The sequence below is a fragment of the Bacteroides togonis genome (genome assembly GCF_900130135.1).
Classification (GTDB): Bacteria; Bacteroidota; Bacteroidia; order Bacteroidales; family Bacteroidaceae; genus Bacteroides; species Bacteroides pullorum.
Genome location: NZ_LT670820.1, coordinates 57,672 through 113,357 on the forward strand (window position 1 = coordinate 57,672; position 55,686 = coordinate 113,357).

General features: G+C 48.5%; 65 protein-coding genes (2 of these 65 running past the window's edge). 48 read left to right on the plus strand and 17 right to left on the minus strand.

The genetic code is table 11. The features are described from left to right. The 4 genes in view from topB to BQ8005_RS00295 are tightly spaced (at most 60 nt apart) and all read right to left on the minus strand, a layout consistent with a single transcriptional unit that may run on beyond the window. A protein-coding gene (topB, locus tag BQ8005_RS00280) for a type IA DNA topoisomerase (RefSeq protein ID WP_004291456.1) crosses the window boundary here: on the minus strand, positions 1–1,230 show its 5' portion. 858 nt of this gene lie to the left of the window's left edge; the window shows 1,230 of its 2,088 coding nt (coding positions 1–1,230); it begins with the start codon at positions 1,228–1,230; its stop codon lies off the left edge, out of view. Between the two features lie 60 nt (positions 1,231–1,290). Next, positions 1,291–2,862, minus strand: coding sequence for a DUF3945 domain-containing protein (locus BQ8005_RS00285; protein WP_004291455.1), 1,572 nt, complete (start codon positions 2,860–2,862; stop codon positions 1,291–1,293). A 20-nt stretch (positions 2,863–2,882) separates the two neighbouring features. Continuing rightward, the gene (locus tag BQ8005_RS00290; protein WP_004291454.1) at positions 2,883–3,233 is read right to left on the minus strand and encodes a helix-turn-helix domain-containing protein; all 351 of its coding nucleotides are present in this window, start codon (positions 3,231–3,233) and stop codon (positions 2,883–2,885) included. 3 nt (positions 3,234–3,236) lie between these two features. Then, positions 3,237–3,599 (minus strand): helix-turn-helix domain-containing protein, encoded by a 363-nt coding sequence (locus BQ8005_RS00295; protein WP_004304264.1) that lies wholly within the window; start codon positions 3,597–3,599, stop codon positions 3,237–3,239. Here BQ8005_RS00295 and BQ8005_RS00300 point away from each other — a divergent pair. The 8 genes from BQ8005_RS00300 (at position 3,598) to BQ8005_RS00335 (ending at position 13,651) form a co-directional block, all read left to right on the plus strand. After that, a complete protein-coding gene (locus tag BQ8005_RS00300) occupies positions 3,598–5,031 on the plus strand; it encodes a C10 family peptidase (RefSeq protein WP_075316685.1) in 1,434 nt (477 codons plus the stop codon). The two genes, BQ8005_RS00295 and BQ8005_RS00300, sit on opposite strands and share 2 nt — an antisense overlap. A gap of 35 nt (positions 5,032–5,066) precedes the next feature. After that, positions 5,067–6,479, plus strand: coding sequence for a BACON domain-containing protein (locus BQ8005_RS00305; protein WP_075316686.1), 1,413 nt, complete (start codon positions 5,067–5,069; stop codon positions 6,477–6,479). Between the two features lie 110 nt (positions 6,480–6,589). Next, positions 6,590–7,936, plus strand: a complete 1,347-nt coding sequence (locus tag BQ8005_RS00310) for a threonine/serine exporter family protein (protein ID WP_075318808.1) — start codon at positions 6,590–6,592, stop codon at positions 7,934–7,936. A 68-nt stretch (positions 7,937–8,004) separates the two neighbouring features. Then, positions 8,005–8,976 carry a tyrosine-type recombinase/integrase gene (locus BQ8005_RS00315; protein WP_083610464.1) on the plus strand — a complete coding sequence of 324 codons (972 nt, stop codon included), beginning with the start codon at positions 8,005–8,007 and terminating at the stop codon, positions 8,974–8,976. Between the two features lie 218 nt (positions 8,977–9,194). Next, positions 9,195–10,379: an ATP-binding protein gene (locus BQ8005_RS00320; protein WP_075316688.1), complete on the plus strand. Its 1,185-nt coding sequence runs from the start codon at positions 9,195–9,197 to the stop codon at positions 10,377–10,379. 484 nt (positions 10,380–10,863) lie between these two features. Next, positions 10,864–11,940, plus strand: a complete 1,077-nt coding sequence (locus tag BQ8005_RS00325) for a transcriptional regulator (protein ID WP_075316689.1) — start codon at positions 10,864–10,866, stop codon at positions 11,938–11,940. Positions 11,941–12,017: 77 nt separating this feature from the next. Next, positions 12,018–12,386 (plus strand): hypothetical protein, encoded by a 369-nt coding sequence (locus BQ8005_RS17860; RefSeq protein WP_075316690.1) that lies wholly within the window; start codon positions 12,018–12,020, stop codon positions 12,384–12,386. Between the two features lie 101 nt (positions 12,387–12,487). Further along, entirely contained in the window at positions 12,488–13,651 is a 1,164-nt protein-coding gene (locus BQ8005_RS00335) for an MraY family glycosyltransferase (RefSeq protein ID WP_083610465.1), read from the plus strand. Here BQ8005_RS00335 and BQ8005_RS00340 read toward each other — a convergent pair. The 3 genes from BQ8005_RS00340 to BQ8005_RS00345 form a co-directional block, all read right to left on the minus strand. Beyond that, a complete protein-coding gene (locus BQ8005_RS00340; protein WP_075316691.1) occupies positions 13,566–13,985 on the minus strand; it encodes an N-acetylmuramoyl-L-alanine amidase in 420 nt (139 codons plus the stop codon). The two genes, BQ8005_RS00335 and BQ8005_RS00340, sit on opposite strands and share 86 nt — an antisense overlap. Next, positions 13,982–14,083 (minus strand): smalltalk protein, encoded by a 102-nt coding sequence (locus tag BQ8005_RS17285; protein ID WP_159436178.1) that lies wholly within the window; start codon positions 14,081–14,083, stop codon positions 13,982–13,984. Before BQ8005_RS17285 ends, BQ8005_RS00340 begins: the two co-directional genes overlap by 4 nt. Positions 14,084–14,178: 95 nt before the next feature. Then, the gene (locus BQ8005_RS00345; RefSeq protein ID WP_021848214.1) at positions 14,179–14,655 is read right to left on the minus strand and encodes an HU family DNA-binding protein; all 477 of its coding nucleotides are present in this window, start codon (positions 14,653–14,655) and stop codon (positions 14,179–14,181) included. Positions 14,656–14,961: 306 nt separating this feature from the next. Here BQ8005_RS00345 and BQ8005_RS00350 point away from each other — a divergent pair, with 306 nt between their 5' ends. Then, positions 14,962–15,180 carry a DUF4248 domain-containing protein gene (locus BQ8005_RS00350; RefSeq protein WP_021848213.1) on the plus strand — a complete coding sequence of 73 codons (219 nt, stop codon included), beginning with the start codon at positions 14,962–14,964 and terminating at the stop codon, positions 15,178–15,180. Between the two features lie 175 nt (positions 15,181–15,355). Here the strand turns inward: BQ8005_RS00350 and BQ8005_RS00355 are convergent, their stop codons facing one another. After that, positions 15,356–17,440 carry a VapE domain-containing protein gene (locus tag BQ8005_RS00355; RefSeq protein WP_075316692.1) on the minus strand — a complete coding sequence of 695 codons (2,085 nt, stop codon included), beginning with the start codon at positions 17,438–17,440 and terminating at the stop codon, positions 15,356–15,358. Between the two features lie 224 nt (positions 17,441–17,664). On the opposite strand from BQ8005_RS00355, the gene BQ8005_RS17290 reads away from it, so the two are divergent. From BQ8005_RS17290 to BQ8005_RS00460, 22 genes are all read left to right on the plus strand, one after another. Further along, complete coding sequence (locus BQ8005_RS17290) at positions 17,665–17,820, plus strand: hypothetical protein (protein ID WP_021848211.1); 156 nt, start codon at positions 17,665–17,667, stop codon at positions 17,818–17,820. Between the two features lie 404 nt (positions 17,821–18,224). Beyond that, positions 18,225–18,500 (plus strand): hypothetical protein, encoded by a 276-nt coding sequence (locus BQ8005_RS00360; protein ID WP_075316693.1) that lies wholly within the window; start codon positions 18,225–18,227, stop codon positions 18,498–18,500. Beyond that, entirely contained in the window at positions 18,493–18,897 is a 405-nt protein-coding gene (locus BQ8005_RS00365; protein WP_075316694.1) for a type II toxin-antitoxin system VapC family toxin, read from the plus strand. The genes BQ8005_RS00360 and BQ8005_RS00365 overlap by 8 nt, the downstream gene beginning before the upstream one ends. 172 nt (positions 18,898–19,069) lie before the next feature. Continuing rightward, positions 19,070–19,303, plus strand: a complete 234-nt coding sequence (locus BQ8005_RS00370; RefSeq protein ID WP_159436179.1) for a hypothetical protein — start codon at positions 19,070–19,072, stop codon at positions 19,301–19,303. A gap of 117 nt (positions 19,304–19,420) precedes the next feature. Next, the gene (locus BQ8005_RS00375; RefSeq protein WP_075316696.1) at positions 19,421–19,804 is read left to right on the plus strand and encodes a hypothetical protein; all 384 of its coding nucleotides are present in this window, start codon (positions 19,421–19,423) and stop codon (positions 19,802–19,804) included. A 176-nt stretch (positions 19,805–19,980) separates the two neighbouring features. Continuing rightward, the gene (locus BQ8005_RS00380) at positions 19,981–20,226 is read left to right on the plus strand and encodes a DUF3791 domain-containing protein (RefSeq protein WP_075316697.1); all 246 of its coding nucleotides are present in this window, start codon (positions 19,981–19,983) and stop codon (positions 20,224–20,226) included. Next, entirely contained in the window at positions 20,223–20,705 is a 483-nt protein-coding gene (locus tag BQ8005_RS00385) for a DUF3990 domain-containing protein (protein WP_075316698.1), read from the plus strand. Before BQ8005_RS00380 ends, BQ8005_RS00385 begins: the two co-directional genes overlap by 4 nt. Before the next feature lie 12 nt (positions 20,706–20,717). Continuing rightward, the gene (locus tag BQ8005_RS00390) at positions 20,718–20,939 is read left to right on the plus strand and encodes a DUF3791 domain-containing protein (RefSeq protein WP_083610467.1); all 222 of its coding nucleotides are present in this window, start codon (positions 20,718–20,720) and stop codon (positions 20,937–20,939) included. A 212-nt stretch (positions 20,940–21,151) separates the two neighbouring features. Continuing rightward, positions 21,152–21,535, plus strand: coding sequence for a hypothetical protein (locus BQ8005_RS00395; protein WP_075316699.1), 384 nt, complete (start codon positions 21,152–21,154; stop codon positions 21,533–21,535). A 160-nt stretch (positions 21,536–21,695) separates the two neighbouring features. Further along, positions 21,696–21,920: a hypothetical protein gene (locus tag BQ8005_RS00400; protein ID WP_021848210.1), complete on the plus strand. Its 225-nt coding sequence runs from the start codon at positions 21,696–21,698 to the stop codon at positions 21,918–21,920. Beyond that, complete coding sequence (locus BQ8005_RS00405) at positions 21,910–22,521, plus strand: ATPase (protein WP_021848209.1); 612 nt, start codon at positions 21,910–21,912, stop codon at positions 22,519–22,521. Before BQ8005_RS00400 ends, BQ8005_RS00405 begins: the two co-directional genes overlap by 11 nt. A gap of 156 nt (positions 22,522–22,677) precedes the next feature. Further along, complete coding sequence (locus BQ8005_RS00410) at positions 22,678–24,258, plus strand: MATE family efflux transporter (protein WP_234983977.1); 1,581 nt, start codon at positions 22,678–22,680, stop codon at positions 24,256–24,258. Beyond that, entirely contained in the window at positions 24,239–25,195 is a 957-nt protein-coding gene (locus BQ8005_RS00415; RefSeq protein WP_075316700.1) for a glycosyltransferase family 2 protein, read from the plus strand. The genes BQ8005_RS00410 and BQ8005_RS00415 overlap by 20 nt, the downstream gene beginning before the upstream one ends. Then, entirely contained in the window at positions 25,192–26,586 is a 1,395-nt protein-coding gene (wzy, locus tag BQ8005_RS00420) for an O-antigen polysaccharide polymerase Wzy (protein WP_159436180.1), read from the plus strand. The genes BQ8005_RS00415 and wzy overlap by 4 nt, the downstream gene beginning before the upstream one ends. Next, the gene (locus tag BQ8005_RS00425) at positions 26,579–27,598 is read left to right on the plus strand and encodes a glycosyltransferase family 2 protein (protein WP_021848203.1); all 1,020 of its coding nucleotides are present in this window, start codon (positions 26,579–26,581) and stop codon (positions 27,596–27,598) included. The genes wzy and BQ8005_RS00425 overlap by 8 nt, the downstream gene beginning before the upstream one ends. Before the next feature lie 21 nt (positions 27,599–27,619). Then, positions 27,620–28,741: a glycosyltransferase gene (locus tag BQ8005_RS00430; RefSeq protein ID WP_234983978.1), complete on the plus strand. Its 1,122-nt coding sequence runs from the start codon at positions 27,620–27,622 to the stop codon at positions 28,739–28,741. Next, positions 28,734–29,741, plus strand: a complete 1,008-nt coding sequence (locus tag BQ8005_RS00435) for a glycosyltransferase (RefSeq protein WP_075316703.1) — start codon at positions 28,734–28,736, stop codon at positions 29,739–29,741. The genes BQ8005_RS00430 and BQ8005_RS00435 overlap by 8 nt, the downstream gene beginning before the upstream one ends. Before the next feature lie 145 nt (positions 29,742–29,886). Then, a complete protein-coding gene (locus tag BQ8005_RS00440) occupies positions 29,887–30,642 on the plus strand; it encodes a glycosyltransferase family 2 protein (protein WP_075316704.1) in 756 nt (251 codons plus the stop codon). Positions 30,643–30,644: 2 nt separating this feature from the next. Further along, positions 30,645–31,880 (plus strand): protoporphyrinogen/coproporphyrinogen oxidase, encoded by a 1,236-nt coding sequence (locus BQ8005_RS00445; protein ID WP_075316705.1) that lies wholly within the window; start codon positions 30,645–30,647, stop codon positions 31,878–31,880. Then, entirely contained in the window at positions 31,870–32,100 is a 231-nt protein-coding gene (locus tag BQ8005_RS00450) for a hypothetical protein (protein ID WP_394334106.1), read from the plus strand. Before BQ8005_RS00445 ends, BQ8005_RS00450 begins: the two co-directional genes overlap by 11 nt. 170 nt (positions 32,101–32,270) lie before the next feature. Then, a complete protein-coding gene (locus tag BQ8005_RS00455) occupies positions 32,271–32,474 on the plus strand; it encodes a hypothetical protein (RefSeq protein WP_159436181.1) in 204 nt (67 codons plus the stop codon). Beyond that, positions 32,464–32,781, plus strand: coding sequence for a type II toxin-antitoxin system RelE/ParE family toxin (locus tag BQ8005_RS00460; protein ID WP_159436182.1), 318 nt, complete (start codon positions 32,464–32,466; stop codon positions 32,779–32,781). Before BQ8005_RS00455 ends, BQ8005_RS00460 begins: the two co-directional genes overlap by 11 nt. Before the next feature lie 127 nt (positions 32,782–32,908). On the opposite strand, the gene BQ8005_RS00465 is transcribed toward BQ8005_RS00460, so the two are convergent. Beyond that, positions 32,909–34,030: a BACON domain-containing protein gene (locus BQ8005_RS00465; protein WP_159436183.1), complete on the minus strand. Its 1,122-nt coding sequence runs from the start codon at positions 34,028–34,030 to the stop codon at positions 32,909–32,911. A gap of 202 nt (positions 34,031–34,232) precedes the next feature. Between BQ8005_RS00465 and BQ8005_RS00470 the strand changes: the two genes are divergently transcribed. The 11 genes from BQ8005_RS00470 to BQ8005_RS00520 all read left to right on the plus strand — a co-directional run bounded on the left by BQ8005_RS00470 (position 34,233) and on the right by BQ8005_RS00520 (position 40,201). Beyond that, positions 34,233–34,553: a nucleotidyltransferase domain-containing protein gene (locus BQ8005_RS00470; RefSeq protein WP_075316709.1), complete on the plus strand. Its 321-nt coding sequence runs from the start codon at positions 34,233–34,235 to the stop codon at positions 34,551–34,553. Further along, positions 34,547–34,942, plus strand: a complete 396-nt coding sequence (locus BQ8005_RS00475; protein ID WP_075316710.1) for a HEPN domain-containing protein — start codon at positions 34,547–34,549, stop codon at positions 34,940–34,942. Before BQ8005_RS00470 ends, BQ8005_RS00475 begins: the two co-directional genes overlap by 7 nt. A gap of 140 nt (positions 34,943–35,082) precedes the next feature. After that, a complete protein-coding gene (gene rfbA / locus BQ8005_RS00480; RefSeq protein WP_075316711.1) occupies positions 35,083–35,985 on the plus strand; it encodes a glucose-1-phosphate thymidylyltransferase RfbA in 903 nt (300 codons plus the stop codon). A gap of 57 nt (positions 35,986–36,042) precedes the next feature. Beyond that, complete coding sequence (rfbC, locus tag BQ8005_RS00485; protein ID WP_075316712.1) at positions 36,043–36,597, plus strand: dTDP-4-dehydrorhamnose 3,5-epimerase; 555 nt, start codon at positions 36,043–36,045, stop codon at positions 36,595–36,597. A gap of 135 nt (positions 36,598–36,732) precedes the next feature. Then, positions 36,733–37,875, plus strand: coding sequence for a dTDP-glucose 4,6-dehydratase (locus BQ8005_RS00490; RefSeq protein ID WP_075316713.1), 1,143 nt, complete (start codon positions 36,733–36,735; stop codon positions 37,873–37,875). A gap of 63 nt (positions 37,876–37,938) precedes the next feature. Continuing rightward, on the plus strand, positions 37,939–38,148 hold the full coding sequence (locus tag BQ8005_RS00495) for a hypothetical protein (RefSeq protein WP_075316714.1): 210 nt from the start codon (positions 37,939–37,941) through the stop codon (positions 38,146–38,148). Between the two features lie 184 nt (positions 38,149–38,332). Beyond that, a complete protein-coding gene (locus tag BQ8005_RS00500; protein ID WP_159436184.1) occupies positions 38,333–38,608 on the plus strand; it encodes a hypothetical protein in 276 nt (91 codons plus the stop codon). After that, positions 38,595–38,939 (plus strand): hypothetical protein, encoded by a 345-nt coding sequence (locus BQ8005_RS00505; protein ID WP_075316716.1) that lies wholly within the window; start codon positions 38,595–38,597, stop codon positions 38,937–38,939. Before BQ8005_RS00500 ends, BQ8005_RS00505 begins: the two co-directional genes overlap by 14 nt. Before the next feature lie 146 nt (positions 38,940–39,085). Next, a complete protein-coding gene (locus BQ8005_RS00510) occupies positions 39,086–39,289 on the plus strand; it encodes a hypothetical protein (protein ID WP_159436181.1) in 204 nt (67 codons plus the stop codon). A 242-nt stretch (positions 39,290–39,531) separates the two neighbouring features. Then, positions 39,532–39,825, plus strand: a complete 294-nt coding sequence (locus BQ8005_RS00515; RefSeq protein WP_075318812.1) for a nucleotidyltransferase family protein — start codon at positions 39,532–39,534, stop codon at positions 39,823–39,825. Continuing rightward, positions 39,818–40,201: a HepT-like ribonuclease domain-containing protein gene (locus tag BQ8005_RS00520; protein WP_075316717.1), complete on the plus strand. Its 384-nt coding sequence runs from the start codon at positions 39,818–39,820 to the stop codon at positions 40,199–40,201. Before BQ8005_RS00515 ends, BQ8005_RS00520 begins: the two co-directional genes overlap by 8 nt. Positions 40,202–40,306: 105 nt before the next feature. Here BQ8005_RS00520 and BQ8005_RS00525 read toward each other — a convergent pair whose 3' ends face one another. Next, a complete protein-coding gene (locus BQ8005_RS00525) occupies positions 40,307–41,428 on the minus strand; it encodes a BACON domain-containing protein (protein WP_159436185.1) in 1,122 nt (373 codons plus the stop codon). 353 nt (positions 41,429–41,781) lie between these two features. Here BQ8005_RS00525 and BQ8005_RS00530 point away from each other — a divergent pair, with 353 nt between their 5' ends. The 6 genes from BQ8005_RS00530 to BQ8005_RS00555 all read left to right on the plus strand — a co-directional run bounded on the left by BQ8005_RS00530 (position 41,782) and on the right by BQ8005_RS00555 (position 47,706). Continuing rightward, positions 41,782–43,134 carry an AAA family ATPase gene (locus tag BQ8005_RS00530; RefSeq protein ID WP_075316719.1) on the plus strand — a complete coding sequence of 451 codons (1,353 nt, stop codon included), beginning with the start codon at positions 41,782–41,784 and terminating at the stop codon, positions 43,132–43,134. Beyond that, positions 43,109–43,879, plus strand: coding sequence for a hypothetical protein (locus BQ8005_RS00535; protein ID WP_159436186.1), 771 nt, complete (start codon positions 43,109–43,111; stop codon positions 43,877–43,879). The genes BQ8005_RS00530 and BQ8005_RS00535 overlap by 26 nt, the downstream gene beginning before the upstream one ends. 319 nt (positions 43,880–44,198) lie before the next feature. Continuing rightward, positions 44,199–44,513, plus strand: a complete 315-nt coding sequence (locus tag BQ8005_RS00540) for a nucleotidyltransferase domain-containing protein (RefSeq protein ID WP_021847326.1) — start codon at positions 44,199–44,201, stop codon at positions 44,511–44,513. 400 nt (positions 44,514–44,913) lie between these two features. Then, positions 44,914–45,816, plus strand: a complete 903-nt coding sequence (gene rfbA, locus BQ8005_RS00545) for a glucose-1-phosphate thymidylyltransferase RfbA (protein ID WP_075316721.1) — start codon at positions 44,914–44,916, stop codon at positions 45,814–45,816. A 57-nt stretch (positions 45,817–45,873) separates the two neighbouring features. Then, complete coding sequence (gene rfbC / locus BQ8005_RS00550; RefSeq protein WP_075316722.1) at positions 45,874–46,428, plus strand: dTDP-4-dehydrorhamnose 3,5-epimerase; 555 nt, start codon at positions 45,874–45,876, stop codon at positions 46,426–46,428. Positions 46,429–46,563: 135 nt separating this feature from the next. Beyond that, positions 46,564–47,706, plus strand: coding sequence for a dTDP-glucose 4,6-dehydratase (locus BQ8005_RS00555; RefSeq protein WP_075316723.1), 1,143 nt, complete (start codon positions 46,564–46,566; stop codon positions 47,704–47,706). A 3-nt stretch (positions 47,707–47,709) separates the two neighbouring features. Here BQ8005_RS00555 and nrdG read toward each other — a convergent pair whose 3' ends face one another. The 7 genes from nrdG to BQ8005_RS00590 form a co-directional block, all read right to left on the minus strand. Next, a complete protein-coding gene (nrdG, locus tag BQ8005_RS00560) occupies positions 47,710–48,216 on the minus strand; it encodes an anaerobic ribonucleoside-triphosphate reductase activating protein (RefSeq protein ID WP_021847321.1) in 507 nt (168 codons plus the stop codon). Positions 48,217–48,227: 11 nt separating this feature from the next. After that, entirely contained in the window at positions 48,228–50,435 is a 2,208-nt protein-coding gene (locus BQ8005_RS00565) for an anaerobic ribonucleoside triphosphate reductase (RefSeq protein WP_075316724.1), read from the minus strand. A gap of 256 nt (positions 50,436–50,691) precedes the next feature. After that, on the minus strand, positions 50,692–51,789 hold the full coding sequence (locus BQ8005_RS00570; protein WP_075316725.1) for a TlpA disulfide reductase family protein: 1,098 nt from the start codon (positions 51,787–51,789) through the stop codon (positions 50,692–50,694). A gap of 146 nt (positions 51,790–51,935) precedes the next feature. After that, on the minus strand, positions 51,936–52,490 hold the full coding sequence (locus BQ8005_RS00575) for a 30S ribosomal protein S16 (RefSeq protein ID WP_021847318.1): 555 nt from the start codon (positions 52,488–52,490) through the stop codon (positions 51,936–51,938). A 141-nt stretch (positions 52,491–52,631) separates the two neighbouring features. After that, positions 52,632–53,924, minus strand: a complete 1,293-nt coding sequence (locus BQ8005_RS00580; RefSeq protein WP_075316726.1) for a Na+/H+ antiporter NhaC family protein — start codon at positions 53,922–53,924, stop codon at positions 52,632–52,634. Between the two features lie 78 nt (positions 53,925–54,002). Then, the gene (locus BQ8005_RS00585; protein WP_075316727.1) at positions 54,003–55,493 is read right to left on the minus strand and encodes a UxaA family hydrolase; all 1,491 of its coding nucleotides are present in this window, start codon (positions 55,491–55,493) and stop codon (positions 54,003–54,005) included. Positions 55,494–55,519: 26 nt separating this feature from the next. Next, a protein-coding gene (locus BQ8005_RS00590; RefSeq protein WP_075316728.1) for a LacI family DNA-binding transcriptional regulator crosses the window boundary here: on the minus strand, positions 55,520–55,686 show its end. 889 nt of this gene lie beyond the right edge of the window; the window shows 167 of its 1,056 coding nt (coding positions 890–1,056); its start codon lies off the right edge, out of view; its stop codon occupies positions 55,520–55,522.

The window sequence follows — 55,686 nt, forward strand, 5'->3', positions numbered from 1 at the left end:
GACAGTGGTCACATCCTTGACGCATTTCTCAGAGAATGCCTCGACCATGCGCCCGGCAATCATCTGATAGATGGTATTGTCCTCTTTGGAGAGGAAGAGCGGTTTCTCACCCGTGACGAGCAGGGCATGGTGGTCTGTCACCTTGCCGTCGTCCACGCTGCGGCGTGTCGGGGCGGCTTTTGCCCGCACCTTGTCTTTCCATTCGGGCTGTGTGCCGATGAAAGCGAGCAGTTTGGGAATTTCGGCAAACACGTCTTCGGGGATGTAGCGGCTTCCCGTTCTCGGATAGGTTATCAACTTCTTTTCGTAGAGTTTCTGCGCGATTTCAAGCGTCTGTTCCGCCGTGAAGCCGTGCTTGGCGTTGGCTTCTTTCTGGAGCGTGGTCAGGTCGTAGAGCAAGGGAGTTTCCTCCGTCTTCTCCTTGCGCTCGGCTTTCGTGACAGTGGCGCAACCTGCCGCCTTTACCTTATTATATAGTTCCATCGCCGGTTCTTTCTCTTTCCATTTCTCGGAGGATGAGAATTTCACGACTTCGCCGTCGCAACCGTCCGTTGCGATATGGAGCTGCCAGAATGCTTCGGACGTAAAGCGGCGGTTCTCCCAGTAGCGTTCACATACCATAGCCAACGTTGGTGTCTGCACCCGCCCCACGGAATACGTGCCGTGTCCGGCGGCGATGGATAACGCCTGTGTGCCGTTGATGCCCACGAGCCAGTCGGATTCGCTCCGCGCTTTGGCGGCGAGGTAGAGGTTGTCGTATTTGCTGCCGTCTTCGAGTTTCCGCAGTCCCTCGCGGATAGCTTTGTCGGTGAGAGAGCTGATCCACAGGCGCACGAAAGGAGTGGTGCAACCCGTATAGTGGTAGAGGTAGCGGAAGATAAGCTCTCCCTCGCGTCCGGCATCGGTCGCCACGATGATATGTTCGCTTGTGTCGAACAGTCTTTTGATGACTTTTATCTGCGACACCACGCCGCTGTCGGGCTTGTAACCTTTCTCCGTCCTGACCTGACGGGGGACGAGCGTGAATGTGTCGGGAATAATCGGGAGGTTGTCACGGACAAATCCGCGCACGCCGTAGCCGTCGGGCATGGCAAGCTGAACGAGGTGTCCGAATGCCCATGTCACGGCATAACCGCCTCCCTCGAAATATCCTTCCTCTCTCTTTGTCGCGCCCACGATGCGGGCGATTTCACGTGCCACGGAGGGCTTTTCTGCAATGATTGTCTTCATGTCTTCTTCTTTTTTGTTGATACTTTGGATTTTATTTTGGATTCAGTGGCGGACACGGGATTACATTTTCATGCCCTTGCCCGTTTTCTTCTGCGGCTTCTCCTGCTGCTGTTGCTGGCGGGCGTCCTTCGGGTTGGTCTGACCTTTCTGCAACGGCTCTCTCAGATTCTTTGTAGCCTCGTTGGTCTTGCCATCGTTGTTCACCGCCACCTGCGTGCGGCTCTCGTTGGACGGAGCAACCTGCTGTGCATTGTCAGGGTTCGTGTCGTAGCGGTACGGGCGTCCCTTCTCCGGGTTGAACTTGATATACATCGTGGCATGGAAGCCCTGCTTGTCGGTCACGTTCTCCAGCTTCACGGCTTTACCCGCCACATAGTCGGCTTTCTGCTGGTCGGTGAAGCTCACGCCGCTCCATTTGCTGATGGGGCGGATGCTGCCGTCCTCGTTCGTCCACGTGTTGCGGCGTTGCTCCTTCTTGGTCTGTGCGGCATTTTCCCCGCCCTGCGCCTGACTTTTCGATGTGTCGCCTTTGGTTTCCTGTGTCTGTGCGGTACGGGGCGACTTGCCGGTTCCCGGCACGAACTCCACGCCGCGCTGCTCCACGTTCACTTGCAGGGTGGTGACGAACTTTCTGCCGTCGTTGCGCTCGATGAGCTTGTCGCGTACGGGCAGTCCGGCGCGGAGCATGTCCCGCTCCTGCGTGGTGATTTCCGTCTTGCCGATGCGCTCCGGGATGCGCACCCTGCTTGCCGGAATGTCCGTGATTTCATTCGTCTTGCGGTCGATGCTGATGTAGGAGGGGATGATCTCGCCCGTTTCCCTGTCCACAATGTCCACGACCCTACCGAGATTGCCCGTTTCGCGGAGGTTCTTCCGGTCATTGTCGGAGAATTTGTGTTCCTTGTACTCATCCAGCTTCTGCTCCTTGCGGATGAAGTGCGGCACGAGGCTGATGTTTCCCTCACCGTCCTTCTTGAAGGAGAGGCGGGCGTCCAGCTCGAATGATTCGCCGCCGAAGGTCGGTTTGACCTTTACCAAGTCGGACTTGCCATAGTTGAGCATCTTCGTAAGGTCGCCGGACTTTTCAAGGTTGTCCCGCTTTACGCCCCATCTGTCCTCCAGCTCCTGCCAGTTGATTTTACTCTCGTCGATGGGCTGGTAGCCACGTTTGCCCTGCATCTGTTCGGATTTGTCCTGTTGCTGTTCTTTCCGTTGTTCCATGTTCTCCTGTTTTTGAGGTTCTTGTTTCTCTGTCTGTTGTGCTGCCATCTCTTCCTGCACCTTCTTCTCATAGTCGGAGGTGTCCACCTTGTGAGGGGCGAGCAGCTCCTTGTTCGCTTCGGGGTCTTTCAGCAGTTGCTTCATCACCTCTAAGAGATTTTCAGCTTGGTCTGCCGCAATGCGGTAGAAACCGAAGCGGCTGGGTTCCTTGCACTGCCGGAAGAAGTTCTTGAAGAAGTTGTCCAGCACGTCGCCATGTCGGTCGAATTGCAGGAAACTCTGCGCGTTCTCCGCTTTTGCGGGGGTGCGCTTGGGTGTGCCGTCCGCGTTCAGCCCGGCTACCACGCTGATCTCGCCTGTCTTCTCGTCACGGACTACCAGCACGTCCTTTTCGTCTTTTTTCTTTGCCATCTGAAAAATGTTTTAATGGGTTATTTATGAAAGAAATTATGGATACGAGCCTTGTAGAAGGCTATATCTTCCTTTTTGAAGTCCTTGATATGGTTGGAAAGGAATGTCAGCACGTCCTCCTCGCTGTAATAGGTCTTCTTGCCCAGCGTCTTGTAGGGCAATGCGCCTACGCTGCGGTAGCGTTGGAGGGTGCGTTTGCTTATCTGGAGCAACATGCACAAATCCTGATTGTCGAAAAGGCGGATGCTTTCCGTGATAGTGGGCTGTTTCCCCTCAGCCTTCATCGCCAGCAGCAGTTCGTCCTGACGGTCGAGCCGTTCCATCAGCTTCTGCATCCAGCCCTCGAAGTTGTTTCGTGTGAGCAGTTCCATGACCTATGTCCTCCTTCCTTTTGGTTTGCCGCCCGTGCGCAGCGTGTGGTTGTGGAACAGGGTGTCTATTGTCCCTTCCTCGTTCCTTACTGTGTTGTCCTCCAATAGCCGCAGTATCTCGGAAAGGCGGTAGCGGCAGCTTCCGCGTACCACCACATACTCGATACGGTGGTCGGTGCGCATACGCTGCATGGTGCGCTTGCTCACGTTGAGCATCTTCGCCGCCTGTGCCGTGTCAAGCAGCTTGTCTTCGGTTTCCCGCTTCCGTTTCTTCTCGTCCCTTGCCTCGCGGATGTACCCTGCGATGTTCGCAATCTGCGCCATCATCTCCTTGTAGGCGGAACTTTCCATTGTTATCACTTTCATGTTCCACGGAGCAAAGGCCGAGTCTGTTGTTACCCGTGCCTGGAGCCAGGTTGAAGTCGGCACTCCGGTAGTCGAATTGGAGACTGCCAAGTGGAATCAGACCGATCCTTACAATATGTTGTGTCCCAAAGTAAATATGCAGTTTGCTTATACCGGATGTACGATAACGGCTCTTGCCATCGTGATGCGCTATCATCAGTGGCCCGAAAAAGGGGTAGGGACCTTGCCCGGATACCAGACTGATACGTATAGAGTAACCGTACCCGATCTGCCGTTGGGCCACACTTACGATTGGAAGAACATGTTGTTGGAATATCCATATTTCGGCTATTCACAGGCTGAAGCCACTGCCGTAGCCACGCTGATGCGCGATTGTGGTGTCATGCTGCAAGCCGATTTTGGCCCTGTCGGCAGTTCCGGGACCGCTGCTTCTACATTTTATATTCCCTCCGGTCTGACAACCTACATGGGCTATGACAAAGAGGCGCGTTCTGTTTCGCGCTACAATTTTAATACATCCGAGTGGAACGACTTGATGCAACGCGAGCTGGACAGCAACCGGCCGGTCATCTATTCGGGATTCAATGCCAACGCCGGACATGCTTTCGTACTGGATGGCTACACCGATCAGAACTACTTCCGTATCAACTGGGGGTGGGGCAGCTATTGCGACGGATATTTTCTTTTGACGGCTCTTGATCCCGATGGACAAGGAGCCGGTGGTTCAGAGGGCGGCTACAACGAGTTTCAGAGTGCTGTGATCGGTATCCAGAAAGATGCCGGTGGAAAGGGGATTGAAGAATTGCGCTATACGGAATGTTTCATGCAAGGACGAAATAACAATGGAATGTCTGTCGATGGACCCGTCGTTTCTGGAGAACTTTTTATGTTATATATGGGAGGGCTGCTCAATACTGGCTCAGTCACATTTGATGGAGAACTCATGTTTGCAGTTACCGATAAGGAGGGAACGGTTGTGGAAGAATTCTATAGGTCGGAATTGGTAGATTTGCCGGCAAACCATTACGTTTACGGTACTATCAATGTCATCATCAAAAGCCCCATTCTCCCTGGTTACCGCATCCGGGGCTACTATCGCAGTGCGAACACTCCCGAATGGACGCTCATCAAGGGAAACGATGAGGATGGTTGCGTATGGGATCTGCTGATTGCCGATGAATACTCCATCGAGGAGACCACCCAGCTCACCTATAACAAGAAGAGCCGTCTGTTGAGGCTTCTGGTGAAAGACGGTGTCTCTGTTTCCTTGCGTTCCTCCGGTGGCAGCGACTGTAGCGACAAGTGCCAGATCCAGGGAAATGAAATAACCGTCGACACCTCCCTGCTTCGCGACGGCACCTATTCCCTGACACTGCAGAAGGGAGACGACCGGAAGACGCTGAATTTCTCTGTTGCCAATGCAGCCGAATAAATCAAAGAAAACGAACATACATAAATCTAAGGAATATGAAACTGAACATACATCTGATTATAGCGATCCTCTGGTCGGCAGTCTTTCTGCTGTCGGCTTGTTCGGACGATCCTGAGAACGGGCAGCCCGAAGTTCCCGTCCTCACCTTCGACAAGGACCAGCAACTTGTGTTCGAAACGGCCGGTGGCCAGGCCGATGTACATTTCACTTCCACGGCGGCATGGACAGCCGAGGTCGATCAGGACTGGTGCAGTGTCACTCCCGCCCAGGGCGATGCCACGTCTTCGGTGGTCACGCTGACCGTCACTGCCAACGAAACGCCGGACGAACGGAATGCTACGCTGATTCTGAAGTCGGGAACGACAACAGCCCGCATGACCTTTGTGCAGAAACAGAAAGACGCTCTGACCGTCACTTCCAACCGTGTGGAAGTGGGTGCGGAAGGTGGAGAAGTGACGGTCGAAGTCAAGGCGAATATCGCTTTCGACTGTGAGGTAGACGAGGCAGCTGCCGAATGGCTGAGCGCTGTCCAGACGCGTTCGATGACGTCCACCCAGCTCCGCTTCACGGCTGCCGCCAACGAGTCGTTCGACAAGCGCGAAGGGAAGATTGTGATCCGCAGTGGCGAGCTGTCCGAAACCGTTACCGTCTATCAGGCCGGCGAGCAACCCGGAGTAATGCTTACGCAAGACGAATATACGGTGGGCAGCGAAGGAGGCATCGTGGCCGTAGAGCTTCGCAGCAATGTGCCTTTCCAGATGCGTATGCTCGATGATGTCGCTTGGCTGAGCGAGGCGGTTACCCGTTCGTTCTCTACCTATACGCGGCGGTTCGAGGTTGCTCCGAACGAAGACTATGATTATCGTTCGGCACGGGTCGCCTTCTTCAACGAAGAGCTGGGACTGGCCGATACGGTGACCATCACGCAGGTACAGAAAAATGCCATCCTGGTGGCGCAGGAAGAATATACGGTCGACGCCCTGGGAGGCACGCTCGATTTCTCGGTCAATACGAATGTCGATTTCCAGGTTTCGCTTTCTGCCGAATGGATCCGTCAGGCTGCTTCCACCCGTGGACTTGCGGAAGTGCCTTTGCGCTTTGTCATCGATACCAATCCCGGCCTGGAGCCGCGCGAAGCCGTCATTTCGTTTACGGCGGGTGAGCTGTCCCAGTCCGTCAAGGTCATCCAGCCCGGACGTCAGGACAAGGGTTGGCTGCGCATTGTCCACACCAACCGGACGTTCAGCATCCCGTCCATCACCGGTCCCTATTTCAACTATGGACACATCTCGTGGGGTGACGGACAGGAAGAGGTCTATCAGGAAGAAGCCGTTCATACCTATCAGACCGAAGGTTCCCACACCGTGTCTGTCGAGCTGTTGGGAGCGGAAGAAGTTTCTTTGCCCAATCTGGTCGGAGTGACCGATCTGGATTTGACGCAGTTCTGATGATGTATTGCAAACCGGGCGCATATCAGAAGGATAAGCTTGCTTATTTTTTTGATATGCGCCCGGTTTGCACTATCTTTGTACCCTCAAAAATCAACTGTTACTGGAAGATGGCTAAAGCGTTAACTGATCAAGAAGTGGCCTTGTTGAGACGAAAGCTCGACTTGTTGCTCCGTACCGGAAAATTATTAGTAGAGAGTGCTGCCGATACCAACCGTATCGTGCGTAACATGAACCGTGTGGCTGCCTATCTGGGCCTCCCCGAAGAGAAGCTCCACATCGATGTGAGCTACACCATGCTGATGGTCAACGTCAGCGACGGCTCCCATTCGTTCTCCAAGTTTCAGAAGTGCGAGAAGCATGGCATCAACATGACCGCCATCTCCGAGATCAGCAAGCTTTCCTGGCGTGCCATCGAGAACGACTATTCGCTCGACCGCTACGAGGAAGAGCTGGAACGCATCCGCACCAAGAAGCGCAACTACCTGCCTTATGTCGTGGCCATCGGCGCCGGCTTTGCCTGCGGCGGTTTCTGCAAGCTGTTCGGTGGCGACTGGATTGCCTTCCTGTTTGCCTCCATCTGTGCCTTTGCCGGTTTCCGCGTGCGTGCCCGTTGCATCGAGTTCGGCATCAATCTGTACATGAGTATCGCCATTGCGGCCTTTATCTCCACCTGCCTGGCCTACGTCACTACGTTCACCGGCCTTTCGCAGACTCCCTATCATCCCTTGCTGGCCTGTGCCCTGTTCATCGTGCCCGGCGTTCCGCTCATCAATTTTGTGGACGACATGATCGACAATTATATCCAGGTCGGCATCGTCCGTGCCGTCAACACCGCCCTGATGGTAGTGGCCATGGCTTTCGGCATCGTGTTGGCCATGCGGCTCCTGGTGATGGAAGACGTGGTCATCGACCGCAAGTTCAGCGAGCTGAGCATCGTGCCCCACGATTCCTATTGGGTCTATGCCGTTGCCGCCGCCATTTCGGCCATGGGCTTCTCCATGATCTTCAACATCCAGCGCCGCCTGCTTTGGGTGGTGGCTATCGGTGGCATGCTGGCCGTCTGCACGCGCAATTTCGTCAACTTCGAGCTGGGCTTCGGTCCGGTAGTCGGCTCCTTTATGGGTGCTCTGGTGGTTAGCCTGGTGGCCGTGAAGGCCGTCCACTGGTTCCATGTTCCCAATCACGTGCTCACCATTCCTTCCGTCATCCCCATGATCCCCGGTGTGCTGATGTACCGTTCGTTGGTGGCGCTCATCAATATGAATGGCATCGTGGGCGAGGTCACCACTGTCGTTTCCAACGGCATCAACGCTTCGCTCATCATCCTCTGCATTTCTCTGGGTGTAGCCGTCCCCAATATTTTCGCCCGCCGCTACATCGCCAAGGACCGCCAGCGCTTCCTCAAGGCCGAGCTCCAGAAGCGTCGTGAGCGCGGTAAGTTCATTGAGTGGTAAGAAACTGATGGTTTACGTGGAATAAATTAATAATTTAAGCTTCCGTTTCTAACTTGAATTATTGATTTATGACAATTGTAAAACTAAAAATCCATCCGTCCTCTCCCCGGATCGGGAAGGGGACGCCTCTTTCCGAAAGCTTCAGGGACTATACGTTGGGCCTGATTGGCCGTCTGCGTCTTTCGGGCCGTTGCCGCACGGCCGAGTCCTACCTCACGTCGTTCAACAGCTTCATGCGTTTCCGCGACGATGTCGACGTGTCTTTGGACAAGATAGACGCCGACCTCATGACGGCCTACGAAGGCTACCTGCGCCGCGAGGGCATCTGTCCCAACACCTCTTCCTACTACATGCGCAACCTGCGCGCCATCTACAACCGTGCCGTCGAAGACGGCCTGACAGTCCAGTGCTATCCCTTCCGCCGTGTCTATACCGGTATCGACCGCACGGTCAAGCGTGCCGTTCCCCTGCAGGTCATCGGCCGCATCCGCAACCTGGACCTCAGTCTCGATCCCCGTCTCGACTATGCCCGCGACCTCTTCATGTTCAGCTTCTACACCCGTGGCATGTCTTTTGTCGACATGGCCTACCTGAAGAAGAAAAACCTGCGCGGCGGTTTCCTTTCCTACTACCGCCACAAGACCCGCCAGTTCCTGTCCGTCCGGTGGGAGCGCCCCATGCAGGACATTGTCGACAAGTACGACACGGCCGACACTCCCTACCTGCTGCCCATCATCCGCGACGTCTCGCGCGACGACCGCAACCAGTATCTCAGCGCCTCCCATCAGGTCAACATCCGCCTCAAGGAGCTGGGTGCCCGTCTGGGGCTCGACATGCCGCTCACCACCTATGTGGCACGTCACGCCTGGGCCAGCATTGCCTGGGACAAGCGTGTCTCCATGTCTGTCATCAGCCGTGCCCTGGGCCATCATTCCGAGCATACCACCCGCATCTACCTGGCTTCACTGGATACGTCGGCGGTCGATTGTGCCAATCGCGACATCCTTAAAGCACTGGATGTAACTGGATGTAAGCGGTAGGAACCTCTGATTTCCGTCTTTCCGGCCGAGTCTTTGGGTGGTGCGGATTGCACGGTGTTGGGCAGACTCATTCCCGCCGTGCCATTCCGTGCACCGAAGTACAAAAGGCTGTTTGTAAGGAGTCAAATCAAAATTGTGTTATTCTTTTATTTCCTGCAAAGAATGTTTATATTTGTACTGCGTAAAAATACTCATTCCACTGCGTAAAATGTAATCCTATGTATAAAAGGTCAGAATATCAGGTTATTAAGCGTCGCCTTGAAGAGCGCAGACGATTTATTCAGGTTGTAATGGGAGCTCGTCAAATCGGTAAATCCACAGTTGTCAAGCAAGTGCTTAAAGATATTGATATCCCTTATCAGTTCTTCTCAGCCGACAATGTGCCTGCCACGAATTCCGCTTGGATTTCAAATTGTTGGGCAGCAGTTCGCAGCTTAAAAGAAAGTAAGAAGTTGGAAAGCATCATTCTCGTTATTGATGAAATTCAGAAAATCAGCAACTGGAGTGAAGTCGTAAAGAAAGAGTGGGATGACGATACATTTTATGATCGTGATATTAAGGTGCTTTTGCTTGGAAGCAGCCGGGTATTGCTGGAAAAAGGTTTGTCGGAATCTTTAGCCGGAAGGTTTGAGGAAATTCGTATGGGGCATTGGAGCTATCAGGAAATGAGAGAATGCTTTGGATACTCTCTGGATCAGTATATTTTTTATGGTGGTTATCCTGGAGCGGCTGTTCTGGTAGACGATTACGATCGTTTCCAGCAGTATATCCAGTCGTCTATTATAGAGGCTACTATCAATAAAGACATTTTGATGGACACGCCGATTAGCAAACCTGCTTTGCTTCGTCAGACGTTTGAATTGGGAGCTGCTTATTCTGGCAACCTTTTGTCTTTGAACAAAATGTTAGGAACTTTACAAGATGCTGGTAATACAGCTACTTTGGCTGGCTATGTCAATTTGTTGGATGAGAGTGGACTACTTTGTGGTCTTCAGAAATTTAGTGTCGACATGGCGAGGCGGAAAGCCAGTATTCCTAAATTTCAAGTTTATAACAATGCTTTGAAAATGGTGTTTAGTCCGTTTTCGTTCGAGCAGGCCATACTCGACCGTAAAACATGGGGGCATATTTTTGAATCCGGTATCGGAGCCTATCTTGTTAATCAGGCTTTTATTCACCGTTTCGAGGTGTTTTATTGGCGCGAACGCAATGATGAAGTGGATTTTGTTCTTAGAAAGAAAGGGTCTGTGATAGCAATCGAAATTAAAAGTAATGCGGAGAAAAGAACTGAAGGATTGGAAAAGTTCAGGGTGCTTTTTCATCCGAAAGCATCATTCATTATCGGTGAAGGGGGAATAACTCCGGAGGACTTTTTTACGATGGATTTAAACAGGCTGTTCTGATGCTTATCTGTAAATATCTCGGTTATATATTTCTCGTAAAGAGCGGAATTTTGACAAAATAAGTGAGGTGGATTTGTAGAGTAGGGGGGTCTTTCTCTTCCTAAGAGAAGGATTCATTGTGCAAAGATGGGGATAATTCCCCAAATAACCAAACAAATAAGGAAATATAAATATTTATTTTTTCAGAATTTACTACACACATTTTCCTGATTTGTTGAGCGAAACAGATTGAAAAAGGGGCAACAGATACTTGGAGCGCCAAGGTCTGAACATGCCTTCCTTCTCTTAGGAAGAGAAGTGCCTGAAAAAAGGGTGTTGTGCGAGGAAAAAGCGGCGTTGAAAAGCCCTGTCGGTGAATGAAAATCTTTGAATGATAACGAAGAGAACCATTGCCCGGAAATTTTCAGTAATGCACGGTGATAAACTTGTAAATTATTGTTTTTCAGCAAGATATAAATCTTGTTGATATGGCCGAGGAACACCTATGAGCGAAGTGAAGCCCCTGATTGCTACTCCCGAAATGTTGGACGGCATGCGCAACGGACGCCAGGTCCGCTGGTATGTGCTTTCGCTTCCTTCCTGCCATCGCGGGCCGGCCTGCGGACTTCAGGAAGAACTCGACCGCCGTGTGCAGGAGGGCGAACCCGTGTTCGAATTTTTTGCCCCTTCCTACGTGGAAGTGCGCGAGTCTCGTGGTGAGCTGGTCAGCACCGAGCGTCCGCTGCTCTACAACTACGTGTTCATCCATGCTTCCGAAGTCGAGATTTTTCGTCTCAAGCGGCAGCTGCCCCAATACAACTTCCTGCCCCGTGTGCGCGACAGCCGCGGCAGCCACTATCCCTACTTGTCCGATGCCGCCATGGCCAACCTCCGTTGGGTGGCACGTTCCTACAGCGACGTGCTTCCCGTCTACGTGCCCCAGCCGGACAAGCTGCGCAAGGGCGACCGCGTGCGCATCACCGAAGGACGTTTCCAGGGCGCCGAAGCCGAAGTGGTCATCCAGCCCGGTGCCGGCCGTAAGGATGTCGTGGTCTGTGTGGACAACTGGATGTGGGTGCCCCTGCTTCATGTCCGCCCCGGCCAGTACGAAGTCATCAGCCTGAACGCCGACGGCAAGCACGTCTACACCCGCCTGGACAATGACCGCTACAGTGCCGGTCTTCACCAGGCCCTCTGTCGCCATCACAGCCCCCAGGGTGTCACCGATGCCGACCGTGCCCTGGCTGCCGAGGTCCTGCGCCTCTACGCCGGCCTCCGTCTGGACACCGACGTCCTGCGTTGCAAGCTCTACGCCCTTCTGCTGCCGGCCCGTGTCATTCTGGGCCAGGTGGACGAGTGCCGCGAGCTGCTGAGCGTGGCCCGCACCTTTCTGCCTCTCATCAAGGCGGAACAGTCGCGCGCCCTCCTGCTCGTCACCCTCTACGGCTGCACCGACAGCAGCATCTACTACGAACAGGCCCACGAACTCCTGGCTCCCTGGCGCCAGCAGTCCGGCCTCAAGAAAAGCAAACTCCGTCTTCTCCAGTGCCTCGACGACTACGATCGGGTGCTGGGACACTAAATTTAATTGATAATTGAGAATTGAAAATTGATAATGAACATCTGTCATTCCTTCATTCTCCATTTTCCATAAATTAAATGTCTTCCGCCCATCCCCTGGCAGCCCTGCTGACCGGCCATTTCGACGCCATCATGGAGCGCGAGCGTACCAACCGCAGCTCCGTCCACCTCTACGGTGCAGGCGACTATTGGGTCGCTTTCGAACAGTCGGCCTACCAGTTGTGCCAGCTCATGCCCTCGTGCGAGACCTCCCTTTTCCGGTTTGCGGTCTATCCCTTCCCGGTGGTCATGGCGTCCGTCACCGATGCCCAGCTGCAATCTTTTGTGCGGCTGCACATCCTGCGTACCGACCAGCCTGCCTACAAGGTGTTCTCTGTCCGGCCCTATTCGGCGGACCGCTACCGGTCGTGGCACCGGACGCTGGAGCGTGGTTCTGCCACTTCCTAGGTCCGGCAGACCCGAACCGAAAGACTCCTCCGACAAACAAATTGACAAAACAAGATAAATTCATTTAAGAAACTTGATTAAGATAACTAAACTAAACTGACGTGGATTATTTATTCATTTTTGCAACATTTTTGTTGGCAGCCCTGACGGCGCGATTCATCATTCCGCGCATCCTCCTGATCTCCATCCGGAAGCGGCTGTTCGATGTTCCCGATGAGCGGAAAATACACACGCAGGCCATTCCGCGCCTGGGCGGTGTGTCGTTCTTTCCGACGATCCTCTTCGCCTACGCCCTGGTGTTTGCCGTCCGTCTGCTGGGCGGTGACACGTTTGCACCGACGTATGCGCAGCATCTCCTTCCCGAGATGCTCCTCTTCGTTTGCGGCATGACCATGCTCTACCTGGTAGGCATCGCCGACGACCTGGTCGGTGTCCGCTATCGCCAGAAGTTCCTGGTACAGATCTTCTGTGCCTGCCTGTTCCCGCTGGCCGGCCTGTGCATCAACGACTTCTACGGTCTGTTGGGCATCCATCAGCTGCCTGCCTTCGTCGCCGTTCCCTTTACCATCTTCACGGTGGTGTTCATCACCAATGCCATCAACCTCATCGACGGTATCGACGGACTGGCGTCCGGTCTGAGCGGGGTAGCCTTGCTCATTTTCACCGGCCTGTTCATCGAGAAAGGGCTGTGGAGCTATGCCATGCTTTCGGCCGCCACGTTCGGCGTTCTCGTTCCCTTCTTCTATTACAACGTTTTCGGCAATGCCGACCGCGCCCGCAAGATCTTCATGGGCGATACGGGTAGCCTGACGCTGGGCTATACCCTCTGTTTCCTGGCCATCAAGTATTGCCAGTATGCCCCGTCGGTGGTCATTTCTTCGGACGACGCCTTCTTCATCGCCTTCAGCACCCTGCTGCTGCCTGCGTTCGACGTCATCCGGGTGGTGCTCTACCGTCTGCGCAATGGCCGCAACCCCTTCGAGCCCGACAAGAATCACATCCATCATAAGTTGCTTGCTATCGGCCTGACGCCCCGTCGTGCCATGGTCAGCCTGGTGTCTATGGCCTGCCTTTTCTGTCTGGTCAACATCCTGCTGGTGGCCTACGTCAACAGCACCCTGCTGCTCATGGTCGACATCATCGTCTGGGTGGCCCTGCACCTGTGGTGGGACTATTTGATCAAGAAGCGGAAAACAAGTATTCCTTCGCCGCCTCGAAACACGGGCACGCCTTCATCGGATTCAGGTCGCGATGCCCCACGATGAGCGCCTGCGGAAACATCCGCTTCAGCTCGCGCAGCAGCGCCACGAGGCTTGCCTTCTGTTCCAGTGTCCGCGTATCCTTCGGTTGTCCCTGGCGGTCCAGTCCGCCTTCGTAGCAGACGCCTATGCTGTGCCGGTTGTGGTTCCGGCAGTGGGCTCCCACCTGTTCCAGCGGTCGTCCGCGGTGTATCTCGCCGTCGCGCGTCAGGTAGAAGTGGTAGCCGATGTCGCGGAAGCGCCGGTGCCGGATGTGGTCACGGCGGCACTGTTCAAAGTCAAAGCTCTGTCCCTCGCGGGTGGCAGAGCAATGAACGACGATCAGGGTCACGGTTCTCATCCGCCTATACACGATGAGATTCCGAATACGCCGGCCAGGGCAGTAGCCACGGCCACAATTGCTTTGAGCACAATGCTCCAGACTGATTTCTTCTTCATAATTGATAATTGAAAATTGATAATTGATAACTGATAACTGAGAATGGATAATTAGTGTCTTTCATTTTCCATTATCCATTCTCAATTCTCCATTATTACAGCGGACTTCCTCCTTCTTCCTCGTCCTCACCTCCGCCGCCGGGGGTAGGAGTCACCGCGGTGCCGTCGCCCAGGTAGTACTCGTTCTGTTCGCGCAGCGTCGCCTCCAGGTTGATTTTCGCGTTGCTCAGTTCGCCGGTGGCACGTGCGCGCAGCTTCAGTCCTGCCACGTGTTCCGACACCTTGAACTCTGCCGCGCTTGCCGCCCCGTGGTCGCTGATGATGCCCACCGAGAAGATAGCCAGGTCGTCCAGCTTCACGTTCTTGCCGTCCAGGATCAGTTCCTTGATGCAGGTCACCATGTCTGCCAGGACGCCTTTGATCACGCCCGGCGAGAACGGCGTGTTGTGTTTCGACATGTGACGGGACAGCAATTCGATGTCCAGCGTCTCGTTAATCACCGGGCGTGCATACCACAGTCCGTTGCACGGATGGTTCTCGCCCACAATTTGAATTTTTCTGTAAGTAATCATAGGTTTAATTGATTAATAATTAGTAAATAATAATAGAGGATTGTAGGGACACACCATGGTGTGTCCGCCTTGTCCGCAATATAGGATGACTCAGTAACCGGACACACCGTGGTGTGTCCCTACAACTTCCTGACAATACAAAGATAACACCTCCGCCACGCGAAAAATCCATAACTGTAGGTTAGGGTAGGTAAGTGTAGGTAAATGTTGATTATCGTAGATTATTGTTGATTATTGCCGCTTTTGCGCATGGCGTTTCCGCTGATTTTCAGTATCTTTACGTCCGTAAAGACCAACACGAAATCTATGGAAACATTCACCATCCGCGCATACGGCCGCACCGAGCTGGCCCAGTTCTATTTCCCCGGCCTCAATCCGCAGACGGCCTACCGCAAACTGCAGGAGTGGATCGACTTCTATCCCCACCTGCGCGAACGTCTGCAAGCTGCCGGTTGCCATCCCCGCAGCCGTGTCTACATGCCCGTGCATGTCCGCATGATTGTCGAGGCGATCGGGGAACCTTAGGGAAATGAAGAATGAAGAACGAAGAATGAAGAATTGGACTTGGGCTTCGTAACTATGGACTTTAGCGCGCTAACCATGGACTTTAGCGTGCTAAAGAGGGACTTTAGAAAATTGATAATGGATAATAAAAAAATGGATAACTATTCATTCTCAATTATCCATTTTCAATTCTCCATTAGGCAAATCTTCCCATCGCCTGCTGGTTCCGGTAGATCTCGTCGCCCGTCAGCTCGACGACGCGGTAGCCCCGCTTGCCCGCCACGCGGACCTGCTGGAACCCCGCCTGCGACATCACCATCCCGATCTTCACCGTGCTCAGCCCCTGGCGCAGGCCTACGTTGATGCGTGCCAGTATCTGTGCGTTCGTCACGAAGATACACGTCTCGCCCTCCATCGGGCGGCGGTAGTGCGTCAGGATCAGTTCCTGCTCCAGGCAGGGCACTTCGAACTGGCGGTTGTGGTGGTTCAGTGTCTTCACCTCCTCGTCGTCCAGCCAGTAGGCGAAGCCGTTCCGCGTCAGTGCATACGCCTGGGCGAAGATCTCCGCATAGTCCGGCACGTGGTCATAGGGGCTGTCGATGCTCTCCACCTCGAAAGGCATCCAGCGGCGGTTTCCGCTCAGGTCGTTCAGGAACTGGCGGTTGTTGCTCGTGCCGCAGAAGCTGGCAATGTGGGGCCGCATCTCCTTGTAGCGGGCATACGCCGCACGTTCGTTCACGTGGCGCATGGTGGTGAGCGCCTTCATCTGGTTCAGCTCCTTGCTCTCCATCTCGTCCAGCTCTTCGAGACACACTAGGGCGAATTCCGAGAGCGTCAGCAGGTCGTCGCGCGTGATGTTGCGGCTGTTCGACTTCAGATAGAAGTAGCGGCGCAGGGCGGGCGGCAGCAGGTTGTTCAGCCAGGTGGTCTTGTAGATGCCCTGGCGGCCGATGAGCACCAGTATCTCGTGGTTCACCGTCTCCTCTTCGAGCAGGGCGGCCAGCATCGCCACGAGCCATTTCTTGAAGAAGCGGACAAAGAGCTCGCCATCCTCCTTGACGTGTACCTGCGCGGCCAGCCGTCCGATGTGGTCGGTCGTTCCGTCCCACGGGGGCAGGGCGTCCACGTATTCGCGAAAGGGGTTGTACAGCGGCACGAAGTCCGACTCGATCACCGTCTGCACGTCCGTTTTGCGTGCCGGGCCCGACTCCTTGCACAGGCGTCGCCACATCGAGTTCACCTCGCGGTCCGTCAGGTCCTTGAAATCATCCGTTCCTTCGGGAGCGAACTCATATTTGCCGGTCACCGTGTTCTTGCGGAAGCGTCCCTGCCGGTTCAGGAACGCTTCGATGTCGTCCACCGTGACCCGCCCCTGTCCCTGGGAGGCATCCGCGTCCTTCCGCCGCGTGCCGAGGCTGCGCGTTCCGTGCTCCTCCGTGTGCTGGTAACACGAGCGCAGGATGCCCTCCACGTCGCCGTCGTAGTCGGCGAAGCGTTCCGTGGCCCATCGGGTCGCCTCCTCGCGGTCCGCCCCGTAGGCGTTCAGCAGGTAGCCCATGCGCATGATGTACTCGTTGTGGTGGTGTTCCGTGTAGGCGATGCCCTCGTCGGCGAGCAGCCTCTCCGCCGTGCGGACAATGCGGGCCAGCTGCCTGTCGGCGGCTTTCCGCTTTGCGGCGGATGCCGTCTGCTTCGGCCGGCTGATGAGGAACGTCGTCGCTTCGGGGTTGAAGAAAACGTCCGGGTCGTGCGCCACCCCGCTCAGGCGCGTCGCGTTCTTGCACTTCTCGTCGTAGGGATGGCCTGTCAGCGCCTCGTAGTGATGGTTTATGCGTCCGAAGGCCAGTACGTGCAGCTCCTGTTCCGAGCGCGGCTCGTAGTCCCTGGCAGCGTCGTAGGCCGCGACGACGCGCAGTCCTGTTCCGCTGATGGTGGTGTAGGCCAGTAGCGTGTGCCGGTCCTCCCGCACCCGCCGGATGCATTCCTCCATCTGTTCCGGCGGGATGTGGTCGAAGTCCGCCATACACAGGTGCGTCCATTCGCGGATATGCTCCTTGCATTTGCCTCCGCCGAAGCGCACCGCCACGGCGAAACACGGGCAGACACTCTTCTCGTGTCCCGCCGCCTCCTTCTGTCCCTGCGACAGGAATTCCCGGTAGCGGCGCGTGTGTTCGGCCGTATCCGCGTCGTGTCGGATCAGTTCGACGATATGTTCCAATGCGATGTCTGTGGGTTTCAGTCCCCTGTAGCCTCTGAACAGGCTGAGCGTTGTCTTTTTCATAATAAAAGAAGTTTTTAGGTAAACATTCGTGTCCGTCTCGGTTTGTCCGTCGTGACAGTGTTGCGAAGTAGCAAATTACTCACGAAACTGCCAAATTCCTCGGTACCCACATGTCAGTACCGAAAACGGGCAGATTTAATGGTTTTAACGAAAATTAGTAGAGTTGTTACGCATGATATAGCGATAAATTAAATTCAAATGTTAAAACAAATACTGATAAAATTATGAAAGCAGCTTATTTTTTCAGTCCCCATTTAGGGGAATATATCATGCAATTGCAACACGTTGTTCCCGTCGACGGACGTCTGTTGAGTGAAGAAAGTCTGGCCCGTCGGGCCCGCATGTCCAAGACCACTGTCGAGCGGATAAAAAAGGGGTAGAAAAGCATCTGTATGCCTACTACGCCATCCTTCGTATCTATTGGGAAGCCTGCCAGGACAGTCAGGTTCTTCCTCCGGACCGTTTCCTCCGTGAGCTCCACCGCAGTCTGGAAGCCGATCACCGGCTCCGTCACGGCGACTGATGCCAACGTGTTGCAGGACCGGCCCGGTGCCGGTCCCTGCTTTTTCGGCAGTGTGCCACCCTGGCCTCCCGAAAACGCAACTTCTCTCTATATAGATACAAGGTTATTGAATTGTTAATGGTTTTAACGGTCACTCTCCCCTGCGCGCGCGTGAGAAAGGTGTATATAGGGGGTGGAAGGGTGTCACATCCGGCACTGAAATTTCGGATAATCCTTGTTTATTTGCCGGGAAATCGCTTAATTTGCTGAAAAGATAGATTTATGGAAGGATATCCTTATAGAGACGCGCTTGATTTGCAGATTGCAGACAAGTATTGGAATATGCTGAAAGATCTCAGTGACAACATTAAATTGCGCTTGGCCACTCGTCTGACGGCTTCCGTGCTTCACGAAAAGGCTGAGGCTCAGGAAAAATCCCTCACCCGTACGGTACTTGATAAATATTGCGGTGCATGGGAAGGTGAGGAATCAGCCGATGAAATAATGGCTACAATCAAGCAAAACTCAACCATTCGCAAGCCGTTGTCGTATGAATAAAAGATATTTGTTGGACAGCAACATTCTGATACACTTATTGCGCAATCAGCCTGCCGTACGTTCAAAAATAGAACAGGTTGGTTGGGAGAATTGTTGTATATCTGAAATATCGGTAGTTGAACTCCTGTATGGTGCTCAGTGTAGTACTGCACCCGAAAAGAATAGAGAACTTGTCAAGGGTTTGCTTTCCACTATAGAAATTATACCGTTCGGGGTGTGCATTGAGGAGTTCTGTATTCAAAAGGGGCGTCTCCGTCAATTGGGATTGTTGATTGAAGATTTTGATTTGTTGATTGGCTGTACCTCTGTAGCCATTGGTTGCGTGATGGTGTCCGAAAATATAAAGCATCTCAGTAGAATAGCTAATATAGAATTGGAAAATTGGGTAGTAAGATAATCCTTTCGTGAGCTGATTGTCCTCCGTGTCCCTCTGTGTCCTCTGTGGTGAAGTATCACAGAAACGTTAAAAACGCATTTTCAGTTTTTTGTTTATCCGGCTTTGTTTATATTTGCAAGAAACCAGAAAAACAAGTATGTCAACTGCACTATCATTTGAAAACGAAGATAAAATGGCGAATGCCATTTTGGAAATGATCCGTCTTCAGAGTTTTAATGTGAAAGATAAGATCCAACGTATCTTGACGAAGGAAGTCAACGAAGAGCGGGGCAGGCAGTCTGTCTATGCATCTTCACCGGGTGGTACACCGCGTACGATGGCCGATTTGCGTGGTATCTTGAAAGACGATGGGCGCAGCTATAAGGAGATGCGTGATGATTATCTGAAAGAAAAATACGGATTATGAGCGTGTTTTTTGATACGAATGTTGTGATAGTTCTGCTTGATAAGAGATACATGCTACAATCCCAGTTTTAACCCCAGATGAATTTTTGACAAAACGATAAGATTAACCATTAACCCCATGTCCTACGCCGCTGACATCGAATCCATTTTCAACCCGTGCAATCTCGATGAAGATTGCAGCTATATAGCCCACCTGTTATCGCCCTACGAGAAACTCATCGTAGCGCGTATGGATGCAGGAGACTACACCTGTGCCGTCACCGTGTTTCTTGAAATCCTGGAAACCCTGACGCGTCATTTTGTAGCGGATGAGCACTATACCTATTTCGACGACATGTATAGTCCGGAATATGTCTGCGATGGCATTATGCGGGTCATGAACCGCAGGATAGAGCAAGGCCTGTTTCCGATAGCGGAACAAGCCCGTCTGAAGGCAGGTCTCGAGCAGGTGAAGCAGTCGGAAGCCTGTCAGGATTATGGGGTGTTGCTGATGATGCTTTGAGAATCTGTGTTCATCCGTGTAATCCGTGGTGAAAAAATATTCTCCCTCTGTGGGACTCTGTGCCCTCTGTGGCGAATGTCAGGGTGTCACATCCGGCGCTGAAATTTCGGATAATCCTTGTTTATTTGCCGGGAAATCGCTTAATTTGCGGTATGCGTTTACAAGGGAATGGTGTTATGACTCAACGAAATATTGAAGACAGAATGATATTTGCCGCTTCGTGCATTGAAAGTGTAGCAAAGGAATGGAATCTTCCTCCGGATGAAGTTTACAGACGGATGAAGCGCGTTAATTTGATAGAAGGCTATATTCTGAAGCATTATGAAGCCATACATGCCGAAAGTCGTGAAAATATTACGGAAGATATAGCAGGTTGCCTGCTGCAATGGGAGAAAGCAGAAAAGCAGGAGGAACCGGTATGAAAGTGTATCATGGTGGTACGGTTATCGTAAAAGGCCCCTTGGCAGGCATCGGAAGAGCAGGGCTGGATTTTGGGCAAGGATTTTATGTCACTGTCCATAAGAAGCAAGCTTGTGAGTGGGCAGCCCGTATGGCTGACCGTCGACAACAGTCTCCGGTTTTGAATGAATATCAGCTGGATAGAGACACTGCATTGAAAGAATATAAATGTCTTGTTTTTGAAAAATACGATAAGGCTTGGCTTGATTTTATTGCAGGAAACCGGAAAGGCAGGCAACTGTGGAAAGGGTATGATTGGATTGAAGGAGGGGTTGCCGACGATCGGGTGGTTGATACGGTAGAATCGTATATAGCCGGGCTGATGGGAGTCGAAGAGGCTTTGAAGCGATTGACTTTTTTAGTCCCCAATAACCAAATTTGTTTGCTGAATCAATGTTTGATTGATCGTTGTTTGAGATTTGTGAACTATACCCTGATATAAAAATTGGATGTCATGTTGAGCGAAATTTTAATGTGGAATAAAGTGGGACGTGTGGTGACACTGATAGCCAAGCGTCTGAACATTTCACCGGAACGTGCCTTGGACTTGTTTTATAATTCCGAAACAAGTCTTCGGTTGCACAACGCCAATGATTATCTTTATCTGATGGGTGATTTATACGTCGTCGATGAAATGTTGTCTGAACTGCGTGCCGGTGAGTCTCCTGATTTTTAATCTGTGAAACTCTGTGTCCTCTGTGGTGAAGTATCACAGAAACGTTAAAAACCCATTTTCAGTTTCTCGTTTATCCGGCTTTGTTTATATTTGCAAGAAACCAAGAAAGATATGGAAACAATTCAAATTAAGTTGGAGAAACAGCTTCTGGATAAAGCTCTTGTATATGCCAAGCAACGTTTGACAAAACGATAAGATTAACCATTAACCCCATGTCCTACGCCGCTGACATCGAATCCATTTTCAACCCGTGCAATCTCGATGAAGATTGCAGCTATATAGCCCACCTGTTATCGCCCTACGAGAAACTCATCGTAGCGCGTATGGATGCAGGAGACTACACCTGTGCCGTCACCGTGTTTCTTGAAATCCTGGAAACCCTGACGCGTCATTTTGTAGCGGATGAGCACTATACCTATTTCGACGACATGTATAGTCCGGAGTATGTTTGCGATGGCATTATGCAGGCCATGAACCGCAGGATAGAGCAAGGCCTGTTTCCGATAGCGGAACAAGCCCGTCTGAAGGCAGGTCTCGAGCAGGTGAAGCAGTCGGAAGCCTGTCAGGATTACGGGGTGTTGCTGATGATGCTTTGAGAATCTGTGTTCATCCGTGTAATCCGTGGTGAAAAAATATTCTCCCTCTGTGAAACTCTGTGTCCTCTGTGGTGAGCCCTACAGAAAAACTTCAGACCGGATTTTTTGTTTATTTGCCGGGAAATACGTTTCTTTGTATGGAAAGAATGAAAAGTCAGCAATGAAAGATAAGATAAATCTGAATAATTATCGGCTTACGGGGTTGGAAGAACCCAGTGACGAGCTTTTGGCTGCCTTGATGAAAGAAGTGGCCGAAGAGGCCGTACGTAAGCGTCGCCAGGCCCGCAGCGAATATTTCAAGCACTTGCGCGATTATTCCGATGAACGCATGAAGGCATGGAAGGACCGTATTGAACAAGCTAAAGCCGATGTATATGAGCAATGACAATCCCCATCGTCCTGTACTGATTGTGATAGCCGGCCCCAATGGTTCGGGAAAAACCTCTATTACATCGCGTATCTTGCGTCATGAATGGATGGAAGATGCTGTGTATATCAATCCGGATATAATCGCTCAGGAAAAGTTTGGTGATTGGAATTCTTATGATGCCGTGATGCAATCGGTGAAATATTGTGAGGCCTTGCGTGAGGAATGTCTTCTTCAAAGGCGGAGTCATATTTTTGAGACCGTTTTGTCTGCCGAAGATAAGGTTGATTATGTTATTCGTGCACGTCGTGCAGGCTTTTTCATTCGTCTGTTTTTTGTGTGTACAGCAGATCCTACAATAAATGCTTCCCGCATTGCTGGTCGCGTCATGGAGGGTGGTCACGATGTACCTATTACAAAAATTATTTCCAGATATTATAAATCGCTGGCCAACGGTCGCATTCTTTCACAGGTCGTAGATCGGGCATATTTTTATGACAATTCAGTCGACGACAGAGACGCCTGTCTTCTTTTCCGCTTGGCAGACGGGCATCTGGTCAAGCGATATGTAAACGAAATCCCTCAGTGGGCAAAAGATATTTATTCCTCGATTCTGTAGCGATAATATTATCTCTGTGGAACTCTGTGTCCTCTGTGGTGAATTACAAATCATCTTCTGAACATTTACATATACCATTTATCATTAACCATTAGCTAACTCCGGTTTTTGAAAACTTCAAGAGGAAGGCCTCCAAAAGGGCTTTCCCGATGGCGTATGTCAAAATTGGACGTTAAACGACATACTATTAAAATGTCTGGAACTTCAGAAAATAATAAGCGAATAGCTAAAAACACGTTATTATTATATTTCCGCATGATGCTGATTATAATAATAACTCTGTATACCTCTCGTGTCATATTAAACACTCTGGGTGTAGAAGATTATGGAATCTATAACGTAGTGGGTGGTGTCATTACTATGTTGGGATTCTTGAACGGATCATTAGGTGGCGCAAGTTCTCGTTTTATTACTTTTGCTTTAGGGAAGGGGGATAAGAATGAGTTACAAAATGTTTTTTCCACTGTACTTTGTGTACATTTTTTGTTGGCAGGCATTATTGTATTGTTGGCTGAAACCGTAGGACTTTGGTTCGTTTGCAATAAACTGGTTATCCCTGCTGAGCGTATGACGGCTGCTCTATGGGTTTACCATTGTGCCATTCTAACTATGGTCGTTACGATCATAAGTGTGCCATACAATGCGCTGATTATAGCTTATGAACGAATGGACGCCTTTGCCTATATTTCTATTTTAGAGGTTGTTTTAAAACTGGTGATTGTATGGATGTTAGTTTATATTCCGGCAGATAAACTGATTGTTTATGCCTTGTTGTATTTAGTGGTACAATTCATTATCCGTATGTCATACAGTCGTTATTGTTCGACACATTTTAGGGAGATTAAACCGAAACTTCAGTGGAACATTCCGTTGATGAAAAAAATTTCTACTTATGCCGGTTGGACGGTGAATGGCAATTTGGCCGTAATGGGATATACACAGGGAATTAATATTTTGTTGAACTTGTTTTTCGGTCCAGCGGTAAATGCAGCTCGTGGAGTGGCTGTACAGGTACAGTCAGCCATTATGTCGTTCGTTCAGAATTTTCAGATGGCTGTGCGACCACAGATTATTAAATCGTTTGCTACAAATGATTTGACGTATATGCATAAGTTGATTATTGCTTCTTCTAAATATGGATTTTTCTTGTTGCTGTTGTTGGCATTTCCAATCATGTTTGGTATTGATGCAATTCTTAAAATTTGGTTGGGTATTGTACCTGAACACACAGCCAACTTTGTGCGTATCATGTTGTTTGTCGGAATGATAGAACCTCTTAGTGTATCCTTGATTAATGCCATTCATGCGACTGGTGATATTAAAAAATTTCAGATTTATGAAGGAAGTGCACTTTTGAGTATTGTTCCGATAGCTTATGTGTTGTTGAAAGTTTATCATATAACGCCCGAAGCTGTCATGTGGGTGTACTTTGGAGTAGCTCTCATAACACAGGGTATTCGAATTTGGATTGTTCTGCCCAAAGTATCGATGAAATATTCTGTTTATATGCAGCAAATCGCTTTACCCTTATTGCTCCCGTTGGGATGTTTCCTACTACCGTTTGCCTTTTTCTCCATTCAAGAAGACTGCTCATTGGGTACGTTGGTATTGTATGCATTAGGCGGTGGATTGTATATGTTGATTTGTGTTTACCTTTTGGGTACTACGGTTGTTGAAAAGAAATTTCTAATGAAATTTATAAAAGAAAAGATAAGATATGGGAAATATAAATCCTAAAATATCAGTTATAATTCCGGTATATAAAGCGGAGAAATATTTACGTAGATGCGTGGATAGTTTGTTGGCACAAACCTTGCAAGATTTCGAGATATTACTGATAGATGACGGGAGTCCTGACAGGTCGGGAGAAATTTGTGATGATTATGTCAAACGTGATTCTCGTATCAAAGTATTGCATAAAATAAATGGAGGTGTAGGTTCGGCACGTCAGTCGGGAATTGAACAGGCTGTAGGTGAATATACAATTCATGTCGATCCTGATGATTGGGTAGAACCGACAATGTTTGAAGATTTGTACCAAATAGCACATAATAAACAGGTTGATATGGTGATATGTGATTATTATTCAGAAGAAGCTCCTGGAAAAAGTGTTTATGTGAAACAAATGCCTATGTCATTGTCTTGCCATGAGATTCAAAACGAATTGTTCCAAAGGTTGCATGGTAGTCTTTGTAATAAACTTGTGCGACGAGCTTGTTATACGAGAGGAAATGTACGTATTCCTGATGGATTAAATATTTCTGAAGATTTATGGGTTTGTCTTTGCCTGTTAGAGGTAGTGAACAAGGTAGCTTATCTTCCTAAAGCTTATTATCATTACGATCGTTATTCTAATGTAAATTCTTTGTCAAAAGGGTGCACAATACCTAACTATTGGCAGCATGTATGGTTACAGACTTTACTGAAAGAGAAGGGATTTCATCGTAAATGCATGAAAGGATATAATACTCGTTGGGTTTCAATAGCATACGAGGCCTTTTATTTGAATATATATTCATCTTCTGAATATCAAAGGGTTTTCTTCAAGGATATTAATCGGTTGTTTTATTGTTGTGCAAGTTTGAGAGTTAGGCTCATTGTGTTCTTTTCCTCTATTGGTTTGCATAGAATATTACAATCGATTTATCACTTATTCAAAAATATACGATTTTGAAAAACATAGTATCTCATACTGGATTAATCTCAACGTTTTATGCCATAGTTTCTATGTTGGCATTATTGGGGGTTATTCAAGTTGGACAAGTTGAAAATTCTCTATTATCTATTGTATATGTCATGATACAGTGTTTAGGCATTTGTGTTATTTGGCAAGTTTCTGGAAAAAAGTTAGGAATATTCATTATGTTCCAATTAACTTTTTGTCTATTCATAGGAGGACGTTTTTTTGCATATTTGTTGAATCCTAATTTGGATATTGAGATTTTTGAACCAACCTTTTTCTTTGATTATACTGTATCCTCTGAAAGAAAGATAGAAATATATTCTTATGTATTACTTTTTGTAATCTTTTCTATTTTGGGCTATTCTTCTGTACGTAAAAGAAATGGAATAAAACCTTTATTAAATTTATCAGTAGGACAAACGGCTGCAAAGAATATTTCTAAAATAGGAAATATCCTTTTCCCCATTTTTTGCATCTGTACCATTTACTCATCATTGGGGATGTTGGTGAAGGCTGTTTCTGGTGGAGGATATTTGGTTTTATATGCTGGACAGTCGAATGAATATGCGGCTGGTGGAAGTTTCATTCCTAATTTAATATTATTTTTTTTCTCATTTGCTTTTGTTTATGGGAATGAAAGTCTGCGTCGTAACTATTTAATACTTTATTTGTTTAACTCGATTATCAATTTGATGATTGGTACGCGAGGCGGTATTGGAGCATTGTTTTTATTTGTAATTTGGTTATACTCATTACGTCATAAGATAAATTTAGTAAAATTAGGTTTGGTTATTCTAGGAACTTTGGTTTTATTGCTTTACCTTTTTTCTTTTTCAGTCCGTGCAGATGAAGAGGGAGCTGGACCTTTCTCATTAAAAACTTTGATGGATGCGATTTCTATTTTTTTATATACAAATGGAATCTCTTTAATGGTGTTTGATGCTTCGCGATTAATAGATACCTATCCATCTGTAGCCTATTTACAAACTTTTGTTCCTGGAGCAACTTGGCTTTGGGGATTAATGGGAAATAGCTTGCAGCCTCAGGATTTTTCTTTCTCATATCACATGTGTTATGAGTTGAATCCCTCTTTGTTTGTGAGTGGAAGTGGTTTGGGATGGACTATTTTGTCTGACATCTATCTTTTCTCTTTTAGATGTATGCCAATTTTTATGTTACTTTCTTTTATAGTTGGACGTTTATTGGGAATGTTGGAAGTTTTTTCTGAAAAATACCGCTTCTATAAATATCTTACATTTTATATATTTATGACATGCATGCTCATTCCAAGAGGAGGAGGGTTAATTCCTCTTTTGATTTATGGGGTGTTTTATCTTTTCCTGTTTCAACTCATTTTCTCTAAGAAAAAAAATTATGGATAGTCAAATAAATGATATTGATAAACCATTGGTAACGGTGGTAGTACCTATATATAAAGTAGAAAAGTATATCAAGCGTTGTGCAGAAAGTTTGTTTGCACAGACCTATTCTGAAATGGAATACATCTTTGTAAACGATTGCACACCTGACAAAAGTGTGGAAATAGTACAATTAGTGTTGAAAAAGTATCCAGAACGGAAGGCTCAGGTGCGTTTCATTAACAATGCGGTAAATCAAGGTTTAGCATATTGCAGAAACGTGGGAGTAAGTCATGTAAGGGGTGAATATTTAATGCATGTGGATAGTGATGATTATGTGGCAAAAGATACTGTTCAGATGTTGGTGGAAACTGTTTTAAGAGAAGATGCAGACATTGTTGTATCTGGTTTCTTTTTAGAAAAATCGAAAGGTATACAAAAATATATAGTAGATTATCCAGAGGAAAAAAGAGAGTATTTGAAGGCTTTGTTGAGACGAGATTTACCTGCAAACATTTGGGGAAAATTGTATAAAACCTGTTTATATACAGAACATGGGATTGAAGTCCCTGCTGGGATAGATTTCGGTGAAGACATGGTAACACTTCCTCGGTTGGTATATTATGCCAATAAAATAGCCTTGTCATCTCCATTTTATTATTATAATCAACTTAATATTCATTCTTATACCAAACATGTCGGTGAAAAATCCATTTTAAGTGTTATCCGGACAGAACAAGTATTGCGCGAGTTCTTTAGAGATAAGTTTGAGAAAGATACTCTTGAGAATCTGCTTGATGTGTATCGCCAGAAAATGAGAGCCGAACTGTTGTTCAATACTTCTCCAAATTTGCGGAATAAATATCGCGACTTGTTCTTTACCCTAGAAATGGATTTCTCTTTATTCCCTTATCGTCAGAGAATATTGATGTGGTTAATGCAGAGAAAAGCATGGATATTAGCTGAAGGATATATGCGGACGTATACTCTAGCTAAGTGTGTGAAGCGCCTTTGTAGTAAATATTGTAATGTATAAATGTCCAATAATATTTCTAAAGTGAATAAGATATTGTTTATATTAACTAATCTATCCGGAGGCGGGGCAGAAAAAGTCTTGATTGATATACTCCGTCATACAGATTTTACTCGTTACGAGGTAGATTTACTGTTAGTAGTGAAAGAAGGTGTTTATTTAACTTCTGTACCTAACGATGTGAAAATATTTAGTCTGTATGAGCGTAGAGGATTGAAATATAAATTACATTTTGCTTTATCTCGTTATTGGGGATTAGATTATTTTCAGCGTTCTTTGGTACAGAAGAAGATAAAAGAAAGATACGATACAATTCTCTCTTTTATGGAAGGTATTCCGTTGAAGTTTCACAAATATTTGTTGGGGTGTGCAGTGAAAAACATTAGTTGGGTACATACTGATATGGAAAAGTTGCACTATACTTTAAGATATTTTCGAAGAGGAGAAGAAATTTTCTTATATAGTAAAATGGATGATATATTCATCGTTTCAGAATGTGCGAAAGAGGCTTTTGTCCGCATGTTTGGTGGAAATCTTCCTTTGCATGTTTTGTATAATCCGATAGATCGTGAGAGAATATGCAGTCTTGCGAAAGGAAATAAAGAAATTAAGAAAACGCGAAATACTGTTTGTAGTGTAGGGCGCTTGACTTATGCTAAATGTTATGATCGTTTGTTGAGGTTAGCTAAGCGTTTGAAAGATGAGAAGCGCGAGGTGGATTTTTGGTTGTTGGGAATAGGTCCTTTGGAAGAGGATTTGAAGAAAACAGCTTCTGAATTGGGGGTAGAAACGATCGTGAAATTTTTAGGCTTTCAGCAGAACCCATATCCTTATATAAAGTCTGCAGATTTGTTCTTAAGTACTTCAATGGCAGAAGGGTATCCGCTGGTGATTTGTGAGGCTCTGTGTCTGGAAAAACCCATTGTCGCTACCAATGTTACTGGACCAAGGGAAATTCTTAGAGATTCGGAATACGGTCTGCTGGCAGAAGAAGATGATGAGTCTATTTATAAGGCTGTTTGTCGGATGCTGGATGATAAGAATCTACGTGTACATTACATAGAAAAAGCACGGGAAAAGAAAAAAGATTTTGATATTCAGTCTGTAGTTGATAAAATATATAAAATGATTAGTCCAAATGAATGAAATTAAATTTTCAGTGGTTGTTCCTGCCTACAAAGTGGAAAAATATCTTCCACGTTGCATTGACAGTATCTTAGGACAGACTTATCAGAATATAGAACTGATATTGGTGAATGATGGCTCTCCAGATGGTTGTCTAGATATTATGGAACAGTATGCTGCACATGATGGTCGCGTATCGGTGGTTTCTCAGGCCAATGCAGGATTGTCTGCTGCGAGGAACGCGGGGCTGAAAATAGCTACTGGAGAATATGTATCGTTTATTGACAGTGACGACTGGGTAGAGCCTGATATGTTTGCAGTATTGGCTATGCATTTAGAGAAAGAAAGGCCAGACTACGTTTGTTTTCGTCTGGAGTTTGATAACGAAGAACGAAACGCACGGTGTGTTTATGGAAAACCTTATCTTATACAAGCTTTGAAAGGAAAGGAAGAGATATTGCGTGACACTTTAGAACTACGTACTATTCCGACTTCTGCTTGGTCAAAAGTATATGAGAGAAACTTTCTGGAAAAGAACCATTTGGCATTTGAAAAGGGAATTGTGAATGAAGATACGTTGTTTTCTATTCAAGTGGCCTGCCATGCTTCCAAGGTAACTTTCGTGAATCGAGTATTTTACCATGCGATAGAACGAGAAGGAAGTATTTCCCGTTCATCACAAGAGCGTTTATTTGTGGACATGCACACAGCATTTGTGAAGGCCCGTAGCACAATGGAAGATACTGGTTTATGGGAAGAGTTCAAAAGCTTGTACGAAGCTCGTTACCTGCGAAGCATGTTATATAATCTGTTGCAAGCCGCACAACGGTTGGAATATGCTGAGTATCGTCGAACGGGAAAAGTATGTATGGAAAGGACTCTTTTCAAGAATTACGATCGGATGTCTATTCGAAAGCGATTGCCTTTGGCACACCGTGTATTGTTGTTGTGTATCAAAAGTCCAGTTTTATTTTTCGGATTGATTCGGTTATTCAATCTGTTGTCTTTTCGAATGCATTAATTTTTTTATATCCATATTTTCAGTAGAAAAGTTATTGGAATGCGGAATTTATTAACATGTTAAAATTGATAGTTATTCATTAAAAAGTTAGTAGCAGGTAGCCTAATATAGATGTTTACTATTTGTGAATTAATAAGAGCAAAATATGAAAGATAATTTAATATCAATTGTACCCCCCATGTACAATGGGGAAAAATACGTTGAAGAGACAATTCAGTCTGTATTGAAACAGACTTATCCGAATTGGGAAATGGTAATAGTGGATGATGGTTCAAAAGATAACGGTCCTTCTATTGTGGAAAAATATGCACAGACTGATAATAGGATAAAGTTATTGAGACAATCGAATGCCGGTTCTTCTGCGGCACGAAACAATGGGTTGAAGCATGTCCAAGGGCGTTTTGTCTGTTTCTTGGATTCCGATGATTTTTGGGAACCAAATTTTCTAGAAGAGCAGTTGAATTTTATCAAAGAGAAGAATTCGTCCATCGTGTTTGCTTCCTACAAACGGATAAATGCTGAAGGTAAAGAGATACTGAAACCTTTTATTGTACCTGATAAGGTGAATTACATTGGACTGTTGAAGTCTTGTTCAATCTCGTGCCTGACAGCAATGTATGATAGAGAAAAGACGGGTGATGTATTGTTTAATGAGGCTATGGGGAGTTTGCGAGATGATTTTGTTTTCTGGCTTTCCATCTTGAAGCGTGGTGGATATGCGTATGGTAATCGTAATGTATTAGCCTCGTATAGAGTGTTTGCTTCAAGTACTACAGGGAATAAAAAGAAAGTCATGAAGCCTCAATTTATGGTATATTATAAAGTTGAAAAGCTGGGTTTGATTAAGAGTGTGTACTATTTTATTAATTGGGCAATTAACGGATTCTTTAAATATAAATAATTATGGACTTGATAATTGGTGCGGGCGTAACCGGTATTAGCTACGCGAACTTTACAACTAATAATTTTCTGATAATTGAAAAGGAAAAGGAGGTTGGTGGATATTGCCGGACGATTAAACGTAATGGTTTTGTTTGGGACTATTCGGGGCATTTTTTTCATTTCCAGAATCCTGATGTTGAGAAATATGTATGTAAGAATATAGATCCGAGTCTGTTGTTAAGGGTAGAAAAGCATACTCAGATTTATTACAAAGGAAAATATGTGGATTTTCCTTTCCAGAAAAATATCCATCAACTGGAAAAAGAGGAATTAGTGGATTGTTTGTACGATTTGTTTACTCCTTATAAGGGTGAAGTATCTTCTTTCAAGGAAATGGTCTATGCAAATCTGGGTAAGTCGATAGCAGAAAAATTCCTTGTTCCCTATAATGAAAAATTGTATGCGTGCGATTTGAACTCATTGGACATGAATGCTATGGGTAGATTTTTCCCAAAAGCCAATAAAGAGGATATTATTTTGAATTTTAAATCTCATGATAATTCTTCTTATAATAGCCATTTTACTTATCCTAAAACAGGAGCTATTGAGTATGTAAACTCGTTGTTGCATAATATTGATAATACAAAAGTTTCTGTTGATGAAGAACTGATATTTATTGATACGGAGAAAAAAATAGCTACGACCAACCGAAGAGAAATACATTATGACCGCTTGATTTCTACAATCCCTCTACCAGTCCTTTTAACTAAATGCGGAATCGATTATCCTGAAGGAGTATTCTCTTGCAACAAGGTGCTTGTCTTTAATTTGGGTTTTGATTCAAAGGGGAATGACCGCCTGAATAGCTGGATATATGTTCCTGAAAAAGATTATATATTTTATCGATTGGGATACTACGATAATATTATGGGGGCTGACCGTATGTCTTTGTATGTCGAGATAGGTTTCCCTGAAAATTTTGAATTAAGCAAGGAAGGATTGTATTTAGAACGAGTATTGCAGGATTTAAGAAAGATGGGAGTAGTCACTACTCAGGAACTTTTGGATTATGAAGCAGTGTTGATGAAGCCAGCTTATGCTCATATCAGTAAGAATAGTATAGATGCTGTTGAACGTCTTAAAAAAGAATTAAGTAAAAAAGATATATACTCGATTGGAAGATATGGTAGTTGGACCTATTGTTCAATTGAAGACAACATACTTGAAGCCAAATCTTTAGTTGAGAATCTGCAATGATTATTGGGGTGTGAACTACAAGGAACTTGATACCCAGAAGATAAAGGACTATATCCTGTCGCATCCCGACGGGGTGGAGGTGGAGGACATCATCGCCCACAGCGGAGCGGAGAAACTGCGGGTGTATCCGGCCCTGTTCGAACTGGAGCAGGAGGGATGGCTCACGGTGACGGAACGGGAGGAGCTGGGGAGTGCGAAGCGGGTGAAGCTTCACCCCTGACCTTTCTCCGAAAGATAGGGGGAGGAGATACCTGAAGTATGAAATCGGGCGGAGCAGCGACAGAGCGGCTTCGCCCGATTTTTGTTTGGAAGTGAAGAAGGATGAATCAAAAAGCTTTGCTTTCAGTTGTTTATGCGACTTCTTTTCTTTACTTTTGCAGAAAAAGAAATATGGAGAAATCGAAAATATATAAGAAACTGGAAGATTTGAAGGCTGAAATGCATGAGCCTGTAGCGACTTATGGTAAACCGTCGGAAACGGTTCAGGACGTGGTAGCTGACTATGTGTGGGAAGACGTCAGAATAGGTATGGAGCAGTACAGACGCGGGGAGTGCAGAAGTGTGGAAGAGTTTCTGAAGAAGTATGGAAGGTGAATATAATTTGCTTGTCTCTTCTCGGGCTGAACAGAGATTGGATGCTCTTTTAGACTATTTGTTGAATGAGTGGGGCTTTCAGGTTCAGCAGAATTTTTTGGATGATTTTCAACACTGTATTTCTATTATTCGGCGTAATCCATATTCTTTTCCTGTAACCTTGCAAGATAAAACTATTCGTCAATGTGTTGTGACTCCTCAAAATAAACTTTATTATACGGTTCAAAATCGTGATATTATTATTCTCTCATTAGAGGATACACGGATGAATCCGAATAAAGTGTGGAATGAACTACAAGCAGACTGATGCCCCAAAGATAAAGATTAACTATCAAGTATCAGATATTGGATGTTGGAAAATCGGGCGGAGCGACTGAGAGGTGGCTTCGCCCGATTTTTTTGTTTGGAAAGTAGGGGACCGGAAACAGAAAGCGTCAATAGACATTGAAGAAGACTTCCTGACTGGAGATGTATTGGCCTCCTACCGTGACTTGTACTAGGAATTTGCAATCGGCTTTTCCGGTGATGTGAAGTTCGCTGTAGGGCATGAACAGCACGTAGTCGTTGAAAATACAGGAATCGTAGTTGAATATAAAGGAACCGCCGCAGCAGACTTGCCCGTCTACCGAACGATAGGCGCCGTTGTAGTCCATGAGGCGGGTGCCGTTGGCAAAGCTGAAGTAGGCCGCACAGTTGCCGGGAAGGCCTCTTACTCCATAAGTCTGGAACCGGACGTGTATCTTCATGCCTTTGACAAGGCCCTGGCGCTTGTTGTGTTCTACCCATACTTGTTCGATGGATGCCTTTAGAGCGGCTTGCCTTACTGTCATTTGGGTGGTTTTGTCGCCTGCCTTGACATATACATTCGCACTGCGGGTGGCTCCGGTGGGATTGGACTCCCATTTCAGCAGGAAAGCGGTTTCTGTTTGGGTGCGTATGGTAAGCCAGTTGGCATCGGTCCATACTTCATAGTCTTTCAAGTTTGTTTCGTTGACGTATTTGCCGGTCTTGGTACGCACGGGATATGCCTTCTCGCTTTCATTGCCGGGGATGTCGACGGTGTGAGGTATGATCCATCCTTCGATAGACAAAGGAAGCTCCAGGTCGGATAGGCTTCTGAAATTGATAAAGGCGCCTGTACGGTTACGGTATGAATCCAGTAGGGATGTGTATGGATTGTCGTTCGCATGTTCATTAGAATGTTTGAGTGCATGGGTGATGGTGTCATTGGATATAACCTCGGAATACAGGGCGTAGGTTCCGCTTATGAATATGACATGGGGCTTTTGTTCTGACTGCTCCTGGCCGGAGGCGCTGTATAGAGAGAAGAATGTATCGGCTAAAAGGTTGGCTGACACAAATGTAAACTTGTAGTGGAAGGAATCTTTGCCGCTTCCGTAGTATTCGATCGTCCGGTTATCGTATATCTTGATGTATCCTTTTCCCGGCGAATCGTTGACGGTATCGAAATGAAATGTGTACAGAAGGTTCTGTCCCTGGATAGGCATGAAGATGCCTGCCAGAATGAGGAGTGTGAGTAATGCAAATTTTTTCATGGCCTGATATAATAGAGGGTTAACAATCATGCAGCTTCAACGTGTAGGACAAAAGTAAACAAAATAATGGAGAAATGGGCTCGAGTTGGTAAAATAATTTTTATGATGGGGTAGTGGACGGTTGGGGTAGAGAAAGATTGCAGCGGTGGAGATTTGGTTTTCTGCAGGGATTTGTATATCTTTGTAAAAAGAATATATATGTATGGATCGTAGAGAATACATATTGCAGTCTATCAAAAATAGGTCGGCAGAGATAATGCCGATGAATGCTAAGGTCATTCTTTTTGGCTCTCAGGCTCGTGGTGACTATCACGAGGGGTCTGATTGGGATATCTTGATTCTGCTGGACAAACAGAAATTGTCTCCTTCTGATTTTGATGAATTTGCGTATCCTTTGTTTGAGCTGGGTTGGATGATAGATGCGGAAATTCATCCGATGCTTTATACCTTTAGTGATTGGGAACGTAGAAATATGCTTCCGCTTTATAAGGATGTTTTAAAAGAGGGAATTGAGTTATGCTGAGCATTGAGGAAAAGAAGGCTTTAATCGGATATAGGAAACAGAAAGCTTATGATAGTCTGAAAGAAGCCAAAGCTGTGGCACAGTTGGGATTTTGGAACTTAGCTGGTAACCGTTTGTATTATGCGGCTTTTCATATGGCTTCTGCTTTGCTCCTGGATAAAGGTATCGTTGCTAAAACTCATAGTGGTGTGATACATTTGATTGGAGCAAAGTTTGTTACACAAGGACTTTTGGAGCGAGAATATGGAAGGCTTTTCTCTCGTTTATATGAATTAAGACAATCGGGAGATTATGATGACATGTATGATATAACGGAAGAGGAAGTGATGCCTTATATGGAGAGTACGGAGCTTTTTGTGGCCAAAATGGAAAGTTTGATGACGTTATAAATATAATAGAATGAAGAATCGGGCGAAGCTGAGGAATGGCGGCTTCGCCCGATTTTTGTTTGGGGAGGTTTGGGTATGTCGGGGGGATTGCCTAACTTTGTATAAATAACGCAAATGGAAAACCTTAAGAACGATTAGATATGAAGGGTATTGTATTGGCCGGTGGTAGCGGGACGCGTCTGTATCCCATCACCAAGGGCGTGAGCAAACAGCTGCTCCCTATCTTCGACAAACCGATGATTTATTATCCGATATCGGTGCTGATGCTGGCGGGTATCCGCGAGATACTGATTATCTCGACACCACAGGACTTGCCGGGCTTCAAACGCTTGCTGGGCGACGGTTCGGACTACGGCGTACACTTTGAGTACGCGGAACAACCGAGTCCGGACGGGCTGGCGCAGGCGTTCATCATCGGTGAACAGTTTATCGGCGACGATTCGGCCTGTCTGGTACTGGGGGACAATATCTTCCACGGTAACGGACTGAGTGCGATGCTGAAAGAGGCGGTGCGCACGGCGGAAGAGGAGAAGAAGGCAACGGTGTTCGGCTACTGGGTGAGCGATCCGGAACGTTACGGCGTGGCGGAATTCGACCATGAAGGGAACTGTCTCTCCATTGAGGAGAAGCCACAGCATCCGAAATCGAATTATGCCGTGGTGGGCTTGTACTTCTACCCGAACAAGGTGGTGGACATCGCGAAGAATATAAAACCGTCGGCTCGCGGGGAACTGGAGATAACGACGGTGAACCAACGTTTCTTGGAGGACGGAGAACTGAAGGTGCAGACCCTGGGCCGTGGCTTTGCCTGGCTGGACACGGGGACGCATGATTCGCTGAGCGAGGCGTCGACGTTTATCGAGGTGATTGAAAAGCGGCAGGGCTTGAAGGTTGCGTGTCTGGAGGGTATCGCTTTCCGCAAGGGCTGGATTACGGCTGAAAAAATGCGGGAACTGGCACAGCCGATGCTGAAGAACCAGTACGGACAGTACCTGCTACAGGTGGTAGACGAGGTGGAACGAACGGGGAAATCGAACCTTTAAAAATGAAGAATGAAGAATTAATTTTCAACTTTCAATTCTCAATTATCAATTAAACAAGTGGAAATAATCAAAACAAGTATAGACGGCGTGGTGATCATCGAGCCACGTATCTTTAAGGATGCGAGAGGATATTTCTTTGAATCGTTCTCGCAACGGGAATTTGATGAGAAGGTGAAACCGATTACTTTTGTGCAGGACAACGAGAGCATGTCGAGCTATGGCGTGATGCGCGGGCTGCATTTCCAGCGTCCGCCGTATGCGCAGAGCAAACTGGTGCGTTGTGTGAAGGGCGCGGTGCTGGACGTGGCGGTGGATATCCGCAAGGGTAGCCCGACGTACGGGCAACACGTGGCGGTGGAGCTGACGGAGGAGAACCACCGGCAGTTCTTCATCCCGCAGGGCTTTGCACACGGGTTTGCGGTGTTGAGCGAGACAGCGGTGTTCCAGTACAAGTGTGACAACTTCTACCATCCGGAAGCGGATGGAGGGATCAGTATTCTGGACGAAAGTCTGGGTATCGACTGGCGCATACCGACGGAGAAGGCGATCCTGAGTGAGAAGGACACGAAGCATCCGGTGCTGAAGGACTTTGAGAGTCCTTTTAGGTATTAAGTATTAGGTATGAGGTATTAGGTTTGTCATGTTGAGCGGAACGGAGTGGAGTTGAAACATCTCGGAGATCCTTCGACAAACTCAGGATGACAATTACTCTCATTTTCAATTTTCAACTTTCAATTTTCAATTCAAATGGCAACATTTCAACGTACTATAGTCATTACCGGCGGTGCCGGTTTCATCGGCAGCCATGTGGTTCGCCTGTTCGTGAACAAGTATCCGGAGTATCGCATCATCAACTTGGACAAGCTGACGTATGCGGGTAATCTGGCAAACCTGAAGGACATAGAGGACCGTCCGAACTATAAGTTCGTGAAGATGGACATCTGCGATTTCGAGGCTTTCTACCGCCTGATGCAGGAGGAGAAGGTGGACGGTATCATCCACCTGGCAGCAGAGAGCCACGTGGACCGTTCGATCAAGGACCCGTTTACGTTTGCACGGACGAACGTGATGGGTACGCTGAGCCTGCTGCAGGCTGCGAAGCTGTACTGGGAAAGCCTGCCGGAGAAGTACGAGGGAAAACGCTTCTACCATATCTCAACAGACGAGGTGTATGGAGCACTGGATATGACGCATCCTGAAGGCATCGAGCCTCCGTTTACGACGAAGGCATCGTCGGGCAAGCATCACCTGGCCTACGGCAAGGATTTCTTCTATGAGACGACGAAGTATAATCCGCACAGTCCGTACAGTGCCAGCAAGGCATCGAGCGATCACTTCGTTCGCGCCTACCACGACACGTACGGGATGCCGACCATCGTGACGAACTGTTCGAACAACTACGGCCCGTACCAGTTCCCGGAGAAGCTGATTCCTCTGTTCATCAACAACATCCGTCACCGGAAACCGTTGCCGGTATATGGTAAGGGTGAGAATGTACGCGACTGGCTGTATGTGGAGGACCACGCACGGGCCATCGACGTCATCTTCCACAACGGAAAGATTGCCGAAACGTACAACATCGGCGGCTTCAACGAGTGGAAGAATATCGACATCATCAAGGTGGTGATCAACACGGTGGACCGCCTGCTGGGCCGCAAGGAGGGTGAGGATATGGACCTGATCACGTACGTGACGGACCGTCTGGGCCACGACATGCGCTACGCCATCGACTCGACGAAGCTTCAGCAGGAGCTGGGTTGGGAGCCTAGCCTGCAGTTTGAGGAAGGTATCGAGAAGACGGTACGTTGGTATCTGGACAACCAGGAATGGATGGACAATGTGACTTCAGGGGATTACCAGAAGTATTATGAGACAATGTACGGAAAGTGACAAATATCAGGTATTAAGGGATAATTCTCCATTTTCAATTATCAATTTTCAATTAGAGGAATAGTGAACTACAAGGAACTTGATACCCGGAAGATAAAGGACTATATCCAGGCGCATCCCGACGGGGTGGAGGTGGAGGACATCATCGCCTACAGCGGAGCGGAGAAACTGCGGGTGTATCCGGCCCTGTTCGAACTGGAGCAGGAGGGATGGCTCACGGTGACGGAACGGGAGGAGCTGGGGAGTGCGAAGAGGGTGAGATTTAGGTATTAGGTATCAGGTTTCAGGTATTAGGTGTGAGGTATGAGGTATTAGAAAATCGGGCGAAGCAGCGATAGAGCGGCTTCGCCCGATTTTTGTTTGGGGACAGAGGGTGATTGTGGCTGTGGAGATTTGGTTTTGTGCGGGGAATTGTGTATCTTTGTTATACGAAGACAGGAACAGAAAAAGAATGGATATGAAGACGACTCAAGAATATGATGAACAGCAGGAATGCAAGCAAGAGGTGAATGAACCGATTGCTGGGTATGGAACTATAGATGCGCTGAAGGTGAAGCTGGTGAAACGGATTATGGGGATGGAGGCGTTGGAAGATGTGCAGTCTGTACTGAACTTCGTGGAGCGGCAGAAGGTATCGGAGACTTTTGAACAGGAATGGGAACGGGGGGTGACGCTTGAACAATTTCGGGATGTCTGCAAAGGGAAATTGAAGGAAATCTATGCAGACATGTGAAATTCGAATCTTACCGGAAGCGGAGGACTTCTTGACACTCCTGCCTCAAACACTGGTGAAGGAGGGTTATCTGTCCACTTATGAAGCTGCGGAAAAAATTGTGGATGATATTGTGGACTTTATATCGCAACTGCCGAATGTCCCTCATTATAAGATTGCAGATTCGTTGGCTTACCATTTTGCTTATTTGGGCGTGGATATAGAATATGCTTTCTTCAGGCGGAAGAGTGCACGTAAGACTACGTGGTATGTCTTCTTTGAGCAAAATCAAGGACGTATTTTGGTAAAGCATATTACGAATAATTGGGTTGAGGGACAATATATCAGATAAAAAGAATAGAGTATGAAGAATCGGGCGAAGCAGCGACTGTGCGGCTTCGCCCGATTTTTGTCTGGAAGTGAAGAAGGATGAATCAAAAAGCTTTGCTTTCAGTTGTTTATGCGACTTCTTTTCTTTACTTTTGCAGAAAAAGAAATATGGAGAAATCGAAAATATATAAGAAACTGGAAGATTTGAAGGCTGAAATGCATGAGCCTGTAGCGACTTATGGTAAACCGTCGGAAACGGTTCAGGACGTGGTAGCTGACTATGTGTGGGAAGACGTCAGAATAGGTATGGAGCAGTACAGACGCGGGGAGTGCAGAAGTGTGGAAGAGTTTCTGAAGAAGTATGGAAGGTGAATATAATTTGCTTGTCTCTTCTCGGGCCGAACAGAGAACATTGTATTTCTATTATTCAAAGATAAAGATTAACTATCAAGTATCAGATATTGGATGTTGGAAAATCGGGCGGAGCGACTGAGAGGTGGCTTCGCCCGATTTTTGTCTGGGGACAGAGGATGATTGTGGCGGTGGAGATTTGGTTTTGTGCGGGGAATTGTATATCTTTGTTATACGAAGACTGGAACAGAAAAAGAATGGATATGAAGACGACTCAGGAATATATTCAACTGTTGAAGGAGTATAAGCAGAAACGGGGAATACTTTATGGTATATCCCGCATTGGTATTTTCGGATCTGTAGCTCGTGGAGAGCAGACGGAGGGTAGTGATGTGGATGTTTGTGTGGACTTGACAGTGCCCAGTATATTCAGTCTGGTGCATATTAAAGAGGAATTGTGCCAGTTGTTCGGTTGTGAGGTTGATGTGGTCCGCATCCGTCAGAATATGGATGCCCTGTTGAAACGGGATATTATGGAGGAGGGAATTTATGTATAAGAAAGAGCATGTCTTGCATCTGTTGCGAAAGATAGAACAGACTTTGAAGCGGATTATCGATAATTCGACCGAGATAGATTCTTATCACTTTTATTATTTAACTCCTGCCGGTATGGAGCGTTTGGAAAGTACATGTATGTTACTTATCGCTATAGGGGAGAGTATAAAGGGAGTGGATAAATTGACGAACAAAGAATTGTTGCCTCAATTTCCTAGCATAGACTGGAAAGGTGCAATGGGAATCAGGGATATCATTGCTCACCATTATTTTGATTTGGATGCGGAAATTGTGTACAATGTAGTTAAATCGAATCTTCCGGAAATGCTTGTGGTGGTTGAAGATATGATATCGTTTGTAGAGAGAGACGACGAGTGATAATACAAGCTCAAGTATTAGGTATGAAAAATCGGGCGAAGCAGCGACAGAGCGGCTTCGCCCGATTCTTTTGTTTGGAAAGTAGGGGACCGGAAACAGAAAGCGTCAATAGACATTGAAGAAGACTTCCTGACTGGAGATGTATTGGCCTCCTACCGTGACTTGTACCAGGAATTTGCAATCGGCTTTTCCGGTGATGTGAAGTTCGCTGTAGGGCATGAACAGCACGTAGTCGTTGAAAATACAGGAATCGTAGTTGGATATAAAGGAACCGCCGCAGCAGACTTGCCCGTCTACCGAACGATAGGCGCCGTTGTAGTCCATGAGGCGGGTGCCGTTGGCAAAGCTGAAGTAGGCCGCACAGTTGCCGGGAAGGCCTCTTACTCCATAAGTCTGGAACCGGACGTGTATCTTCATGCCTTTGACAAGGCCCTGGCGCTTGTTGTGTTCTACCCATACTTGTTCGATGGATGCCTTTAGAGCGGCTTGCCTTACTGTCATTTGGGTGGTTTTGTCGCCTGCCTTGACATATACATTCGCACTGCGGGTGGCTCCGGTGGGATTGGACTCCCACTTCAGCAGGAAAGCGGTTTCTGTTTGGGTGCGTATGGTAAGCCAGTTGGCATCGGTCCATACTTCATAGTCTTTCAAGTTTGTTTCGTTGACGTATTTGCCGGTCTTGGTACGCACGGGATATGCCTTCTCGCTTTCATTGCCGGGGATGTCGACGGTGTGAGGTATGATCCATCCTTCGATAGACAAAGGAAGCTCCAGGTCGGATAGGCTTCTGAAATTGATAAAGGCGCCTGTACGGTTACGGTATGAATCCAGTAGGGATGTGTATGGATTGTCGTTCGCATGTTCATTAGAATGTTTGAGCGCATGGGTGATGGTGTCATTGGATATAACCTCGGAATACAGGGCGTAGGTTCCGCTTATGAATATGACATGGGGCTTTTGTTTTGACTGCTTCTGGTCGGAGGCGCTGTATAGAGAGAAAAATGTATCGGCTAAAAGGTTGGCTGACACAAATGTAAACTTGTAGTGGAAGGAATCTTTGCCGCTTCCGTAGTATTCGATCGTCCGGTTATCGTATATCTTGATGTATCCTTTTCCCGGCGAATCGTTGACGGTATCGAAATGAAATGTGTACAGAAGGTTCTGTCCCTGGATAGGCATGAAGATGCCTGCCAGAATGAGGAGTGTGAGTAATGCAAATTTTTTCATGGCCTGATATAATAAAGGGTTAACAATCATGCTGCTTCAACGTGTAGGACAAAAGTAAACAAAATAATGGAAAAATGGGCTCGAGTTGGTAAAATAATTTTTATGATGGGGTAGTGGACGGTTTGTCTGATGTTTCGAAAGAGGTTTGGTATGTGACCTTTTCAAGTGAAGAAACATTGGATTGACAAATAAATCGGGCGGAGTGGCTGAGAGGCGGCTTCGCCCGATTTTTGTTTGGGGACGGAAGAAAATAGTATCTTACCTTGTAATGCTATAGAATATTTTTATAACTTTGTCATGGCGAAGGATTTTCTTGGCTTTACAAACTAATTAATGCGTCTTCATTTTATACGATGAGTACATATCGATTCATTTTGCGCGACTATCATGCTATTCAGGATGCGGATATTGTCATTGACGGTATTACAGTGTTGTCGGGTATCAATGGCTGCGGGAAAAGTACGTTGTCACGGTGGCTGTATTATGTAATTAAAGGAACGGCTGAATTTGAGAACAACCTGTTGCATGAATATGTGGATAAGTTGACTGCGTGGGTGGATCGGATGGTGTTTGTGTGTAAGGATATCGAACGGATCAGGAAAACAGGCATAGCTTTTCAGGACTCTGCAAGAGGAAAACTTTATGAGATTCAGGAACAACTGAGAGGAACAGGCGCTTATTCGCGAAAGCAGGTTGATGTGGCCAGAGACTTGTTTTTACAGGCTTTATCCATCGTGACGGATACGCTTGAAGAGAACTTGGACGAGGAAATGTCGGAGGTGCGGAAGGAACGTGTCATGAGGTATCTGAATATGAAGGCAGAAGGGAAGACGATCCGGCAGACGATAACCGATTTTACCGAACAGGCCAGTCGATGGATGGACAGGCTTACCACTACGCTCTACAACGACATGGAACAGCGGGAGGTCTCTACCTTTTTCAGAATGCTGGACAGACAGTTTGGACTACGAGAGGATTGGCCTTCCAATATACAGCTGGAAGAAGACGGAGTAGGTATCATAGACGGACATCTTTCTAACTTGTATAATCTGAGAAATGCCATTTATGTGGATACGCCCATGTCTGTCACATCGGATTTTACGAACAATCGTTTCTGGAATGCGCTGCGGGAGATGATGACGGAAGAAAACAAGAGTAATGAATCGACAGAGGTAAAGAAACTGTTGCTTAGGATAAAAAAGTTGCTGGACGGACAGGCGGTTCTGGAGAAGGACGATACTTCGTTCAGAAGTCCCAGTTTGAATTATGTTTCGAGTGACCAACAGATTCATATCAGGCTGACTGAGGTGGCTACCGGATTCAAGACGTTTTCTTATCTGCAACGGCTGTTGGAAAACGGATACCTGAACGAGGAAACACTTCTGATGATTGATGAGCCGGAGGCGCATCTGCATCCGCAATGGATTGTGGAGTTTGCCCGCATGCTGGTGCTCCTCCACAAGGTGTTGGGGTTGAAGATTATGGTGGCCAGTCATAATCCGGATATGGTATCGGCCATCCATGACATTGCCAATAAGGAGGGGATACTGGACCATACTTGTTTTTATGTGGCCCGTCAGTCGGATACAAACAGACATGCGTTCAGCTATGAGGCACTTGGGCATGAAATCGGGGAGATTTTTGAATCGTTCAATATAGCGATAGACCGAATCAGGGAGTATGGAGCAGCTGGTGTATCTGAATGAGACGGTACGGGAGCATTCGCTCTACCGGTTGTGTCCGGCGTTGCTGAACGGAGTCTCTAACAGAGATTATCCGGGGAGTGATTATTTTGATACTCGTATAGAATGCCTGGATATGGATTCTTATGAGAAGAAGGTGATGCACAAAGCGCAGGCCGACAATACGGTAGATGCGGTTATCGGAGTTGGAACGTATCACAACAACCGCGCGGTCGATGCGCGCCTGTTACTGGTAGAGTTTAGAATGGGATATGAAAGTACCGGAAATCTTTCCAAAACAGAAATGGAACGGAAAGTAGTCTATACCAAAAGCCTTTTGGGTGGAGAAAAGACGGTCAGCAGACAGAGTCTTTTTGTTTTTAGTGAGAAGGTGGCTCCGATGGCTAAAAACTGGTTTGACAGGCAGCAGAAAACCGGGGGAAATTTCAGAGACTGTGAATCGTGTTCGGTGGTAGACTTTGGTCGTAATATCAAAGCATTGTCGGACTTCCCATATGTGCCGGTTTATTCTGAGCAGGCTATTGTGAGAAGTTTCCAACGGAAAGATGGTTGGGAATATATTGAACAAATGGAATTCTGGTGTGAAAAGGCCAGGGAATTGTTGTATAAGAATCCTTTGGAATGCGACCATATCAGGGAAGTCGTGAAAAAGGAGTGGGAGAATTTTAGGAATAGTTGCCGGAGTCTTTCGGATGAAGAGGAATTGGCTGCTGAAATCCTGGAGGAGGATTTTGGGTGGTTGAGCTGAAGTTATGGAATGATGGAGGACATCATCGCCCACAGCGGAGCGGAGAAACTGCGGGTGTATCCGGCCCTGTTCGAACTGGAGTAGGAGGGATGGCTCACGGTGACGGAACGGGAGGAGCTGGGGAGTGCGAAGCGGGTGAAGCTTCATCCCTGACCTTTCTCCGAAAGAGAGGGGAGGAGATACCTGAAGAATGAAATCGGGCGAAGCAGCGACAGAGCGGCTTCGCCCGATTTTTGTTTGGGGACAGAGGATGATTGTGGCGGTGGAGATTTGGTTTTCTGCGGGGAATTTCTTTTCTTTGCATAAAAGGAGGTGAAAGATGAAGACAGATGTATTGATTCAATTGAAAGATGCTTTGCAGAAATTGCTACCATCTGGCTCCCATGCTTATCTGTATGGCTCTCAGGCACGTGGTGATGCCCGTCCGGATTCGGATTGGGATATATTGATCCTGTTGGACAAGCAGAAAATTGAGGCGGAAGATTATGATAATGTCTCTTATCCTTTGGTTGAATTGGGGTGGTCGCTTAATGAGTGCATCAGTCCTGTACTCTATACGGTAAGAGATTGGATGAAATATCATTTTACTCCTTTTTTTCATAATGTGAAAGACGAAGGTGTTTTGTTGTTATGAGTTTGAGTGAAGAGGATATTAAAGCAGTTGTCTTTTATCGTAAGGAAAAGGCGCATGCGACATTGCGTGAGGCTGAAGACATGATCGTGACGAAGCATTGGAATCTGGCCATGCAACGGATGTATTATGCTTGTTTTTTATGGCTTCGGCTTTGCTGGTCAGTGCGGGATTGATTTTGCAGAAGAGGATGTATTGCCATTGGTGGATCCTGTACGTCATCTACTTGACAAACTGGAGAGTCTGATTAATGTTTAATGAGAAGGTGTGGATGAGAAAATCGGGCGAAGCGACTGAGAGGTGGCTTCGCCCGATTTTTGTCTGCGGAGGTTTGGGTATGTCGGGGGGGATTGCCTAACTTTGTATAAATAACTCAAATGGAAAACCTTAAGAACGATTAGATATGAAGGGTATTGTATTGGCCGGTGGTAGCGGGACGCGTCTGTATCCCATCACCAAGGGCGTGAGCAAACAGCTGCTCCCTATCTTCGACAAACCGATGATTTATTATCCGATATCGGTGCTGATGCTGGCGGGTATCCGCGAGATACTGATTATCTCGACACCACAGGACTTGCCGGGCTTCAAACGCTTGCTGGGCGACGGTTCGGACTACGGCGTACACTTTGAGTACGCGGAACAGCCAAGTCCGGACGGACTGGCACAGGCGTTCATCATCGGTGAACAGTTTATCGGCGACGATTCGGCCTGTCTGGTGCTGGGAGACAACATCTTCCACGGTAACGGACTGAGCGCGATGCTGAAAGAGGCGGTGCGCACGGCGGAAGAGGAGAAGAAGGCGACGGTGTTCGGCTACTGGGTGAGCGATCCGGAACGTTACGGCGTGGCGGAATTCGACCACGAAGGGAACTGTCTCTCCATCGAGGAGAAGCCACAGCATCCGAAATCGAACTATGCCGTGGTGGGCTTATACTTCTACCCGAACAAGGTGGTGAATATCGCGAAGAATATTAAACCGTCGGCTCGCGGGGAACTGGAGATAACGACGGTGAACCAACGTTTCTTGGAGGACGGGGAACTGAAGGTGCAGACCTTGGGCCGCGGCTTTGCCTGGCTGGACACGGGGACGCATGATTCGTTGAGCGAGGCGTCGACGTTTATCGAGGTGATCGAAAAGCGGCAGGGTTTGAAGGTGGCGTGTCTGGAGGGTATCGCTTTCCGCAAGGACTGGATTACGGCTGAAAAGATGCGGGAACTGGCACAGCCGATGCTGAAGAACCAGTACGGACAATACCTGCTACAGGTGGTAGACGAGGTGGAACGAACGGGAAAATCGAACCTTTAAAAATGAAGAATGAAGAATTAATTTTCAACTTTCAATTCTCAATTATCAATTAAACAAGTGGAAATAATCAAAACAAGTATAGACGGCGTGGTGATCATCGAGCCACGTATCTTCAAGGACGCGAGAGGGTATTTCTTTGAATCGTTCTCGCAACGGGAATTTGATGAGAAGGTGAAACCGGTTACTTTTGTGCAGGACAACGAGAGCATGTCGAGCTATGGCGTGATGCGCGGTCTGCACTTCCAGCGTCCGCCGTATGCGCAGAGCAAACTGGTGCGCTGTGTGAAGGGCGCGGTACTGGACGTGGCGGTGGATATCCGCAAGGGTAGCCCGACGTACGGGCAACATGTGGCGGTGGAGCTGACGGAGGAGAACCACCGGCAGTTCTTCATCCCGCAGGGCTTTGCACACGGGTTTGCGGTGCTGAGCGAGACGGCGGTGTTTCAGTATAAGTGTGACAACTTTTACCATCCGGAAGCGGACGGGGGGATCAATATCCTGGACGAAAGCCTGGGCATCGACTGGCGGATACCGGTGGAGAAGGCGATCCTGAGTGAAAAGGACACGAAGCATCCGGTGCTGAAGGACTTTGAGAGTCCTTTTAGGTATTAAGTATTAGGTATGAGGTATTAGGTTTGTCATGTTGAGCGGAACGGAGTGGAGTTGAAACATCTCGGAGATCCTTCGACAAACTCAGGATGACAATTACTCTCATTTTCAATTTTCAACTTTCAATTTTCAATTCAAATGGCAACATTTCAACGTTCTATAGTCATTACCGGCGGTGCCGGTTTCATCGGCAGCCATGTGGTTCGCCTGTTCGTGAACAAGTATCCGGAGTATCGCATCATCAACTTGGACAAGCTGACGTATGCAGGTAATCTGGCGAACCTGAAGGACATCGAGGACCGTCCGAACTACAAGTTTGTGAAGATGGACATCTGTGATTTCGAGGCTTTCTACCGCCTGATGCAGGAAGAACATGTGGACGGCATCATCCACCTGGCAGCGGAGAGCCATGTGGACCGTTCGATCAAGGATCCCTTCACCTTCGCACGGACAAACGTGATGGGTACGCTGAGCCTGCTGCAGGCTGCGAAGCTGTATTGGGAAAGCCTGCCGGAGAAGTATGAGGGCAAACGGTTCTACCATATCTCGACGGACGAGGTGTATGGGGCGCTGGAGATGACGCATCCCGAAGGCATCGAGCCTCCGTTCACGACGAAAGCATCGTCGGGCAAGCATCACTTGGCCTATGGTAAGGACTTCTTCTATGAGACGACGAAGTATAATCCGCATAGTCCGTACAGTGCCAGCAAGGCATCGAGCGACCACTTTGTGCGTGCGTACCACGACACGTACGGAATGCCGACCATCGTGACAAACTGTTCGAACAACTACGGCCCGTACCAATTCCCGGAGAAGCTGATACCGCTGTTCATCAACAACATCCGTCACCGCAAACCGTTGCCGGTGTATGGTAAGGGTGAGAATGTACGCGACTGGCTGTATGTAGAGGACCACGCACGGGCTATTGACGTCATCTTCCACAACGGAAAGATTGCCGAAACCTACAACATCGGCGGCTTCAACGAGTGGAAGAACATCGACATCATCAAGGTGGTGATCAACACGGTGGACCGTCTGCTGGGCCGCAAGGAAGGTGAGGATATGGATCTGATCACGTACGTGACGGACCGTCTGGGCCACGACATGCGCTACGCCATCGACTCGACGAAGCTTCAGCAGGAGCTGGGTTGGGAGCCTAGCCTGCAGTTTGAGGAAGGTATCGAGAAGACGGTGCGTTGGTATCTGGATAATCAGGAATGGATGGACAACGTGACGAGCGGGGATTACCAGAAATACTACGAAACGATGTACGGAAAATAAAGATTATACGGTGTGATAGGGGGCGTAGTGGTAGGCCACGGCTTTTCGCGCTTTCAGGGAAGCCGGTACGTCGATGAGCCGCTGGTTGCTGCTGCCCCGGAAACAGAGACTCTCGTCGCGCAGGTCCTGACGGAAGCGTCCGTCGACCAGCACGTCGATATACTGCAGCAGAAGGCTCTGGCGAGGGTCTTCGAGTAGCTTTTCGAAGGTATATCCGGTGTAGCACCAGATGTTCTTGTCGCTTTTTTCCTTGATGGCGCGGGCCAGCTCGGCGAAGCCCTCCGGTTGGAACATGGGGTCGCCTCCGCTGAAGGTGACGTCGGCAAAGGGATCGTCGAGCACTTTTTCCAGAATTTCTTCAGTAGACATGCGACGGCCATGGCGAATGTCCCACGACTCGGGGTTGTGGCAGCCGGGGCATGCGTTGGGGCACCCGGCCGCATAGATGGAAGTGCGGAAACCGGGGCCGTCGGCAGTAGTGTCTTCGAGAATGTCGAGTATGGAGAGCATGGCGAACGGGTTTATTGGTGAATGACACGATCGTTCAGTTCGGCCAGCTTGGCCTTGTTCCAGCGGTCGGTGGTACCTACGAGGTAGCCGGTGATGCGCTGAAGACGGTCGATGCGCGTGCTGCCACATTTCGGGCAGGCGTCCAGGTGGTCGTCGGAGTTCTCGTAGCCGCAGTCCATACAGCGGTTGCGGTTGTGGTTGACAGAGCCGTAGCCTATGTTGTAGCGGTCCATCATATCGACCACGCGCATGATGGCTTCGGGATTGTGGGTGGCGTCGCCGTCTATTTCTACGTAGAAGATGTGGCCGCCACGGGTCAGGTCGTGGTAGGGCGCCTCGACTTCTGCTTTATGACGGGCACTGCATTTGTAGTAGACGGGGACGTGATTGGAGTTGGTGTAGTACTCGCGATCGGTGATGCCAGCCAGGACGCCGAACTGCTGACGGTCGGCACGGGTGAACTTGCCGGAAAGACCTTCGGCAGGTGTGGCCAGGATACTGTAGTTGTGCTGGTATTTCTCCGAAAATTCGTTGGCGCGGTCGCGCATGTAGGTGATGATCTTCAGACCAAGTTCCTGCGCTTCGGCCGACTCGCCGTGGTGCTTGCCTGTCAGTGCCACCAGGCATTCAGCCAGGCCGATGAAACCGATGCCCAGCGTGCCCTGGTTGATGACGGGGGCGATGGTGTCGTCGGGGCGCAACTGGTCGCATCCCAACCACAAGGACGACATGAGCAGAGGGAACTGCTTGGCGAAGGCGGTCTTCTGGAATTCCATACGTTCGTGCAACTGGCGTGCGGTGATGTCGAGCATGGCGTCGAGCTTGGCGAAGAAGCGGGCAATGCGTTCCTCGGGCTTGGCAATGTTCATGCACTCGATAGCCAGGCGGACGATGTTGATGGTGGAGAAAGACAGGTTTCCTCGTCCGACAGATGTCTGAGGACCGAAACGGTTTTCGAAGACGCGGGTGCGGCATCCCATGGTGGCTACTTCGTGCAGATATCGCTTCGGGTCGTCGGCCTTCCATTCCTTGCTCTGGTTGAAGGTGGCATCCAGGTTGAGGAAGTTGGGGAAGAAGCGACGGGCTGTTACCTTGCAGGCCAGTTGGTAGAGGTCGTAGTTGCGATCGTCCGGCAGATAGCTGACGCCCCGTTTCTTTTTCCAGATCTGGATGGGGAAGATGGCAGTTTCGCCATTGCCCACACCGCGGTAGGTGCTGTTCAACAGTTCGCGGATGATGCAGCGGCCTTCGGCCGAGGTGTCTGTACCGTAGTTGATGGAGCTGAACACGACTTGGTTTCCACCGCGTGAGTGGATGGTGTTCATGTTATGGATGAAGGCCTCCATAGCCTGATGGACACGGGCTACGGTCTGGTTGACGGCGTGCTGTACCAGGCGTTCGTCTCCCTGGAGTCCGTCGAGCGGACGGGACAGGTAGTCGTCCAGCTCTGTCTGGTAGAGGTGGGAATAGTCGGCACCGTTCAGGCGTTCGAGGGTCTGTACTTCTTCGATGAAGCTGTGGCGGACGTAGGGGGCCAGGTAGAAGTCGAATGCCGGGATGGCCTGTCCGCCGTGCATTTCGTTCTGGGCGGTCTCCAGCGAGATACAGCCCAGGATGCTGGCTGTCTCGATACGCTTGGCCGGGCGCGATTCGCCGTGTCCGGCCGAGAAACCGTGAGTCAGGATGCGGTCCAGCGGGTGTTGTACGCACGTCAGGCTCTTGGTGGGGTAGTAGTCCTTATCGTGGATGTGCAGGTAGTTGCCCTTCACGGCATTCAGGATCTCTTCGTCCAGCAGGTAGTCGTCTACGAACGGTTTGGTGGTTTCGCTGGCAAACTTCATCATCATGCCGGCGGGGGTGTCGGCATTCATGTTGGCGTTCTCGCGGGTGACGTCGTTGGACTTGATGTTGATGATCTCCAGGAACATGTCGCGCGTCTTGGCTTTGCGGGCAATGCTGCGCTGGTTGCGATAAGCAATGTATTTTTGTGCCACATCTTTGCGACTGCTCTTCATCAGCTCCAGTTCTACCATGTCCTGGATGGCTTCTACGGTCATCTGTGCTGCACCGCGGAAAGAAATGTGATCGGTGATCTGGTGGATGAGCTGCATGTCTTCGCCTTTATCGGTGTGCAACATGGCTTTTCGGATGGCAGTGGCAATCTTCTCTTCGTTGAAGCCGACAATGCGGCCGTCACGCTTGATAACTGTCTGTATCATACGGTTTAGAATCTTGTTTGATGTGGATTATTGTTTTTTTTAGGTGATGCAAAGGTATCAATCTTATCTGATAGTTTCCAGTTTTGGGAAACTTTTTGTGATACAAAAATTGTTAATCGTCTGATTTACAATACATGTTTATCTTGTTTTGGAAAACTCTGTATTTTATGTGGTTTCTATTTGTGTTTGCATGTATGCAATAAAAAAAGCTCCCGCAGGTTACGGGAGCTTTCTAGGCTCTCTATGTCGAAAATGATTATTTCAGAACTTCGGCCAGCTTTTCCTGTAAGCCTTCGCCGTGGAGGCCACGTGCGATGATGGTGCCTTCGCCGTCGATCAGGACAGTGTGAGGAATGCTGCTTACGGCATACAGTTTGGCACCTTCGCAGTTCCAGTATTTCAGGTCGGACATCTGAGGCCAGGTGATGTTCAGCTGTTTGATGGCAGCTTGCCAGGCTTCACCGCTCTGGTCGAGTGATACACCTACGATTTCAAAGTTCTTGTCCTTGTAGAGCTTGTAGGCTTCTACCAGGTTGGGCATCTCGCGACGGCAGGGACCGCACCAGCTTGCCCAGAAATCAACGAGTACCACTTTGCCTTTGCCTACGTAGTCGGACAGCTTCACAGTCTTGCCTTCGGGAGTCTGCATCTCGAAGTCGGTGAACTTCTGGCCTACGGCGGTAGCTTTCATCTTTTCTACGTTTGCCTTGATCTTGACGATGGCCTCGTCGTTGTCATACGTAGCGGGGATTTGAGGCATCAGCGGATCCAGTTCTTCAAGCTCCATGTAGTAGAAGTTCTGTTTCAGCAGGTGGACACCTACGGCATTGGTGATGTTTTGGCTGATGGCGTCTTTCAGGATGCTGACAGACTTGTCTTGCAAGGCTTCGATTTCGCTGCCTTTGGCGTTACGCTGCTCTTCGGTGAGGGTTGTGTCGTTGGCCATTGATTCGTAGATAGCCATGATTTGTCCGTTCAGGCCGTTGAGCTGGGTACGGATAGTCTGGTAGATGTCGTTGTTCGGAGTACCGGTGGCCGAATCGTTGTCGCGCGTCAGGTTGATGTTGATTTGTCCGTTTTCGAGGAAGAAGTCGATCATTAGCGGTTCCTTGTCCTGTGCGGCATACGTGATATAGCGGTTGGCAACGGTGTCTTGTACACCTTTGAAGGTGAATGTTCCATTGGCGATGACAGCAGAGTCGAGGCTGACGAGCTGGCGGCCTTCTGCCATTTTCAGGTATACGGTGTCGCCGTCGGCGGCTCCTTCTACAGTACCGGTTACGGTGTAACCCTTGTTGCCGTTACAGGCTGCCATTACGGCGGCTGCGGCGAGTAGGTAAGTAAACTTTTTCATTGTTTTGTTATGGATTTAAATGTAATTGGGGCAAAGGTACGGAAAAGATTTCAGATTTTATCGGGAAGTCTGCAAAAGAAAAGAGGACGTGTCCGGAAGACGCGTCCTCTTTCTTGTTTGTTTGAAATAAGTATATTAATGTTTTTTTATTCGGCTGCGGGAGTTTCAGCTTCAGCAGCAGGAGCTTCGGGGGCTTCTTCAGCAGCCTTAGCAGCTTCTTCAGCAGCTTTGGCAGCAGCTTCAGCAGCCTTCTTCTCGGCTACGATTTTAGCTTTAGCTTCGTTTACCTTCTTCTCAGCATCGAGGCGTGCTTTGGCTTCAGCCTTCTTGGCTTCGTCCTGCTTAGCCTTCAGTGCGGCCAGTCCGCTCTGCTTGTTGTTCTTCCAGGCTTCGAACTTGGCTTCTGCTTCCGCTTCACCGAATGCGCCTTTAGCTACACCGCCCAGCAGGTGTTTCTTCATGTAGACACCTTCACGAGAAAGGATGTTACGGACAGTGTCGGTGGGTTGTGCGCCATTCATCACCCACTTCAGTGCGCGTTCAAAGTTCAAATCTACTGTGGCAGGATTCGTGTTCGGGTTGTAAGTACCGATTTTTTCAATAAATCTACCATCACGTGGTGCTCTTACGTCAGCAATTACGATGGAGTAGAAAGCGTAGCTCTTACGTCCATGTCTTTGCAATCTGATTTTTGTTGCCATAAATGTTTATTAGTTTAATGATTTGAATTATGCTACTAACTCGTAATAGCGGGCGCAAAGGTAAGCATTTTCTTTTTGACCGCCAAGCAAATGCACAGAAAATGTGTGGAATGCGTGGGCTGCGGACATTGCGACCGGTCATCAGGAATATTTCTTCGGATACCTCAACAAGATGGACAGCAAGGCAAAAAGTCCCATGCAGAAGGGGTAGTAGAGGTTGCCGATGATACTCAGGGGCGAGATGGACGCCAGGCCTGCCGCGATGAGCATCTGGGCTCCGTAGGGAATGAGTCCTTGCGTCAGACACGAGAAGGTGTCGAGGATGCTGGCCGTCTTGCGGCGATCCAGGTGGAACCGTAAGGCTATGTCGCGGGCGATGGGACCGGTGGTGATGATGGCGATGGTGTTGTTGGCGGTGCAGAGGTTGGCAATGCTTACCAGAGCGGCAATGCTCAGTTCGGCACCCCGCTTGCCCTTGACGTGGCGGGTGAGTCGGGAGATGATGAAGTCGATACCACCGTTGTAGCGTATCAGTTCGAGCATGCCACCTGCCAGCAGTGTGATGATGATGAGTTCGCCCATGCCGGTGATGCCCGAGCCCATGGCTCCGAACCAGTCGAAGAACGACATACCCGTCAGGAAGCCGATGAAGCCGGTAGACACGATGCCCAGCATCAGGACCAGCATGACGTTGACGCCCGCTACGGCAGTGCCCAGTACGACCAGGTAGGGGAGGACCTTGAGCCACTGGATGCTCTCTGTCTGCGGTGGTGCGCTGACGTTCAGTCCCTGGAAGATGTAGACGCCCAGCACAATCAGGGCCGCCGGTACGACAATGAGGCAATTGACGCGGAACTTGTCCGTCATCACGCAGTCCTGTGTTCGTGTCGAAGCGATGGTGGTGTCGGAGATGAACGAAAGGTTGTCCCCAAAGAACGAACCACCCACTACGATAGCCGTCATGTAGGCCAGGTCGACACCGGTCTTTTCCGCCAGGCCGACAGCTACAGGCGTCAGGGCCACGATGGTGCCCACGCTGGTGCCGATGGAAAGAGAGATGAAGCAGGCGGCCAGAAAGATGCCTGCCAGCAACAAGTTATCCGGCAGGATGTGGAGGGTCAGGTTGACGGTGGCATCGATGGCTCCCATCTGCTTGGCGCTTTGGGCGAAGGCACCGGCCAGTACGAAGATCCAGATCATCATCAGGATGTTCTTGTTGCTGGCTCCGAGAGAGAACTGGTAGATGCGCTCCTCCAGCTTCAGGCTGCGGGTGATGGCTACGGCATAGCACGACGAGAACAGGAAGGCCACGGTGATGGGCATCTTGTAGAAGTCGTTCATCAGCAACGACGTCACGAGGTAGAGGCAGAGGAACACGGCGAGCGGGCTGAGTGCCCACCAGCTTCCCTGCCTGGGTTGGGTGGTTTCTTGCATAAGTAAGGAAGGGTTATTGATAAAAAAGGATAATGGATAACGACGTTTCATTATCCATTATCCACAGTCTATGATCCTTTAAAGCGTTACGCCATTCTTGAAGATGGCTATTTCTTTGTAGCCTTTCTTCTCGTTGTTTACCGGTTCGCCACTGGCCACACGGATGATGTAGTCGATGAAGCGTTCGCAAGTCTGTTCCATCGGTTCGTCTTCCAGAATGACACCGGCATTGAAGTCGATCCAGCCCGGCTTGTGATTGGCCAGGTTGGAGTTGGTCGAGATCTTCATGGTGGGCACATAGGTACCGAAGGGGGTTCCGCGTCCGGTGGTGAAGAGTACCATGTGGCAACCACACGAAGCCAGAGCTGTAGCGGCCACGAGGTCATTACCAGGGGCAGAGAGCAGGTTGAGGCCCTTCACTTTCAGGCGTTCACCGTAAGACAATACGCCTTCGACATAGCTCTTGCCGCACTTCTGCGTACAGCCCAGGGCTTTGTCTTCCAGGGTGGAGATACCGCCCGCCTTGTTGCCCGGCGAGGGGTTTTCGCCGACGGGTTCGCCGTGGCTCAGGAAGTATTCCTTGAAGTCGTTGATGAGCTTCACGGTCTGGTCGAACAGTTCGCGGTTGCGGCAGCGGTTCATCAGGATGGTTTCCGCACCGAACATTTCGGGTACTTCGGTCAGTACGGTTGTACCGCCCTGTGCCACGAGGAAGTCGGAGAACATGCCGAGCAACGGATTGGCCGTGATACCCGAGAAGCCGTCGGAACCACCGCACTTCAGGCCGACACGCAGTTCGCTCAAGGGCACGTCTTCGCGTACATCCTGCGAAGCCTTGGTGTAGAGTTCGCGCAGCAGCTTCATGCCTTCCTCGAATTCGTCGTCTACTTTCTGGGTAACCATGAACTTCACGCGGTCGTGGTCGTAGTCGCCCAGGAACTCGCGGAATACGTCGGGCTGGTTGTTTTCGCATCCCAGGCTGACTACGAGTACGGCACCCGCATTGGGGTGAAGTACCATGTCGCGCAGGATTTTCTTGGTATTCTCGTGGTCGTCGCCCAGCTGGGAGCAACCATAGTTATGCGGGTAAGCCATGATGGCATCCACGCCGCTACAGCCGGTCTCTTTGCGCAGGTTTTCAGCCAGCTGGTTGGCAATGCCGTTTACGCAGCCCACAGTGGGGATGATCCATATCTCGTTGCGGACACCTACATCACCGTTTTTACGGCGATAGCCTTTGAAAGTCAGTTTCCGGTCTGCAATGTCCAGACTGGCGTCTACAGGATTGTAGGTGTAGTCCAGCAGGCCGGCCAGGTTGGTCTTGATATTGTTTTCGTTCATCCAGTCACCCTGCTTCCGGGCTTCGCGTGCATGTCCGATGGGGTATCCGTATTTGATGACGTTTTCGCCTTCAGCCAGATCTTTCAATGCAAATTTATGTCCGGCGGGTATGTCTTCGTTCAGTGTGATGTCCTGTCCGTCCACCGTGATGGTTTCGCCGGCCTTCAGAGGCAGGATGGCTACCGCAACGTTGTCGGCCGGATTGATTTTCAGGTACTTTGTATTCATAATGCCTTTTTAAATTAGTTAGTTCGTTATCGGTTGTAGTAGAAGTCAATGTTTTCCTTGGTCAGCAGGTCGATAGGCATGAAGTTGACGTGTGGTACTTCTTTCTTCAGAATGAGGTGGTCACAGAGGTACTTGATGCCGTTGAAGCCTTGCAAAGTGGGTTGCTGGGCTATCAGGAAGAAGATGCTTCCCT

Coding starts and splice junctions, on each gene's coding strand:
- BQ8005_RS00285 (WP_004291455.1), bottom strand. CDS start 2,862: ATGGCAAAGAAAAAAGACGAAAAGGACGTGCTGGTAGTCCGTGACGAG.
- BQ8005_RS00290 (WP_004291454.1), bottom strand. CDS start 3,233: ATGGAACTGCTCACACGAAACAACTTCGAGGGCTGGATGCAGAAGCTG.
- BQ8005_RS00300 (WP_075316685.1), top strand. CDS start 3,598: ATGTTCCACGGAGCAAAGGCCGAGTCTGTTGTTACCCGTGCCTGGAGC.
- BQ8005_RS00295 (WP_004304264.1), bottom strand. CDS start 3,599: ATGAAAGTGATAACAATGGAAAGTTCCGCCTACAAGGAGATGATGGCG.
- BQ8005_RS00305 (WP_075316686.1), top strand. CDS start 5,067: ATGAAACTGAACATACATCTGATTATAGCGATCCTCTGGTCGGCAGTC.
- BQ8005_RS00310 (WP_075318808.1), top strand. CDS start 6,590: ATGGCTAAAGCGTTAACTGATCAAGAAGTGGCCTTGTTGAGACGAAAG.
- BQ8005_RS00315 (WP_083610464.1), top strand. CDS start 8,005: ATGACAATTGTAAAACTAAAAATCCATCCGTCCTCTCCCCGGATCGGG.
- BQ8005_RS00320 (WP_075316688.1), top strand. CDS start 9,195: ATGTATAAAAGGTCAGAATATCAGGTTATTAAGCGTCGCCTTGAAGAG.
- BQ8005_RS00325 (WP_075316689.1), top strand. CDS start 10,864: ATGAGCGAAGTGAAGCCCCTGATTGCTACTCCCGAAATGTTGGACGGC.
- BQ8005_RS17860 (WP_075316690.1), top strand. CDS start 12,018: ATGTCTTCCGCCCATCCCCTGGCAGCCCTGCTGACCGGCCATTTCGAC.
- BQ8005_RS00340 (WP_075316691.1), bottom strand. CDS start 13,985: ATGAGAACCGTGACCCTGATCGTCGTTCATTGCTCTGCCACCCGCGAG.
- BQ8005_RS17285 (WP_159436178.1), bottom strand. CDS start 14,083: ATGAAGAAGAAATCAGTCTGGAGCATTGTGCTCAAAGCAATTGTGGCC.
- BQ8005_RS00345 (WP_021848214.1), bottom strand. CDS start 14,655: ATGATTACTTACAGAAAAATTCAAATTGTGGGCGAGAACCATCCGTGC.
- BQ8005_RS00350 (WP_021848213.1), top strand. CDS start 14,962: ATGGAAACATTCACCATCCGCGCATACGGCCGCACCGAGCTGGCCCAG.
- BQ8005_RS00355 (WP_075316692.1), bottom strand. CDS start 17,440: ATGAAAAAGACAACGCTCAGCCTGTTCAGAGGCTACAGGGGACTGAAA.
- BQ8005_RS17290 (WP_021848211.1), top strand. CDS start 17,665: ATGAAAGCAGCTTATTTTTTCAGTCCCCATTTAGGGGAATATATCATG.
- BQ8005_RS00360 (WP_075316693.1), top strand. CDS start 18,225: ATGGAAGGATATCCTTATAGAGACGCGCTTGATTTGCAGATTGCAGAC.
- BQ8005_RS00365 (WP_075316694.1), top strand. CDS start 18,493: ATGAATAAAAGATATTTGTTGGACAGCAACATTCTGATACACTTATTG.
- BQ8005_RS00370 (WP_159436179.1), top strand. CDS start 19,070: ATGGCGAATGCCATTTTGGAAATGATCCGTCTTCAGAGTTTTAATGTG.
- BQ8005_RS00375 (WP_075316696.1), top strand. CDS start 19,421: ATGTCCTACGCCGCTGACATCGAATCCATTTTCAACCCGTGCAATCTC.
- BQ8005_RS00380 (WP_075316697.1), top strand. CDS start 19,981: ATGACTCAACGAAATATTGAAGACAGAATGATATTTGCCGCTTCGTGC.
- BQ8005_RS00385 (WP_075316698.1), top strand. CDS start 20,223: ATGAAAGTGTATCATGGTGGTACGGTTATCGTAAAAGGCCCCTTGGCA.
- BQ8005_RS00390 (WP_083610467.1), top strand. CDS start 20,718: ATGTTGAGCGAAATTTTAATGTGGAATAAAGTGGGACGTGTGGTGACA.
- BQ8005_RS00395 (WP_075316699.1), top strand. CDS start 21,152: ATGTCCTACGCCGCTGACATCGAATCCATTTTCAACCCGTGCAATCTC.
- BQ8005_RS00400 (WP_021848210.1), top strand. CDS start 21,696: ATGAAAGATAAGATAAATCTGAATAATTATCGGCTTACGGGGTTGGAA.
- BQ8005_RS00405 (WP_021848209.1), top strand. CDS start 21,910: ATGAGCAATGACAATCCCCATCGTCCTGTACTGATTGTGATAGCCGGC.
- BQ8005_RS00410 (WP_234983977.1), top strand. CDS start 22,678: ATGTCAAAATTGGACGTTAAACGACATACTATTAAAATGTCTGGAACT.
- BQ8005_RS00415 (WP_075316700.1), top strand. CDS start 24,239: ATGGGAAATATAAATCCTAAAATATCAGTTATAATTCCGGTATATAAA.
- BQ8005_RS00425 (WP_021848203.1), top strand. CDS start 26,579: ATGGATAGTCAAATAAATGATATTGATAAACCATTGGTAACGGTGGTA.
- BQ8005_RS00435 (WP_075316703.1), top strand. CDS start 28,734: ATGAATGAAATTAAATTTTCAGTGGTTGTTCCTGCCTACAAAGTGGAA.
- BQ8005_RS00440 (WP_075316704.1), top strand. CDS start 29,887: ATGAAAGATAATTTAATATCAATTGTACCCCCCATGTACAATGGGGAA.
- BQ8005_RS00445 (WP_075316705.1), top strand. CDS start 30,645: ATGGACTTGATAATTGGTGCGGGCGTAACCGGTATTAGCTACGCGAAC.
- BQ8005_RS00455 (WP_159436181.1), top strand. CDS start 32,271: ATGGAGAAATCGAAAATATATAAGAAACTGGAAGATTTGAAGGCTGAA.
- BQ8005_RS00460 (WP_159436182.1), top strand. CDS start 32,464: ATGGAAGGTGAATATAATTTGCTTGTCTCTTCTCGGGCTGAACAGAGA.
- BQ8005_RS00465 (WP_159436183.1), bottom strand. CDS start 34,030: ATGAAAAAATTTGCATTACTCACACTCCTCATTCTGGCAGGCATCTTC.
- BQ8005_RS00470 (WP_075316709.1), top strand. CDS start 34,233: ATGGATCGTAGAGAATACATATTGCAGTCTATCAAAAATAGGTCGGCA.
- BQ8005_RS00475 (WP_075316710.1), top strand. CDS start 34,547: ATGCTGAGCATTGAGGAAAAGAAGGCTTTAATCGGATATAGGAAACAG.
- rfbA (WP_075316711.1), top strand. CDS start 35,083: ATGAAGGGTATTGTATTGGCCGGTGGTAGCGGGACGCGTCTGTATCCC.
- BQ8005_RS00490 (WP_075316713.1), top strand. CDS start 36,733: ATGGCAACATTTCAACGTACTATAGTCATTACCGGCGGTGCCGGTTTC.
- BQ8005_RS00500 (WP_159436184.1), top strand. CDS start 38,333: ATGAAGACGACTCAAGAATATGATGAACAGCAGGAATGCAAGCAAGAG.
- BQ8005_RS00505 (WP_075316716.1), top strand. CDS start 38,595: ATGCAGACATGTGAAATTCGAATCTTACCGGAAGCGGAGGACTTCTTG.
- BQ8005_RS00510 (WP_159436181.1), top strand. CDS start 39,086: ATGGAGAAATCGAAAATATATAAGAAACTGGAAGATTTGAAGGCTGAA.
- BQ8005_RS00515 (WP_075318812.1), top strand. CDS start 39,532: ATGAAGACGACTCAGGAATATATTCAACTGTTGAAGGAGTATAAGCAG.
- BQ8005_RS00520 (WP_075316717.1), top strand. CDS start 39,818: ATGTATAAGAAAGAGCATGTCTTGCATCTGTTGCGAAAGATAGAACAG.
- BQ8005_RS00525 (WP_159436185.1), bottom strand. CDS start 41,428: ATGAAAAAATTTGCATTACTCACACTCCTCATTCTGGCAGGCATCTTC.
- BQ8005_RS00530 (WP_075316719.1), top strand. CDS start 41,782: ATGAGTACATATCGATTCATTTTGCGCGACTATCATGCTATTCAGGAT.
- BQ8005_RS00535 (WP_159436186.1), top strand. CDS start 43,109: ATGGAGCAGCTGGTGTATCTGAATGAGACGGTACGGGAGCATTCGCTC.
- BQ8005_RS00540 (WP_021847326.1), top strand. CDS start 44,199: ATGAAGACAGATGTATTGATTCAATTGAAAGATGCTTTGCAGAAATTG.
- rfbA (WP_075316721.1), top strand. CDS start 44,914: ATGAAGGGTATTGTATTGGCCGGTGGTAGCGGGACGCGTCTGTATCCC.
- BQ8005_RS00555 (WP_075316723.1), top strand. CDS start 46,564: ATGGCAACATTTCAACGTTCTATAGTCATTACCGGCGGTGCCGGTTTC.
- nrdG (WP_021847321.1), bottom strand. CDS start 48,216: ATGCTCTCCATACTCGACATTCTCGAAGACACTACTGCCGACGGCCCC.
- BQ8005_RS00565 (WP_075316724.1), bottom strand. CDS start 50,435: ATGATACAGACAGTTATCAAGCGTGACGGCCGCATTGTCGGCTTCAAC.
- BQ8005_RS00570 (WP_075316725.1), bottom strand. CDS start 51,789: ATGAAAAAGTTTACTTACCTACTCGCCGCAGCCGCCGTAATGGCAGCC.
- BQ8005_RS00575 (WP_021847318.1), bottom strand. CDS start 52,490: ATGGCAACAAAAATCAGATTGCAAAGACATGGACGTAAGAGCTACGCT.
- BQ8005_RS00580 (WP_075316726.1), bottom strand. CDS start 53,924: ATGCAAGAAACCACCCAACCCAGGCAGGGAAGCTGGTGGGCACTCAGC.
- BQ8005_RS00585 (WP_075316727.1), bottom strand. CDS start 55,493: ATGAATACAAAGTACCTGAAAATCAATCCGGCCGACAACGTTGCGGTA.